At 68.6% G+C, this 57671-nt stretch carries 41 protein-coding genes (2 of these 41 only partly in view); 24 read left to right on the top strand and 17 right to left on the bottom strand.

Annotated features, from left to right (window positions below):
- On the top strand, positions 1-4701 hold the 3' portion of the coding sequence (locus E3O46_RS08020; RefSeq protein ID WP_134561481.1) for an NAD-glutamate dehydrogenase. It extends 171 nt beyond the left edge of the window; 4701 of the gene's 4872 nt are visible here — the last part of the coding sequence; the start codon falls outside the window, past its left edge; the stop codon is at positions 4699-4701.
- Between the two features lie 14 nt (positions 4702-4715).
- Positions 4716-5558: an alpha/beta fold hydrolase gene (locus E3O46_RS08025; RefSeq protein WP_134561482.1), complete on the top strand. Its 843-nt coding sequence runs from the start codon at positions 4716-4718 to the stop codon at positions 5556-5558.
- 47 nt (positions 5559-5605) lie between these two features.
- Here E3O46_RS08025 and E3O46_RS08030 read toward each other — a convergent pair whose 3' ends face one another.
- Positions 5606-6403 (bottom strand): IclR family transcriptional regulator, encoded by a 798-nt coding sequence (locus E3O46_RS08030; protein ID WP_166791046.1) that lies wholly within the window; start codon positions 6401-6403, stop codon positions 5606-5608.
- A gap of 219 nt (positions 6404-6622) precedes the next feature.
- Here E3O46_RS08030 and E3O46_RS08035 point away from each other — a divergent pair, with 219 nt between their 5' ends.
- The 6 genes from E3O46_RS08035 (at position 6623) to E3O46_RS08060 (ending at position 15397) form a co-directional block, all read left to right on the top strand.
- Positions 6623-8977 (top strand): tagaturonate reductase, encoded by a 2355-nt coding sequence (locus E3O46_RS08035; protein WP_134561484.1) that lies wholly within the window; start codon positions 6623-6625, stop codon positions 8975-8977.
- Between the two features lie 81 nt (positions 8978-9058).
- Positions 9059-10456 carry a glucuronate isomerase gene (uxaC, locus tag E3O46_RS08040; RefSeq protein ID WP_134561485.1) on the top strand — a complete coding sequence of 466 codons (1398 nt, stop codon included), beginning with the start codon at positions 9059-9061 and terminating at the stop codon, positions 10454-10456.
- Between the two features lie 116 nt (positions 10457-10572).
- Positions 10573-12033, top strand: a complete 1461-nt coding sequence (locus E3O46_RS08045; RefSeq protein ID WP_198413367.1) for a glycoside-pentoside-hexuronide (GPH):cation symporter — start codon at positions 10573-10575, stop codon at positions 12031-12033.
- Positions 12034-12084: 51 nt separating this feature from the next.
- Complete coding sequence (locus E3O46_RS08050) at positions 12085-13632, top strand: UxaA family hydrolase (RefSeq protein WP_134559596.1); 1548 nt, start codon at positions 12085-12087, stop codon at positions 13630-13632.
- Positions 13632-14741, top strand: coding sequence for a sugar kinase (locus tag E3O46_RS08055; protein ID WP_134561486.1), 1110 nt, complete (start codon positions 13632-13634; stop codon positions 14739-14741). The genes E3O46_RS08050 and E3O46_RS08055 overlap by 1 nt, the downstream gene beginning before the upstream one ends.
- Complete coding sequence (locus tag E3O46_RS08060) at positions 14738-15397, top strand: bifunctional 4-hydroxy-2-oxoglutarate aldolase/2-dehydro-3-deoxy-phosphogluconate aldolase (protein WP_134559592.1); 660 nt, start codon at positions 14738-14740, stop codon at positions 15395-15397. The genes E3O46_RS08055 and E3O46_RS08060 overlap by 4 nt, the downstream gene beginning before the upstream one ends.
- 101 nt (positions 15398-15498) lie before the next feature.
- Here E3O46_RS08060 and E3O46_RS08065 read toward each other — a convergent pair whose 3' ends face one another.
- Complete coding sequence (locus E3O46_RS08065; protein ID WP_134561487.1) at positions 15499-16098, bottom strand: histidine phosphatase family protein; 600 nt, start codon at positions 16096-16098, stop codon at positions 15499-15501.
- Positions 16099-16387: 289 nt separating this feature from the next.
- Here E3O46_RS08065 and E3O46_RS08070 point away from each other — a divergent pair, with 289 nt between their 5' ends.
- From E3O46_RS08070 to E3O46_RS08090, 5 genes are all read left to right on the top strand, one after another.
- Positions 16388-17200 carry an aggregation-promoting factor C-terminal-like domain-containing protein gene (locus E3O46_RS08070; protein WP_134445933.1) on the top strand — a complete coding sequence of 271 codons (813 nt, stop codon included), beginning with the start codon at positions 16388-16390 and terminating at the stop codon, positions 17198-17200.
- Between the two features lie 314 nt (positions 17201-17514).
- Positions 17515-18483 (top strand): aggregation-promoting factor C-terminal-like domain-containing protein, encoded by a 969-nt coding sequence (locus tag E3O46_RS08075; RefSeq protein WP_134561488.1) that lies wholly within the window; start codon positions 17515-17517, stop codon positions 18481-18483.
- Positions 18484-18606: 123 nt separating this feature from the next.
- Positions 18607-19032, top strand: a complete 426-nt coding sequence (locus tag E3O46_RS08080; RefSeq protein ID WP_134561489.1) for a DUF7715 family protein — start codon at positions 18607-18609, stop codon at positions 19030-19032.
- Positions 19033-19107: 75 nt separating this feature from the next.
- Positions 19108-20127: an LLM class flavin-dependent oxidoreductase gene (locus tag E3O46_RS08085; RefSeq protein ID WP_134561490.1), complete on the top strand. Its 1020-nt coding sequence runs from the start codon at positions 19108-19110 to the stop codon at positions 20125-20127.
- 138 nt (positions 20128-20265) lie between these two features.
- On the top strand, positions 20266-21075 hold the full coding sequence (locus tag E3O46_RS08090) for an endonuclease/exonuclease/phosphatase family protein (RefSeq protein ID WP_134445929.1): 810 nt from the start codon (positions 20266-20268) through the stop codon (positions 21073-21075).
- A gap of 68 nt (positions 21076-21143) precedes the next feature.
- Here the strand turns inward: E3O46_RS08090 and E3O46_RS08095 are convergent, their stop codons facing one another.
- Positions 21144-21896, bottom strand: a complete 753-nt coding sequence (locus E3O46_RS08095; protein ID WP_134445928.1) for a potassium channel family protein — start codon at positions 21894-21896, stop codon at positions 21144-21146.
- A gap of 92 nt (positions 21897-21988) precedes the next feature.
- A complete protein-coding gene (locus E3O46_RS08100) occupies positions 21989-22447 on the bottom strand; it encodes a GyrI-like domain-containing protein (protein ID WP_166787227.1) in 459 nt (152 codons plus the stop codon).
- A gap of 121 nt (positions 22448-22568) precedes the next feature.
- On the opposite strand from E3O46_RS08100, the gene E3O46_RS08105 reads away from it, so the two are divergent.
- Together E3O46_RS08105 and E3O46_RS08110 are read left to right on the top strand one after the other, a co-directional pair.
- On the top strand, positions 22569-22997 hold the full coding sequence (locus E3O46_RS08105; protein ID WP_134445926.1) for a VOC family protein: 429 nt from the start codon (positions 22569-22571) through the stop codon (positions 22995-22997).
- 196 nt (positions 22998-23193) lie between these two features.
- Positions 23194-24054 (top strand): DarT ssDNA thymidine ADP-ribosyltransferase family protein, encoded by an 861-nt coding sequence (locus tag E3O46_RS08110; protein ID WP_134559580.1) that lies wholly within the window; start codon positions 23194-23196, stop codon positions 24052-24054.
- 25 nt (positions 24055-24079) lie between these two features.
- Here the strand turns inward: E3O46_RS08110 and E3O46_RS19005 are convergent, their stop codons facing one another.
- From E3O46_RS19005 to E3O46_RS08125, 3 genes are read right to left on the bottom strand one after another with little or no spacing between them, the layout of a single operon-like run.
- The gene (locus E3O46_RS19005) at positions 24080-25480 is read right to left on the bottom strand and encodes an MOSC domain-containing protein (protein WP_420897724.1); all 1401 of its coding nucleotides are present in this window, start codon (positions 25478-25480) and stop codon (positions 24080-24082) included.
- 23 nt (positions 25481-25503) lie between these two features.
- Complete coding sequence (locus tag E3O46_RS08120) at positions 25504-27789, bottom strand: putative bifunctional diguanylate cyclase/phosphodiesterase (protein ID WP_134445923.1); 2286 nt, start codon at positions 27787-27789, stop codon at positions 25504-25506.
- Complete coding sequence (locus E3O46_RS08125; RefSeq protein WP_166791047.1) at positions 27786-30053, bottom strand: putative bifunctional diguanylate cyclase/phosphodiesterase; 2268 nt, start codon at positions 30051-30053, stop codon at positions 27786-27788. Before E3O46_RS08125 ends, E3O46_RS08120 begins: the two co-directional genes overlap by 4 nt.
- Positions 30054-30215: 162 nt before the next feature.
- On the opposite strand from E3O46_RS08125, the gene E3O46_RS08130 reads away from it, so the two are divergent.
- The gene (locus E3O46_RS08130) at positions 30216-30746 is read left to right on the top strand and encodes a flavodoxin domain-containing protein (RefSeq protein ID WP_134445921.1); all 531 of its coding nucleotides are present in this window, start codon (positions 30216-30218) and stop codon (positions 30744-30746) included.
- Between the two features lie 30 nt (positions 30747-30776).
- Here E3O46_RS08130 and E3O46_RS08135 read toward each other — a convergent pair whose 3' ends face one another.
- Both E3O46_RS08135 and E3O46_RS08140 read right to left on the bottom strand, forming a co-directional pair.
- A complete protein-coding gene (locus tag E3O46_RS08135; RefSeq protein WP_134561492.1) occupies positions 30777-34067 on the bottom strand; it encodes an SNF2-related protein in 3291 nt (1096 codons plus the stop codon).
- A gap of 27 nt (positions 34068-34094) precedes the next feature.
- Positions 34095-36278, bottom strand: coding sequence for a S9 family peptidase (locus E3O46_RS08140; protein ID WP_134559572.1), 2184 nt, complete (start codon positions 36276-36278; stop codon positions 34095-34097).
- An 87-nt stretch (positions 36279-36365) separates the two neighbouring features.
- Here E3O46_RS08140 and E3O46_RS08145 point away from each other — a divergent pair, with 87 nt between their 5' ends.
- The gene (locus tag E3O46_RS08145; protein WP_241987365.1) at positions 36366-37094 is read left to right on the top strand and encodes an HAD-IA family hydrolase; all 729 of its coding nucleotides are present in this window, start codon (positions 36366-36368) and stop codon (positions 37092-37094) included.
- Between the two features lie 20 nt (positions 37095-37114).
- Here E3O46_RS08145 and E3O46_RS08150 read toward each other — a convergent pair whose 3' ends face one another.
- Positions 37115-37501, bottom strand: coding sequence for a VOC family protein (locus E3O46_RS08150; protein WP_134445918.1), 387 nt, complete (start codon positions 37499-37501; stop codon positions 37115-37117).
- A 113-nt stretch (positions 37502-37614) separates the two neighbouring features.
- Between E3O46_RS08150 and E3O46_RS08155 the strand changes: the two genes are divergently transcribed.
- The 3 genes from E3O46_RS08155 to E3O46_RS08160 all read left to right on the top strand — a co-directional run bounded on the left by E3O46_RS08155 (position 37615) and on the right by E3O46_RS08160 (position 41571).
- Positions 37615-38919 carry an LCP family protein gene (locus E3O46_RS08155; RefSeq protein ID WP_241987366.1) on the top strand — a complete coding sequence of 435 codons (1305 nt, stop codon included), beginning with the start codon at positions 37615-37617 and terminating at the stop codon, positions 38917-38919.
- A gap of 157 nt (positions 38920-39076) precedes the next feature.
- The gene (locus E3O46_RS18265) at positions 39077-39889 is read left to right on the top strand and encodes a tryptophan-rich sensory protein (RefSeq protein ID WP_166787224.1); all 813 of its coding nucleotides are present in this window, start codon (positions 39077-39079) and stop codon (positions 39887-39889) included.
- On the top strand, positions 39886-41571 hold the full coding sequence (locus E3O46_RS08160; RefSeq protein WP_134561493.1) for a DHA2 family efflux MFS transporter permease subunit: 1686 nt from the start codon (positions 39886-39888) through the stop codon (positions 41569-41571). Before E3O46_RS18265 ends, E3O46_RS08160 begins: the two co-directional genes overlap by 4 nt.
- A 48-nt stretch (positions 41572-41619) precedes the next feature.
- On the opposite strand, the gene E3O46_RS08165 is transcribed toward E3O46_RS08160, so the two are convergent.
- Both E3O46_RS08165 and E3O46_RS08170 read right to left on the bottom strand, forming a co-directional pair.
- Positions 41620-42549 (bottom strand): FHA domain-containing protein, encoded by a 930-nt coding sequence (locus tag E3O46_RS08165; RefSeq protein WP_134561494.1) that lies wholly within the window; start codon positions 42547-42549, stop codon positions 41620-41622.
- A gap of 2 nt (positions 42550-42551) precedes the next feature.
- A complete protein-coding gene (locus E3O46_RS08170; RefSeq protein WP_370294617.1) occupies positions 42552-42827 on the bottom strand; it encodes a hypothetical protein in 276 nt (91 codons plus the stop codon).
- A 218-nt stretch (positions 42828-43045) separates the two neighbouring features.
- Here E3O46_RS08170 and E3O46_RS08175 point away from each other — a divergent pair, with 218 nt between their 5' ends.
- Complete coding sequence (locus E3O46_RS08175) at positions 43046-46648, top strand: TM0106 family RecB-like putative nuclease (RefSeq protein ID WP_134561495.1); 3603 nt, start codon at positions 43046-43048, stop codon at positions 46646-46648.
- Between the two features lie 72 nt (positions 46649-46720).
- Here E3O46_RS08175 and E3O46_RS08180 read toward each other — a convergent pair whose 3' ends face one another.
- The 5 genes from E3O46_RS08180 to E3O46_RS08200 form a co-directional block, all read right to left on the bottom strand.
- Positions 46721-46999, bottom strand: coding sequence for an HPr family phosphocarrier protein (locus E3O46_RS08180; RefSeq protein WP_134445914.1), 279 nt, complete (start codon positions 46997-46999; stop codon positions 46721-46723).
- Between the two features lie 90 nt (positions 47000-47089).
- On the bottom strand, positions 47090-48778 hold the full coding sequence (gene ptsP / locus E3O46_RS08185; protein ID WP_134445913.1) for a phosphoenolpyruvate--protein phosphotransferase: 1689 nt from the start codon (positions 48776-48778) through the stop codon (positions 47090-47092).
- A gap of 119 nt (positions 48779-48897) precedes the next feature.
- Positions 48898-50889: a PTS fructose transporter subunit IIABC gene (locus tag E3O46_RS08190; RefSeq protein ID WP_134561496.1), complete on the bottom strand. Its 1992-nt coding sequence runs from the start codon at positions 50887-50889 to the stop codon at positions 48898-48900.
- A complete protein-coding gene (locus tag E3O46_RS08195; RefSeq protein ID WP_134445911.1) occupies positions 50886-51854 on the bottom strand; it encodes a 1-phosphofructokinase family hexose kinase in 969 nt (322 codons plus the stop codon). The genes E3O46_RS08190 and E3O46_RS08195 overlap by 4 nt, the downstream gene beginning before the upstream one ends.
- On the bottom strand, positions 51851-52639 hold the full coding sequence (locus tag E3O46_RS08200) for a DeoR/GlpR family DNA-binding transcription regulator (protein ID WP_134445910.1): 789 nt from the start codon (positions 52637-52639) through the stop codon (positions 51851-51853). The genes E3O46_RS08195 and E3O46_RS08200 overlap by 4 nt, the downstream gene beginning before the upstream one ends.
- Positions 52640-52817: 178 nt before the next feature.
- Between E3O46_RS08200 and E3O46_RS08205 the strand changes: the two genes are divergently transcribed.
- From E3O46_RS08205 to E3O46_RS08215, 3 genes are all read left to right on the top strand, one after another.
- On the top strand, positions 52818-54011 hold the full coding sequence (locus E3O46_RS08205) for an exonuclease SbcCD subunit D (RefSeq protein ID WP_134445909.1): 1194 nt from the start codon (positions 52818-52820) through the stop codon (positions 54009-54011).
- 25 nt (positions 54012-54036) lie between these two features.
- Positions 54037-57054, top strand: a complete 3018-nt coding sequence (locus E3O46_RS08210) for an AAA family ATPase (protein ID WP_134561497.1) — start codon at positions 54037-54039, stop codon at positions 57052-57054.
- 200 nt (positions 57055-57254) lie between these two features.
- Positions 57255-57671, top strand: the 5' end (the start) of a protein-coding gene (locus E3O46_RS08215) for a S1C family serine protease (protein ID WP_134561498.1). It continues 978 nt past the right edge of the window; only the first 417 of its 1395 coding nucleotides appear in the window; its start codon is at positions 57255-57257; the stop codon falls past the right edge of the window.

Genomic DNA, 57671 nt, shown 5'->3' on the forward strand with positions numbered 1-57671 from the left:
CGGCCGCCGAAGACGGCGAACATCGAGATCCGGACCGAAACCGACCGCAGCATCCTCTACGTCGTCACCGACGACATGCCGTTCCTCGTCGACTCGGTCAACGCCGAACTGGTCCGCCAGCACGCGGCCATCCACCTCGTCGTGCACCCCCTGCTCGTCGTCACCCGCAACCGGGAGACCCACGAGCTCGTCAGGGTCACCCGCATGCCGGTCAACGCGGGCGTCTCGAGCGGCGACACCTCCGCGATGCCCGACATCTCCCACCTGCTCGGCAACGAGGAGGACTCGCCGCATCTCGAGTCGTGGATCGCGATCGAGATCGACCGCGCGAGCGTCGAGGCCCGCGAGCGCCTGGCCGAGGGGATCGCGCGGGTGCTTCACGACGTGCGGGCCGCCGTGGACGACTGGCCCGCGATGCGCTCGAAGTCCGTGCAGATCGCCGATGCACTCGGGAAGCTGCCGCACGCCGAGGGCATCCCCGACCTGGCGCAAGCCAGGGACCTGCTGCACTGGCTCGACCAGGACAACTTCACCTTCCTCGGCTACCGCGAATACGACCTCGAGACGGTCGACGGCGAGGACGTCCTCTCCATCCGCGACGACAGCGGTCTCGGCCTGTTGCGCGCCGTGAAAGACGGGCACGAGATCCAGCACCTGACGGATGCCGGGCGCACCATGGCCCGCGAACGGCGCGCCCTCGTGATCACCAAGGCCAACTCCCGCTCGAGCGTGCACCGTCCCGCGTACTTCGACTACATCGGCATCAAGAGCTTCGACGCCAACGGCAACGTCAACGGAGAGCAGCGCTTCATCGGCCTCTTCGCCGTGAGCGCGTACACGAGCTCCGTGCGTGACGTGCCGATCCTGCGCGAGAAGATCGATGCCGTCATGGCCGAGGTCGGCTTCCCGCCGGGCTCGCACAGCGACAAGGACCTGCTCGGCATCCTCGAGACCTACCCGCGCGATGAGCTCTTCCAGATCGACGTGCCCACCCTCGTCGCAACGGCCGTCGCCATCCAGCGACTGCAGGAACGCCGGCGGACCCGGCTCTTCCTGCGCCCGGACCTGTTCGGCCGCTTCATGTCCGCCCTCGTCTACTTCCCCCGCGACCGGTACACGACGGCGGTGCGCCTCCGGATCGAGAAGGAACTGACCGAGACCTTCTCCGCGGAATCCCTCGACTTCGAGGCCCGCATGACGGAGTCCACCCTCGCCCGCCTGTTCTACCGGATCCGCCTGCCGAAGACGGCCGCTGTCGGAACGGCCGACGACGTCGCCGCGCTCGCCGCGGCACTCGAACCCCGCCTGGCCATGGCCGTGCGGTCCTGGGCGGAGGGGATCACCGAGCAGCTGCACGACACCAGGCTCGCGCACCTCTGGGCAGAGGCGTTCCCGCCGAGCTACCAGGTCGACTATGAAGTCGAGGACGCCCTCGTCGACATCAGCAGGTTCGAGGCATACGCCGCGGGCCTGAAGAGTGCGGTCGCGCGGGATGCCGCGGCATCCGTGACGGGTTCGCCTCGCCCGGGCGTGCACGTCTACCTCTCCCCGAACGCCGCTGACCGGCCCGCCGAAGACGCCCGGGTGAAGCTCTACATGATGGAGTCGCAGAGCCTCAGCCAGATCCTGCCGTACTTCCAGAACCTCGGTATCGAGGTTCTCGACGAGGTACCCTTCGAGATCAAGACCTCCGACGGGCGTGAATTCTTCCTCTACGACCTCGGCCTGCGCTACCCGGCGGGCGTCGACCCGGTCGGCACCGGCGACCTGCTCGCCGACTCCTTCGGCGCAGCGGTCAGCGGGGCCATCGAGTCGGACGGACTCGACCGCCTGGTCCTCCGCGAAGGCATGCCCTGGCGCCGCGTGGTCATCCTCCGCAGCTACGCCAAGTACCTGCGCCAGATGGGCAACACCAACTCCTACGACTTCGTCGGCGACACCCTGCTCGCCAACCCCGCGGTCTCTGGCGGGCTCGTGGACCTCTTCGAGGCCCGGTTCGACCCCGCGCGGGACGAGACCGAACGCATCCGTCGCACCGAGGAGGTGCGCGCGCAGCTCGCCACGGCCATCGAACAGGTCGCCACCCTCGACGCCGACCGGGTGCTGCGGGTGCTGCTGAACCTCATCGAGGCGACGCTGCGCACGAACTATTTCCAGAACAAGCCCTACCTGAGCATCAAGCTCGACCCGAGCCGCATCGAGGCACTGCCGTTCCCGAAGCCGATGTTCGAGATCTGGGTGTACTCGCCGCGCGTCGAGGGCGTGCACCTGCGCTTCGGCATGGTCGCCCGCGGCGGGCTGCGCTGGTCGGACCGGCGCGAAGACTTCCGCACCGAGGTGCTCGGCCTCGTCAAGGCGCAGACGGTCAAGAACGCCGTGATCGTGCCGACCGGCGCCAAGGGCGGGTTCTTCGCGAAGAAGCTGCCCGACCCCGGTGTCAACCGGGCCGCCTGGCTGGCCGAAGGCATCGATGCATACAAGACCTTCATCCGCGGCATGCTCGACCTGACCGACAACCTCGTGCTGACGGATGCCGGTGAGCAGGTCGTTCCCCCGGCGAACGTCGTGCGTCACGACGACAACGACTCCTACCTCGTGGTCGCCGCGGACAAGGGCACCGCCACGTTCTCCGACATCGCCAACCGCCTCTCCGCCGACTACGGCTTCTGGCTCGGCGACGCCTTCGCCTCCGGCGGCTCGATCGGCTACGACCACAAGGCCATGGGCATCACGGCCCGCGGCGCCTGGGAATCGGTCAAGCGCCACTTCGGTGAACTCGACCTCGACACCCAGACCGAGGAATTCACCGTCGTCGGGATCGGCGACATGTCCGGAGACGTCTTCGGCAACGGGATGCTGCTCTCCGAGCACATCAAGCTCGTGGCGGCCTTCGACCACCGGCACGTGTTCCTCGACCCGAACCCCGACCCGGCCGTGTCGTTCGCCGAGCGGCGCCGGCTCTTCGAACTGCCCCGGTCCTCCTGGGCGGACTACGACACGAGCCTGATCAGCGCAGGAGGCGGGGTGTTCCCGCGGCAGGCCAAGGTCGTCCCGATCTCGGCGGAGGTGCGCGCCGTCCTCGGACTGCCCGAAAACATCACGCACCTGAGCCCGCCGGAACTGCTCCGCGCCATCCTCACGGCACCGGCCGACCTGCTCTACAACGGCGGCATCGGCACCTACGTCAAGGCGAGCACCGAAACCGCTGCGCAGGTCGGCGACAAGGCGAACGACGCCATCCGCGTCGACGGCCGCGACCTGCGCGTCAAGGTCGTCGGTGAGGGCGGCAACCTCGGCCTCACCCAGCGCGGCCGCATCGAGGCCGCCCTGGCCGGGGTGCTGCTCAACACCGACGCGATCGACAACTCCGCCGGCGTGGACTGCTCCGACCACGAGGTCAACATCAAGATCTTCGTCGACCGGATGGTCGCGGCCGGCCGGCTCAGCGCCGAAGAGCGCCCCGGGTTCCTCGCCGCGATGACGGACGAGGTCGGCCGGCTGGTCCTGGAGGACAACGTCGACCAGAACATCCTGCTGCTGAACGACCGGGTCAAGGTCGCGAGCTGGAGCCCGAGTTACGAACGCCTGATGGACGCGCTCGAGGCATCCGGCGACCTGAAGCGCGAGCTCGAGGCGTTGCCGACCACCACGGAGCTGCACGAACGGATCGATCACGGCCAGGGGCTCACCTCGCCAGAGCTCTCGGTGCTCGCCGCGTACGCCAAGATCGAGCTCACGACCGCGCTCCGGGACAGCGACCTCGCGGACGACCCGTGGTTCCGCGGCACCCTGCGCCGGTACTTCCCGCGCCAGCTCGCCGAACGCTTCGACGCCGAGCTCGACACGCATCCACTGCGCCGGGAGATCATCGCGACCGTCGTCGCGAACGACATGATCAACCTCGGGGGAGTGACTTTCGCCTTCCGTGCCATGGAGGAGACCAGCGCGACCCCCGCGGCGATCGCCCGGGCGTTCGTCGCGCTCCGGGAGATCTTCGAGCTCGAGACCATGGTCGCCGAGCTGAGCGCCCTGCCGAAGTCGTTCCCGACGGAGCACTGGACGGCGATCCACCTCGACATCCGCCGGCTGCTCGACCGGGCCGTGCGCTGGCAGGTCAACCACGGCGGCTCGCAACCGGTCGCCGAGGTCGTGGCGCAGTACAAGCCGCAGATCGCGCTCGTCCGCGCGCACCTGGGCGACTACGTGCGCGGCGCCGACCAGGCCCGGCTCGGGTCGCTGCTGGTCAAGGCGGAGGAGTGGGGCCTGCCGTCCGGCCTCGGCCACCGCTGGACCCAGCTCTTCGAGGCCTTCGCCCTGCTCGACGTTGTGAAGATCGCGGCGCAGTCCGGCGAACAGCTCGGGGACGTCGCGTCCGTGTACTACACGGTCTACGACCGGTTCGGCGTGGACAACCTGCTCGAGCGCATCACCGCGTTGCCGCGCACGGACCGCTGGCAGGCCCTCGCCCGCGCGGCGCTGCGCGACGACCTCTACTCGACGGTCGCCGACATCACCACGGCCGTGCTCGAGGCGACGGATTCGGGAAGCGCGGAACACCGTCTCCTCGCCTGGGAGGCACTCAACGCCGAAAAGCTCGCCCGCTCACGCAGCGTATTCGACGAGGTCAACGCCCTCGGACAGGACGACATGGCCTCGCTCTCGGTCGCAATGCGGCTGCTGCGCTCCATCGTGCGGCGGTAGGCAGGCCCGGGCGGATGCTGCGGACGACGCGCCTGGCGGAGGGGCCAGTCGAGTACCGGCTCGATATTCGCGCGGACCCGGTCATCGTGGTCTTCCACGGCGGACACCTCCGGGCCGGGATCGCGGTCGGCGAGGACGTCTTCGCCGCCGCCGGCTACTCCGTGCTCGCACCCTCCCGACCCGGCTACGGTCGCACTCCGCTGTCCACAGGGACGACCGTGACCGGATTCGCGGATGTCGTGGGTGACCTGTGCGCGCACCTGGGCATCACCCGGGTCGCGGCGGTCGTCGGCATTTCCGGCGGGGGACCGACCGCCGCAACGTTCGCCGCGCGACACGCCGGCCTTGTCGACCGGCTGGTCCTGATCAGTGCAGTCGGCTGGCTTCCGTACCCGGACCCGGTCACTCGCCTGGGAGCCCGGATCGGATTCAACGGCGTGACCGGGAGGGTCACCTGGGGCCTGGTTCACGCGCTCGCCCGGTTCGCTCCCTCCATGTGCCTGCGCATGATGATGGGAGCGCTGTCCACCCGTCCGGTGGGCGAGGTCCTGGCCGGCTTGGATCCGGACGCTCGCGCCGGACTCCTCATACTTTTCCGGCGGATGCGCTCCGGACGCGGGTTTGTCAACGACCTGCGCCCCACCCCCGATGTCACCGCTCTGGTCGATCAGCCCACCCTCGTGATCGCCACCCGAACCGACGGCGGAGTGCCCTTCGCACAGTCGCGTTCGCTCGCCTCAAGCATCCGTGCTGCCGAACTCATTGAGAGTCATGCGGACAGCCACATGGTCTGGCTCGGTGCTGACTGGCCGGTGGTCGGCGAACGAATCGTCGCCTTCCTCAAGGGCCCCTCCTGAGCTATCCATGAGGAGCGGCTCCGCCTCCTCGCCTGGGAGGGGGGAGGCTAGACGAGGGACATGATGTCGCGCGCCGCGGTGAGGAGCAGGGGGGCGTATGACTCGAGTTTCGCCTGCGTCACCAAAGGTGCGATTGTGGTGATGCCGATTCCGCCCAGCAGATTGTGCCGGGTGTCGAAAACGGGAGTCGCCATGCAGCGGATGTGCTCCTCGTTCTCCTCGTCGTCGATCGAGAAGCCGCGATTGCGTACAAGCTCACCGTCGGCGAGCAAACGATTGACGTCCGTGATGGTGTTGTCGGTGCGCCGCGGCAGCCCGGTGTTGGCGGCGTACCGCCGCACCTCGCTCTCGGGCAGGTAGGCCAGAACGGACTTGCCGATCGCGGTCGAGTGCAACGGGATCTGGGCGCCGACGCGGGACGCCATCCGGATCGGCTGCGCGGTGTCCTCGATCTTCTCAACGTAGGTGGCCCAGTCGCCGGTGCGGAGGGCGAAGTGGATGGTGCTGTGCACGTCCTGCTGGAGGCGCTGCAGCCGGGTGCGCACGCGGTCCGAATCCTCCGTGCTGGCAGTCAGGCGCAGGCCGAGCAACCGAAGCGCGCGTCCGGGTGTGTACGCGCCGTCCGACGTGCGGCTGACATAGCCGTCGTCGACGAGTTCGGACAGCAGACGGAACACGCTCGTCTTCGACAGGCCGGTCTCCTTAACCAGATCGCTCAGCCGGTGCGTTTCGCCCGGGTTCGACACCGCTTCGAGCACGCGCAGCAGTTTGCGGGCTGCGCTGTCCTTCGCGGGCTCGCCGGCCTCGCTCGAAGTGTGAGATCCGTCGATCAAAGTCGCTGACATTTTGTCCTCCTGCGGCCAAAGATTGTGCATTGTGCACCATGAAAAGGCGGTTCTGCCCGATGGAACTCAATACGGCAATTCTACCGCGAAAGCAGTTGTTACGAACCTGTTAACCGGTGCTAGTGTTTCATCTGACGGACACGCGTTCTGCTGAGCGGAACGATTATCAGGCTCCGCCACACTTTCGCCTCACGTTTCTCGCCTCAAAGAGGAGTACGCATGACAACCCAGCAGCTCGCACAGGGCATCCGTCTGGTGGAGGGCCACGGCGGCCTCGCCGCCGTCGAAGTCACCACACCCTCGGCATCCGCCCTGATCTACCTGCACGGCGCGCACGTCGCCGACTGGACTCCCGCGGGCGGCAAGCCGGTCCTCTGGATGAGCACCTTCGGCGTCTTCTCCGACACCGACCCGATCCGCGGCGGCGTTCCCCTCTGCTTCCCCTGGTTCGGCCCGAACGGCACGGATGCCTCAGCTCCCAACCACGGCTGGGCACGCCTCTCCACCTGGTCGCTCGTCGACTCCCGCACCCTGGACACCGCGACCGGCGCCGTTGCCACAGAGCTCGTCTTCGAGCTGACCCAGGACAGCGTCGGCGTTCCCGCCGGATTCCACCCCTTCACCGCGCACTACACGGTCACCGTGGGCGCAGAGCTCGGCCTCGAGCTGTCCGTCCGCAACGACGGTGCCACCCCGTTCGCGTTCGAGGAAGCCTTCCACACCTACTTCGCCGTCGGCGACGTCACAACGAGCACCCTCACCGGCCTCGAGACGTTCGACTACACGGACCGCTCGACCAAGCCGGCCACCGAGGGCTCGTCCCTCCTGCCGCTCGGCTTCACCGGCGATGAGATCGATCGCCTCTACCCGATGCCCGAGGCGCTCGAACTCAGCGACCCGGCGAACGACCGCATCATCCGCGCCGTCTCGCAGGGCGCCGCGCAGACGGTCGTCTGGAACGCCGGCCGCATCAAGGCCGCCGCCATCGCAGACTACGGAACCGACGAGTGGACCGAAACCGCCTGCGCAGAGACGTGCAACGTCGGCGCCCACTTCATCACCCTGGACCCCGGAGCGACGTCGACCATGCAGGTCACCGTCACGTCCACTACTACCGAACGGAACACGAAGACCATGCAGAGACTGTCCAAGAGCGTTGTTCCCGCGATCGCGGAACTGCCCACGAAGGCCATCCAGTTCGGCGAGGGCAACTTCCTCCGCGCGTTCGTCGACTGGCAGCTGCAGCAGATGAACAACCAGGGACTGTTCCAGGGCGGCGTGAAGATCGTCCAGCCCATCGAAGGCGGCCGCGTCGCCTCCCTCGAGGAGCAGGACAACCTCTACACGGTCCTCCTCGAAGGCCTTCAGGATGGCAAGGACGTGCAGAGCCACGAGGTCATCACCGTGGTCACCGGAACGGTCAACCCGTACGTCGACAACCAGAAGTACCTCGACCTCGCCAACGACGACAACATCGAGTTCATCTTCTCCAACACGACAGAGGCCGGCATCGCCTTCGACGACCGCGACCGTCTCAATGACAAGCCCCAGCACAGCTTCCCCGGAAAGCTCACCGCGCTCCTCTTCGAGCGTTTCTCTCTCGGCAAGAAGGGCTTCCAGATCATCCCCTGCGAGCTCATCGAGCACAACGGCGACAAGCTCAAGGAATCCGTCCTCGCGACCGCCGCGCTCTGGGAGCTCGACGCAGCATTCGTCCAGTGGGTCAACACCGACAACACCTTCTACTCCAGCCTCGTCGACCGGATCGTTCCCGGTTACCCGGCCGACCGCGCCGCCGAGCTCGCCGAGGAATTCGGCTACGACGACCAGTCGATCGTCAAGGCCGAGCCATTCCTGCTCTGGGTCATCGAAGGACCGCAGTCGTTGACGGAATCCCTCCCGCTCGCGAAGGCCGGTCTCAACGTGACCGTCACCGACGACATGACGCCGTACCGCGAACGCAAGGTCTTCCTGCTGAACGCCCCGCACACCACGATGGCCTCGATCGCCCGCCTCGCCGGCGTCGAGACCGTGCGCGACGTGATGATCGACCCCGAGTTCTCCCAGTTCGTCAACGCGGAAATGTACGACGAGATCATGCCGGTCATCGACCTGCCGCACGACGAACTCGCCGCATACGCCGAGTCCGTCAAGGAACGCTTCGAGAACCGCTTCATGCACCACGAGCTCGCCTCGATCGCGCTCAACAGCATCTCGAAGTACAAGTCCCGCCTGCTGCCGATCCTGGTCAACTTCCACGAGAAGGTCGGAACCTTCCCGCCCCGCGTCACCCTGGCCCTTTCGGCACTGCTGCTCACCTACAGCGGCGACGCTGCGGTCACCGTCGTCCCCGTCGACAGCGACGAGGTGCTCGCCACCTTCCACGCCGCATACGCGACGGCCACCGCGACCGGTAGCAACGTGACGGCCGACTACGTCGAAGCGATCCTGAGCGATGACTCGCTCTGGGGCCGCGACCTCACCGAACTCCCCGGCCTCGTCGCCGAGGTCACCACCGGCCTCGACAACCTGCGCACCCTGGGTGCCCGCGCGACCATCGCGCTCCTGGCCTGATCGGCCGAATCAACCCACCGACTGATTCACCACAACGACTGATTCACCACAACGACTGTACGGAACGAAGGACTGTTTCTGATGTTTTTGAATGACGATTTCCTGCTGACCACGCCGATGGCGAAGAAGCTCTTCCACAATCACGCGAAGAATATGCCGATTGTCGACTACCACTGCCACCTGAGCCCCCAGGAGATCCTCGAGGACGGCAACTTCGCGACGATCACCGAAGCCTGGCTCGGCGGCAACAACTACGGTGACCACTACAAGTGGCGCCTGATGCGCACCAACGGGGTCCCCGAGAGCCTCATCACCGGAGACGGCGCCGACTTCGACAAGTTCTACGCCTGGGCAGGCACCCTCGAAAAGGCGCTCGGCAACCCGCTCTACGTCTGGGCGCACCTCGAACTCAAGCGCTTCTTCGGCATCGACACCGTGATCAGCCGTGCAACGGCCCGCGAGATCTACGACGCGGCCAACCTGCTCCTCGCGACGCCGGCGTTCTCCCGCCGCAGCCTGATCAAGGGCATGAACGTGAAGGTCGTCGTCACGACGGACGACCCCGCGGATGACCTGCACGTCCACGAGGTGCTCAAGGCTGAGAGCGCGTTCAAGGTGCTCCCGGCGTTCCGTCCGGACAAGTCCCTGAACATCGACCAGGCCGGGTACGCGGCGTACATCGCCACCCTCGGCACCGCGGCCGGCGTCAGCATCACCGCGTTCGCGGACATCGTCGAGGCCCTCACCCAGCGCGTCGACTTCTTCCACACCATGGGCGGACGCCTGTCCGACCACGCCCTCGACATCGTCGTCTACGAGGAGGCCACCCCGGCCGAACTCGACACGATCGTCACGACCGCCCTCTCCGGCGGCACCCTGACCGCGACCGAGATCGCGCAGTACCGCACGGCACTGCTCAAGGCCCTGATGCGCATCTACAGCGCCAAGGACTGGACGATGCAGTACCACATCCACGCGATGCGCAACATCAACGACCCGGGCTTCGCCCGCATGGGCGCCGACACCGGTTACGACGCGATCAACGACCGCAACATCGCCGAGCCGCTCGCCAAGCTCTTCAACGCGATGGAATCCGAGGATGCGGTTCCCCGCACGATCATCTTCTCGCTGAACCCCAACGACTACCTGCCGCTGATCACCCTGATGGCCTCCTACCAGAAGGACGTCGTCCAGAAGCTCCAGCTCGGCAACGCCTGGTGGCACAACGACACCCGCAACGGAATGCGCCTGCAGCTGTCCACCTTCGCGGAGGAGAGCCTGCTCTCCAACTTCGTCGGCATGCTGACGGACTCCCGCAGCTTCCTCTCCTACCCGCGCCACGAGTACTTCCGCCGCATCCTGTGCGAACTGATCGGCGAATGGGTCGAGCTCGGCGAAGTTCCCGACGACGAGGCCATCCTCGGCCAGATGGTCGAAGACATCTCGTACAACAACGCGAACACCTACTTCGGGTTCTAGCCCGTTCGGCTCCGGCACTTACCCGCTCGAAGCATCCACCCGCACAGTACCTCTGCACGACCAGCACGAACCAGCACGACCCCATTAAATCCAGCACATAGGAGTGAATCCGCATTATGAGTACAACCACCAAGGGCCTGCCCGGCGCCATGGGAGCCACCGGCCCCGAAGGCTCCGCCGGCGTCACCGTTATTGATCGCATTTCCCGCAAGGAGAAGGTCGCCTATGGCTTCGGCGACTTCGGTAACGGCTTCATGTTCGACCTCGGACAGTCGTACCTGACCAAGTTCTGGATCGACACCGCCGGCATCGCGCCCGCTGTAGTCGCACTTATCTTTACGCTCAGCAAACTGTTCGATGCCTGCATGGACCCGCTCGCGGCCGCATTCATCGACAGCCGCCGCTTCGGCAAGCGCGGAAAATTCCGCCCCGTCATGATGGTCTCCTCCATCCTGCTCGCCGTTATGACCGTCGTCACCTTCACGATGCCCGACGTGGACATGGGCTGGAAGATCGCCTTCGCCGCCGGCACGTACGCGGTCTGGGGCATCATCTACTCCTTCACGAATGACCCGTACGGCTCCCTCGCCTCGGTCATGACCCGCGACATCAAGGACCGCGCGGAGCTCGCGACCAGCCGCCAGGCCGGTTCGCTCGGCGCCCAGTGGATCTGTGGCTTCGCGTTCATCCCGATGATGATGATCTTCGGCGGCATGACCGCCCAGAACTTCATGTTCGCCTCGATGGTTATGGCCATCGTCGGCGTCGTGTCCTTCTACATCTGCTACCGCGGCACCAAGGAACGGGTGTACGTCAACCGTGCCGTCGGCTTCGAGAAGAACGGCATGAAGGACTACGCCAAGGCGATCTTCACCAACAAGCCGCTCCTCGCCCTCGTGCTCATGACGCTCTTCACCATCTCCTCGATGAACGTCAACAACATGATGATGATCTTCTTCGCCCAGTACAACCTCGGCAACATCGCCCTCCAGGCCGTCCTCAACCTCGTCATGATCGGTGCCTCCATCGTGGGCATCATGTTCATCCCGAAGATGGTCGCCAAGTGGGGCAAGAAGAAGACGGCCATGGCCGGATTCATCATCTCCATCGTCGCCAACGGCCTGAACTTCATCATCCCGACCAACCTGTGGACGTTCATGATCCTCGTCACCATCGGGTACGCCGCACTGGCCATCCCGAACGGCGTCACCTGGGCCTTCGTCTCCGACACGATCGACTACGGCGAATGGCACACCGGTGTCCGCAAGGAGACCATGACCTACGCCGCATTCAACTTCTCCCGTAAGGTCGCCCAGTCCCTCGCCGCCCTCGTCGGAGCCGGCATGCTCGCCATCACGGGCTACGTCGCCAAGGCAACAGAGCAGTCCCCGGAGACGCTCTTCGGCATCAAGGCCGTCATGACGATCTACCCGGCCATCGCGCTCACCATCGCCGCCGTCATCATCTACTTCCTGTACAGCCTGAGCGACGACAAGTACCACGCCATTGCCATCGACCTCGAAGAGGGTCGTTGGGAAAAGGGCATCATCGGCGAAGAAATCGCCGCCAAGGCCTGATCCGGCCAGCAGTACCCTCCCCGACCGCTTCCCAGCGAGAGAAAAGATCTCATGAGCCACATCAACAGCATTGCGACCGGCACATCCGTGCTCGTCATGGCGGAAGGCGACGATGTCGCTGTTGCCCTCCGGGACCTCGTTCCCGGTGAAGCCATCACCCTGGGGGACAGCGTTCTGAATGTGATCGGGGCCGTCCCGAGCGGCCACAAGATCGCACTCGGATCGGTTGCGGTCGGGGAGAAGGTCCTCAAGTACGGCCAGTCGATCGGCACCGCAACGGCGCCGATCGTGCGCGGCGAACACGTGCACAGCCAGAACCTCGGTATGGACCTCGGCGCCCGCGTGCACGAGTTCGGTACCGTGCACACCGAGCTGCCCGCCCCGACGGGAGCCCGCCGGACCTTCGACGGCTACCGCCGGGCGGACGGCCGCGCCGGCACCCGCAACTACATCGCGATCCTCACGACGGTCAACTGCTCCGGCACGACCGCGAAGCTGATCGCGGACCGCTTCCGCGGCGACCTGCTCGACCGCTTCCCGCACGTCGACGGCGTCATCGCCCTCACGCACCAGAGCGGCTGCGGCCTGGTCCTCGAGAGCGAGGGCGCGCAGATGCTCGTCCGCACCCTCAACGGCTACGCGGCCCACCCGAACATCTCCGGAGTGCTCGTGCTCAGCCTCGGCTGCGAAATGACCCCGGCCGACGTCATCCTCGGCCAGGGCGAGCTTCCGGCAGACACCCTCGTCACGACCCTCTCCATCCAGGAGACCGGTGGCATGCGCGCCACCGTCGCCGCGGGCGTCGAGGCGATCCTCGAGATGGCGGAGAAGCTCGACGAACGTCGCCGCGAACCGATCGACATCTCGGAACTCGTCCTCGGCCTCAACTGCGGCGGCTCCGACGGCTACTCGGGCATTACCGCGAACCCGGCCCTCGGCTGGGCCTCGGACGTCCTCGTCGCCAACGGCGCAACATCCGTTCTCGCCGAGACGCCTGAGATCTACGGCGCCGAGCACCTGCTCACCGCCCGCGCCACGACCCGCGAGGTCGGCCTCAAGCTGATCGACCGGATCAACTGGTGGGAGAAGTACATCGTCACCGGTGGCGGCACCATGGACAACAACCCCTCTCCCGGCAACAAGGCCGGCGGCATCACCACCATCCTGGAGAAGTCGCTCGGCGCCGTCGCGAAGGCCGGCCGCGCCGACCTCGCAGCGGTCTACGAATACGCCGAACCGATGACCACCCGGGGCCTCGGCTTCATGGACACCCCCGGCTACGACCCGGTGTCCGTCACCGGACTCGTCGCCGGCGGTGCGACGGTCGTCGTCTTCACGACCGGCCGCGGCTCGGTCTTCGGCTGCAAGCCCACCCCGAGCATCAAGGTCGGCACCAACACCGCGCTGTTCGTGCGCCAGGGCGACGACGTCGACATCAACGCCGGACGGATCGCCGATGGCACCGCCCGCGTCGAAGAGGTCGGCGCCGAGATCCTCGACATGATCATCGCCGTCGCCTCCGGAAAGCAGACCACGAGCGAAGAGTTCAACGTCGGCCAGGAAGAGTTCGTGCCGTGGCACATCGGAGCGGTGACCTGATGACCGACGAGCAAGCAGGCGCCCAGGCACTGCAGGAGGAGCCGGGCAACCCGGTCGCCTCCGGCGCCGACCAGGGCGAACCGCAGGTGGTCTGCTTCGGCGAGACCATGGGCATGTTCACCCCCACCTCGACGACGTCGCTCGACATCGCAGAGGGCTTCCACCTCGGCGTCGGCGGGGCGGAGTCCAATGTCGCCGCGCACCTCGCCGAGCTCGGCCACCACGTGGCCTGGGCCGGCAATGTCGGCCAGGACCCGATCGGCACCAAGATCATTTCGACGCTCGACTGCGGGGGAGTGGACACCCGCTGGGTGAACCGCACCGCGGTCAGCCCGACCGGCCTGTACCTCAAGGAGCCGGACACCGGTACCGGCGCGCACGTCTTCTACTATCGTGCGGGTTCCGCCGCCTCCGAGCTGGGCGTGGCGGATGCCGGGGCCTGGCCCCTCCAGTCCGCCCACCTGATCCACACGAGCGGCATCACGCCCTCGCTGTCGCCGAGCTGCTCCGCCCTGGTGGAACACGTGCTCGACCACGCGGCAGAGTGGGGCACTTCGGTGTCCTTCGACGTCAACTACCGGTCCAAGCTCTGGCCCGTGAGCGTGGCCGGTCCGCGGCTGCGGGAACTCGCCGACAAGGCGACGGTCGTCCTCGTCGGACTCGACGAAGCCGCCACCATCTGGGGCTGCGTCACCTCCGACGACGTGCGCGCCCTGCTGCCCGACGTGCCCTACCTCGTCGTCAAGGACGGAGCCGTCGACGCGACGGAGTACGCGCTTCTGCCCGACGGCACCCGCCGCACCACGGTCGTCCCTGCCCACAAGGTCGAGGTCGTCGAGCCGGTCGGAGCCGGAGACGCGTTCGCCGCCGGTTACCTGTCCGCACTCATGAACGGCGAGTCGTCCGAAGTCCGCCTGAACCACGGGCACTCGCTCGCCGCCTGGGCGCTCGGCAGCCGCGAGGACTTCCGGCCCGGCCACGGGCTGTTCGCAGCAACTCCCGCCGCCGCCGCCGGATCCGGCGCCGGATCCCCGGCCGCCGTCGGGAACGCTCCCGACACCCACGACTCACATTCCGATCTCACCGATCTTAGGAGACTGACCGTATGACCAGCACAACCGCCCTTCCCACCAATGAGTGGTTCCCCGGAGACTTCTTCCGGATTCCCGTCCTCGCCGTTCTGCGTGGGCTCTCGCTGACCGAATCCGTGCGCCTCTCCGAGCGCGCCTGGGATGCCGGTGTCCAGCACGTCGAGATCCCCATCCAGACCAGTGACGCGGTTCCCGTCCTGAAGGCCGTCGCCGAGGCGGCCGCCGAGCGCGGCCTCGTCGTCGGCGCCGGCACCGTCACGACCCTCGAGCAGCTCGACGCCGCCGAGAAGGTCGGCGTCGCCTTCACCGTTTCCCCGGGCTTCAGCCCGGAGATCGTCGCGGAGAGCGTTCGCCGCGGCATCCCGCATCTTCCGGGGGTGGCTACTGCGACCGAGATCCTCCAGGCTCGTGCGCTCGGCCTCCGCTGGGTCAAGGTCTTCCCGGCCTCGATCCTCGGCCCGAACTGGGCGAAGTCGATGAAGGGGCCGTACCCCGACATGAACTTCATCGCCACCGGAGGGGTCACCGCGCTCAACGCGCCCGACTTCCTCTCCTCCGGAGTCAGCGTCGTCGGCCTGAGCTCGTCCTTCGCGGACGACGCCCAGCTCGAGCTCGTGCGCGGCCTCATCGCCGCCAGCGCAGCATCCGCTCTGACGGGTGCCGGCCGGAAGTAAGACTCAGCGAGAGCGAGTCGCACAAAGACTGCGGCGTCCAGGACGTGCTTCGGCCCCTGGACGCCGCGTTTGCGGTTTAACGCGCGGCCGGGAACGGTAGGTCAGAGAACCGGGTCCATCGAGTTCAGGTGGCAGGCGTCGTTCCACATCTGCAGCACACGGTTATCGCGTTCCCAGCCGAGGGTGGACACCGTGGCGGTCCCGAGGCTGAAGTGCTTCCCTGCGGAGGCAGGCAGGCCCATCCAGCGCGCCGTCATGATGCGCAGGAAATGTCCGTGCGCGAACACGGCGACCGGGCCCGGAGCTGCGAGGCACTGCTCGATCGCGAGGTCGGCACGCGCGCCGACCTCGTCTGCGGACTCGCCGCCGGTCATCGGGTGCGTCCACACGGACCAGTCCGGGATCTCCCGGCGGATGGCCTCGGTCGTGCGCCCCTCGAACACGCCATAGTCCCACTCGAGAATGTCCTGGGAAGCGATGCCCTGCGCGGCATATCCCGCGCGCTCCATGGTTTCCCAGGCCCGCTGCAGCGGGCTGGACAAGACCGTCGGGAACGCCTCGCCGTCGAGCATCTCGCCGAGCGCGTCCGCCTGCTGCCGACCGAGGTCGGTCAGGGGGATGTCGGTGCGGCCGGTGTGCCGACCGGAAATGCTCCACTCGGTCTGCCCGTGCCGGATCAGGACGATGTCGTGCGCGGTCATGATGAAACCTCGTGATCTTCAGCGTCGTGGGAACGTTCGCGGATATCGACCGGAATGAACATGTCGATTCTTCGAGTTTAGACAGGCTCGTCGCGGAGCCTGACGGGGCACGCGTGCGGAACGCGCCCCGATACCCATGACTTTCGGAGGAAAAAGTGAGGGTTTGTGCAGGAATCCCGGCCACTATGGCCGATTCGCCTGCGCAGCATCCGAGCGCGTGGGCCCGAGACCAGTGAGCGCTGGCCCACGAGCCCTGTTCGTGCGCCCGCGTTTGCGACAACGGGACTATATGACATCGCATTCAGCACCACCCCGCCGCTCACCGCATTCTCGCCGGATCATCGCCATCTCCCTGGCCTCCGCCGTCGCCGTGGCCCTCGTCACCGGGGGCTCATACGCCCTTCAGGCCGCGAACGCCGCCCAGGACCGCGTGACCGCCACCGCAGCCCTCTCCGCGAGCACCGGCCGCCAGCACGACCAACTGGCCGTGTACGACTCGATCGCCACCGTGCACGCGAAGGACGCCGCCGCCGTCGCGCTCGACAGGGCCAACGCGGTGCTCGCTGCCGCCAAGGACAAGGTCGACGCGACCACCCTGAGCGACGTCGCGAGCTCGCTCGCGAGCTACCAGGTCCTGCCCATCGACGAGGTCGAGTCGCTCACCCAGCGCACGGCCGCCATATCGACAAGCGTCGAAGCCGCTGCGGCCGAAGCAGACCGGGTCGCCGCCGAGAAGGCCGCTGCCGCAGCCGCTGCGGCAGAGGCCCAAAGGCTGCAGGCCCTCGCCTCAGCGAACACGCCCGCGGGCGCGAAGGCGGTGGCCCAGGGCCTGGCCGCCTCGAAGTACGGCTGGGGCGACGGCCAGTTCAGCTGCCTCGTGCAGTTATGGCAGAGGGAGTCCGGCTGGTCGTACACGGCCCACAACTCGAGTGGGGCCACCGGTATCCCGCAGGCTCTTCCGGGGAGCAAGATGGCTTCGGCCGGCTCCGACTGGGCCACCAACGCCGCGACGCAGGTCGCTTGGGGTCTCGGCTACATCGCCGCCTCCTACGGGACGCCGTGCGCGGCCTGGGCGCACTCCGAGGCCTACAACTACTACTGAGTGCCCGCTGATCGGGAGCCGCGTTCCACCGATCCGGATGCCCGTGGCCGGAAATAGGCCCCTGCATTCCTGAGAAAACCTCAGAAAAGCGGAATCGCGCTCAACAAGGGCGGCGGGCCGGGACTAGTGCGGCCCGCCACCCCTGCAGAACCCGGTTGACCGGTTACCCCGTGGATGACTTGTGGAGGTTTTGGTCGGGACTTTGCCAGAAAGCGTCTGCACTATGGCCAATTCGCCCGCGCCGTCACCGAGAGCGTGGGCCTGACACTCAGCGAACCGGGCGGTTTTCCAGCCGGTTCTCGATGGCAGGAATCATGAACTCAGCTCAATCCGCACCAGATTCGCCAACAGATTCGGCTCCGGTCGACACCCGGGCCTCGCGCAGGAACGGATCCAGGGGACGTCGCCCGAAACGGTTCACCCTCGTCACGGCCGGTCTCGCGATCGCCGCGATCGTGGCCGGAAGCGGCTTCGCGGTCAGTGCGGCCGCCGAGGCGGCCACCCGTTCCCAGAGCCGGATCGCGGCAACGGCCGACGTCGCAGCGGCGACAGGCCGGCAACACGACCAGCTCACCGTCTACACCTCGATCGCGAAGGTACACGCCCAGGATGCGGCATCCGCTGCGTTGGTCGACGCCAACCAGGTCGTCGCCGCAGCCGCGAACAAAGTGGATGCTTCCACTTTGACCGCAGCGGCGAGTTCGCTGGCGAGTTTCCAGGTCCTGCCCATCGACCAGGTCGAGTCGTTGACCGCCCGGACCAAGGCCGAGACGACGACCGTGCAGGCTGCGGTCGCAGAAGTCGACCGCGTTGCGGCCGAGAAGGCCGCCGCTGAGGCCGCAGCCGCTGCCGCCGCCAGGGCCGCCGCGGAAGCCCAGGCGGCCCAGGCGGCCAAAGCAGCGAAGGCGGCTGCGGCAGCTGCTGCGGCCGCTGCGCCGCAAGCGGCGGCGTCCGTGTCATCGTCGGGGGACAACAGCCCGGCCGGCGCGCGCGCGACGGCGAGTGCGATGGCCTCCTCCCAGTACGGCTGGGGCAGCGGGGAATTCAGCTGCCTCAGCCAGTTGTGGCAGAGGGAATCCGGCTGGAACTACCAGGCGTACAACAGCTCCAGCGGAGCAACCGGCATCCCGCAGGCGTTGCCCGGCAGCAAGATGGCCTCCGCTGGCTCGGACTGGGCATCGAACGCGGCGACGCAGATCAGCTGGGGCCTCGGCTACATCAAGTCGGCCTACGGCACTCCCTGCTCTGCCTGGGCGCACTCCGAGTCCTTCGGCTACTACTGATCGGTCGGGTGCTGACCCGCCGTCGCTCGCCCGCACCCCTCCACCTGTTCGTCTGTCGGTGGCCACTGTTAGCGTCATTCCATCCACTCCCTGAGGCTCGTGCCGAGACCGAGGAGGACGGAAATGAAGGTTTTGGTGGCCACAGGGGCGACGCAGGGCTCCCGCGGCAGTGACTCGAACGGCTGTATCGAGGGTGAGCTCGTGTGGATGCTCGAGCCGTGCCCGTATAGCCGGTGGGCCCCATACGGGGACTGCGGCTGCGGGCGCTCGTTCAGCGGAATGCACTCGCTCCAGTCCACGACGACGGCGCGGGTATGCGACGTGCCCGGCCTCACGAGGGACTACTACGAGCAGGCCCTGCGCGCGTGTTTCGACGCGCGCGGCTGGTGCGTCTGCTGCCAGGCGCGCCCGGTCCCTGAACTCGTCGACGAGCTCATCACGCTCGCGACGATCCTCGAGGAGGGCACCGTTGTGGAACGCCGCCTCGACAGGCTCACTGTGCGACGGGTGCCCGCGGCGAAGAAGCGGCGCGGGAAGGAGCGTGGGTAGCGCGGCCAGTCCGGGGAGCGGTGGTGCCGCGCGGGCGACGGGAATACCCGGCGGCCCCTCCGCGCTGCACCGGTCATGAAGCGCATCGGATTCCTCTCCTTCGGCCACCACCAGGCGGTGCAGGGCTCCCTTGCCCGCACCGCACGCGACGCCCTCCTCCAGACGGTGGAGCTCGCGGTCGCCGCCGAGGAACTCGGCGTGGACGGGGCATACGTGCGTGTGCACCACTTCGCCCGGCAGCTCGCCTCACCGTTCCCGCTGCTCGCGGCGATGGCGGCGCGCACGAACCGGATCGAGCTCGGCACCGGCGTCATCGACATGCGCTACGAGAACCCGCTGTACATGGCCGAGGAGGCCGCGATCACCGACCTGATCAGCAACGGGCGCCTCCAGCTCGGCATCAGCCGCGGGTCACCCGAAACCGCGCAGCGCGGCTACGAGAACTTCGGCTATGCGCCCGCAGACGGGCAGACAGACGCGGATGTCGCCCGCGAGCACACCTCGGTCTTCCGGGCGGCGATCATCGGGGCCGGTGTCGCGACGCCGAACCCGCAGATGTCTGCTGGAACGGCGCTGTTGCCGATCCAGCCGCAGGCTCCGGGACTGAGCGAGCGGATCTGGTGGGGCTCCGGCACCCGGGCGACCGCGAAATGGGTCGGTGAGCAGGGCATGAACCTGATGAGCTCGACGCTGCTGACCGAAGACACCGGTGTCCCGTTCGGCGACCTCCAGGCGGAGCAGATCGCGATCTACCGTGAAGCCTGGGCCGCCGCGGGCCACACCGGCACGCCGCGGGTGTCGGTGAGCCGCAGCATCCTGCCGCTCGTCACCGAAGAGGACCGGGCCTACTTCGCCCGGCCGGGCAGCCGGGAGTCCGAGGACCAGGTCGGCTACCTCGACGGCGGCCTCGCCCGCTTCGGCAAAAGCTACGTCGGCGAGCCCGACCAGATCGTCGCCCAGCTGGCGACGGATGCCGCGGTGCAGGCCGCAGACACCGTGCTCGTGACGATCCCCAACCAGCTCGGAGTCGCATACAACGCGCGCCTCCTGGAGAGCATCGTCACCCACGTCGCCCCGGGTCTCGGCTGGCGTTGAGGCCGCCGCACGACCCCGGCCCAGAACGCTTGGGGAACTGACCGGTAGCCCGCTTAAGCGTCCCGAAGCCTTGTGAACCTTTCAGCCGCGCGCGTTAGGCTTGAATCACCACCACGAGTCGGAAGCCAGGTCAGAGACGTGCGGGTCATCAGCTACAACCTCCGGAAGAACCGAGCGGTCGGTGAACTCGCCGCGCTCTCCGTCACCTATGAGCCGGACGTGCTCTGCCTCCAGGAGGCGGACACCCTCGAACTGCCCGACGACATCGGCACCCTGCATCTCGCCGACTCGACCCTGACCAACCGGCTCGGCCTCGCGATCTACTACCGCCAGGACCGCTTCGACGCCGTCACCACCCAGGCCTTCGCGCTCAAGAAGTCCCTGCACGACATGGTGCTGCGCCCGGCGCACGAGCGCCTGATCGGCACCCGGCTCGTGGACAAGGTCGCCGATCGCGAGCTCGTCGTCGCGTCCTTCCACGCTGCGCCGCTGACCGCGCGCAATTCGCTGCGCCGCAACCAGATCCGTTCGGCGCACGAGGAACTCAATCGCCTCGGCCCCGGCTTGCCGACGCTGATGGTCGGGGACTACAACTACCCGATCTTCAAGGGCAACCTCGGCGACAAGGTCACGGAGTCCGGCTATGACCTCACCCTGAGCGACACCCGCACGTACACCCGCTACCGGTTCTTCAGGGGCCACTTCGACCTCGCAACCTCGGTCGGCCTGACCATCGAGAATGTCGAGACGCTCCCGCGCGGCACGTCCGACCACATGCCGATCTTGGTGACCTCCTCCTACACCGCGGAGCCCGTGAGCCAGACCCTCCGGCAGAGCGCGCGGAAGAGCATCCGTGAGACGGATGCCGCCCGCTCGGTCGCGAGGACCGCGACGACGACCGCGACCGAGACCGCAGCTGCACCGCCGAGCACGGACTTCGACATCTGAGACGGCCGGCCTGCGACCGGTCTGGACGTACAGGTACGGGTGCGGGCCTGCGGGTCTGAGCCTGCTCGTCAGTCCGCGGTCGGCGGGGCCGGGAGCGGCTGGCCGACCAGGCGCTCGACGAGGGCCTTGAGCTCGCCGATCTCCACGGTGAGGGCGTCTATTTTGTCCTCGTTGACGCCGAGCTCGACCTTGATGGCCTCCTCGGCCTCGCGGCTGGCGGCGGCGAACCACGATGCGATGTACGCGGTGATGGTGCCGATCAGCGCGATCCCGGTGACCACGAGGCCGACAGCGACGAGGCGGCCGTCCGTCGTGACGGGAAAGTGGTCCCCGAATCCGACGGTGGCCATCGTGATGAACGACCACCACCAGCCGTCCCACACCGTCACGATGTTCGCGCCGGTCGCGTTCCGTTCCGCATCGGTCACCGCGAGGCCCGCGATGAACCAGACCGACACCGCCGTGATGCCCACGTAGGTCATCACGCGGTTCTTGAGCACCTTACTCAGCCGGCGGGTGGACAGGATCACGACCGAGACCACCCGCAGGGCCCGCAACGGTCGGAACAACGGCAGGGCGACCGCGAGAAGGTCGAGGATATGGGTGCGCATGAACGCGCGTCGATCCTCCGCGAGGCTCACCCGCACCACGAAATCGACCGCGAAGGCCGCCCAGCTGCCGATCTCGATCCACTCGAGGAACAGGTGCCAGCCGGGACTGATCTCCGGCGCAATGATCGGCGTCGCGTACGCGATCAGGAAAGCGATTCCGAGCGCGAGCAGGGGAGTGTCGGTCGCGCGTTCCCAGCGGGAGCTTCTCACATCGCCTTCTCCTGGCTCGTCATGGTCGCAGGTCGCGTGCTCATGTTAGAGGGTGATTGTTGCGCCCGCGTTTCGAAAAAAGCGTGGCGGACTCAGGCGAGCGGGAACACGATCCGGGTGCGCCACTTGGCAGGGTCCGGTTCGGCGTCCGGACCCACCAGGTACTCCTCCCACATGTCCCCGGCGACGGTGAGCTTCTGCGCGGTGATCCAGTCCGTCACGGCCGCATACGTCTCGGCCATCGTCTCGTATGAGCCCACGTGGAACGTCTCGACGGCCGGACCGGACGGAAGGTGCACGACCTCGACGGCCCGGGTCGCACTGACCTCGTCGACGACGGGGAATCCGGCGGTCACGTCGACCGCGGCATCCGTGGGGGCGCCGTGATAGAGCGCGATCGGCGGACCGCTCGGGTGGGCGCCCAGCCTGCCGAGTTCGGCGGCGGAGGTACGAAAGGCGCGATCGAAATATTCGGTCAGCCTGCTCATCGGGATCACCTCGTGGACTCCGAGGAACGTGCGGGGTTCGAGGGTGATCTGTTCGGCCTTCATGGAGTCTCCCTGGTCGGTTACCGGGCCCCGGAGGGACCCGCTGCGGCCCACAGTAGACCGCCGCCCGAAGCGACGTAAGGGTGCATAGTGGTCGCGAAGACCCCAACCCCGAGGAGGGCCCATGGCCGGCAAGATCGGAAACATCGTGTTCGACTGCGCACACCCGCGCGAGCTCTCGCACTTCTGGGCGGACGTACTCGGCTATCCCCGAGCCGAGTGGCCGCCGGAGCTGCGCGAACTCGTACTCACGAGCGACCTCACCGACGCGGACCTCGAGACGCGCAGCATCGCCGGGGATCCGGAGGGCCTGTTGCCGCGGTTGTTCTTCCAGCGGGTCCCGGAGGGCAAGACCGTCAAGAACCGGGTGCACCTCGACATCAGCGCGACACCGGGACGGGCGCCGAGCAGGGACGAGATCGATGCGGAACGGGATCGGATCGTCGCGCTCGGGGCATCTGTGGTTCGCATGGTCGACGAGAAGTGGGGGCCGTTCCCGGAATTCCACTACATCATGGCCGACCCCGAGGGAAACGAGTTCTGCATCCAATAACCGGGTTCAGGGCCGATCCCGGTAACCGCTCGGGGCAAAATCACCGTAGCGTTGAGTCGTGGTCTTCGAACACGGGTATTCGAAGAATGTGGGGGACACGAACACGAGAGGTTTTCTGGCTTTGAGCAACGAATGCATCCACGGACTCGAGGGTGGCCTGTGCGCCATCTGTTTCCCGAAACCGGTTCCGGAGGCTGTGCCCGCGACACCCGCGGTTCGCGCGAGCCGGGCCAAGTCCGCCCCGTCGCCGGCGCGCTCGAAGACGGCCTCGAAGCCGCCGTCGCTGCGGAGCGCCCCGGCAAGCAGCGCCTCCGGTGCGACGAGTGCGACCCGCCCCCGCCCCTCGACCCGGGCCAAGTCGTCGATCGGGCCGAAATCCGCCCCCGACAACGTCGGCGAGCAGCGCATCTATCACCTGACCCACATCCGCAACCTCGCCGGCATCCTCGCCAGCGGCGGCCTCCTCGCCGACGCGAGCGAGGCCTGGGCCGTGCGACCCGCCGTCGACATCTCCTCCGTTCCCAACCGTGAGAAGCGCCGCAGCACGCTGATCGCCGGCACCGAGAACACGACCGTCGCGCACTTCGTGCCGTTCTTCCTCTCGCCGAACGCGACCATCTGGGACAGCATCCTCACGAACACCGGGGACCCGCGCCTGTCCAGGGACGCACCGTATGCCGAGAACTTCGACTTCGTGATCCTCGTCAGCACGGTCAAGAAGGTCGTCGAGGCCCAGTCGGGCCACGGTGAGCCCGCCCTCGGCGTCATCGCCGTGACCGACGGCGATGCAGCGGGCACCCTGACCCGTGTCGGTGCGACGCCGGAGACGAGCGACCGGGTCCTCCGCCGGCTGCGTGCCGAGAAGGATGCCGCAGCGCTCCTCGAGGCCGAACTCCTCGTCGAGGAGACCTTCCCGTTCGAGCTCGTCACCATCGTCGCCGTCGCGAATGACAAGGTCCGTGACGTCGTGCGCGGCATTCTCGCCGAGTCCGGTCACCGCCCGAAGGTCGCGGTGTACCCGCCGTGGTTCCACGCCTCGGAGCAGGTCACCGCTTAGGCCGTCCGACGCGCGAGCGGTCGTCTCAGACGACGTCGAGGGGGACCTGTTCCCCCTCGGGCAGCTCGATCCGGATGATGTCTCCCGGCTGGACCGCACCAGCGGACGCGACCACGCTCATCACGCCGGCCTTGCGGGTGATGCGGCCGGCGGCATCCGTTTCGATGAGCTGCTTCATCAGCCCGCCCTGGTATCCGTTGATCAGCGAGCAGGGGTTGCGCAGGCCGGTCAGTTCGACGACGGCGTCGGCGCCGAGGTGCAGCCGGGTGCCGAGGGGGAGCCCGGTGAGGTCGATCCCCCGGGTGGTCACGTTCTCGCCGAGTTCGCCGGGCCGCACGGTGTAGCCGTCGTGGGCGAGCTCGTCGAAGAGCTCGGACGGGATCAGGTGCACCTGGGTGAGGTTCGGCGCCGTCGGGTCCTTCTTCACGTGGTAGCGGTGCTGCACGGTCGCACCCGCGTGCGCGTCGCCCTCGGCGCCGAGACCCTCGAGCAGGAGGATGCGCGGCGCGGCAGGCTTGCTGAACCGGTGCGCGTCATCGAGGCTCACCGACACGACCGCCGTAGAGTGCTCGGACCGCATCGGCTGGTCGGGCTGCGTGGGCTGTTCGGGCGGGGAAGTCACCATGAGACGATTCTGGCATGCCGCTCGTCCGCGCCAGGGGCTGGCGTCGACCTGCACGGCCACGACGTAGAGGTGGCGGCCCTGCTCGATCCGCTCGACCTCGTACACCCGCACGGCGGTGTTCACGGTGCTCGGCACCGGATGCCCGACCCCGATCCCGTAGGTCACGGTGCCCTCGAAGTCCCCGGCCGGGGCGTACCGGGTGATGGCGGCCAGGCCGACCGCTTCGCGCGGAGCCTCGAGCACACTCGAGATACCGTCCTCGGTGTGGGCCTGCGCGAGGCGGAACACCACCCGCAGGATGCTGTCGGTTCCGTCCATCGGAATCGTCAGGCCGCTCGCATCTCCGGTCAGGACCGGCACGTATTCGAGTTCATAACCGGGGAAGCCGCCCTCGAACCGGAAGCTCAGCTGGTCGTATGGCGGTGAGGCGAGCGGATGCGCCCCCGCACCGATCGAGGTCAGTGACGGCAGCGGCGGACTCGGCGGCGGGGCGATCGGGACCGCGATGTCATGGCCGATCGTTGCCGGTTGTCCGGGTCCCGGCCAGGCCCAGCCGTAACTGATCCGGGCGGAGAGGACGCGGTCACCGGGCTGCGGGGTCGCCGTCGCGTCGTCGGGAGGCGGCGTGGCGCTGTCCGTTCCGGGTGCGGACGGGGAGGCGGTGGGGGACGCGGTGGGGGTGGAAGCAGACGTGGACGTCGGGGCTGGCGTCGGGCTGGGGAACGACGGCGCACAGCCGGCCAGAACCATGCTGACGGCGAGTACGACGGGAAGTCCGAGCTTTCGTTGGGAGCAGAACATACGGCTCCTCTCCACTCCTCGTTCTACTCCCGGGTCTGCTCCGCAACAAGGCGGGCGGTCAACCAGGCGTCGAACTCGGTGGCGGGAAGCGGCACGCAGAGCAGGCTGCCCTGGGCGGAGTCGCAGCCGAACCGCACGAGGGCCTCGTATGCCTCGTCACTGTCGACGCCTTCGGCGACCATTCGCAGTCCGAGGCTGTGGGCGAGGGCGATGGCGGAATTGACGAGGGTCGATGAGCGTTCGTCGTGTCCCATCGCGACGATGAACGATTCGTCCAGGCGAAGTTCGTCGATGGCGAGGTCGCGCAGCAAGGCGAGGGAACTGTAGCCCGTCCCGAAGTCGTCGATAGACATCCGCACACCCTGGCCTCGCAACCGGTTCAGCACAGCGCGCGCCCGGGACTGGTCGGCGAGCAGGAACTCCTCGCTGATCTCGAGAGTCAACACGAACGGCGGCAACGCGCGATTCGCGATCATGGCGCCGAGGTGTTCGGGGAGGCCGGCGTCGATCAGCGCAGCCTGGGGAAGCCGGATCGCGACGCCGAGGTCCAGTCCCCGGTCCCGCCAGGCGGCGGCCTGGTCGAGCGCCTGTACGAGCAGGGCCTCCGACAGCGCCCGCACGAGGCCGGCGTCCTCGACGAGATCGACGAATTCGGAGGGGTGCAGCAGGCCACGGACCGGGTGATTCCAGCGGATCCGGGCCTCGGCGGCATGGATCTCGGACGTGTCGAGGTCGATGCGGGGCTGGTAGTGCAGGGTGAGTTGGTCCTGGACGAGCGCCTCCCGCAGTTCCTGAAGGGTGCGCAGGCGCACCTCGCTGTGCCGGTCGTCGTCGGACTGATAGACGTGGAACCCGCTGCCGGTGGACTTCGCCACGTACATGGCGGTGTCGGCCTTGCGCATCAGGGCGCCCAGGTCGCGGCCGTGGCTCGGGTACAGCGCGATGCCGATACTGACGCTCGTCTGCAGGGAAATGCCCTCGAGCGTGAAGGGTACGGCGAGCGCCGCCCGCAATCGATCGGCGAGAGCGGATGCCTCCCCATCCCTGTTTCGTGCGACGAGGATCGCGAACTCATCGCCGCCGAGCCGCGCCAGCAGGTCGAGCGGTCCGAGCTCGCGCGCCAGCCGCACGCCGACTTGCACGAGAAGTCGATCGCCGGCATCGTGACCGAGGCTGTCGTTGACCTCCTTGAACCGGTCCAGGTCGAGGAGGAGGAGCGCGCTGCCCTGCTTCCGGTCGGACGCGAGCCGCGCCGCGACGTCGGAATACATGGCCCGGCGATTCGGCAGCCCGGTCAGGTCGTCGGTGCGTGAGAGGTGGTTGAGTCCCCGCTCCCGCGAGATCATCGGGATGACTGCGAGGGCCAGTGTCACGCTCGCGAGACCGATCGCGAGTGCCGAGATGTGATTCTGGGTCGCGTAGACCAGGATCCCGAGTCCCGCGGCCGTTGCGATCGCGGGAACGACGAAGGCCATCACACCGTTCGGCTCCCGCGGCGCCGCGACGACGGGATAGGACGCGCGGTCGACCCAGACGGCGATGAGCGCCAGGCCGATCGCCCAACTGGCATCGAGCAGGGTTCCCAGGGAGTAGCCGCCGTCGAGGAGGGCGTATGCCACGTCGGCGCCCGCGTAGACGACGAGGCCGCCGATGAGAGAGACCCAGGCGCGCCCGGCGTGTCGGCCGTAGAGCGCGGCAACGCCGGCGATAGCAGCGATCAACAGCAGATCGAGCATCGGGTACGCGAGATTCACGAGCGTTTCGAGCGACACCGGTTCGGCGGAAGCAGAGACGAGTACCGGGTTGAGGAGGACGGCCATGAATGCGGCGACACTGACCGAGCCGACGGCACTGTTCAGGAAGGCCGCCCAGGGCACCCTGCGGAGCTGCCGGCGTGCGGTGACGAAGAGGGAGGCAAGGATCAGGCCGTAGAAGGCCAGGTAGAACAGGTCAGCGACCGAGGGGGAACCGGGCCCACCGAGGAACCGGGTGGAGATGGTGAAGCTGACGTCACCGAGGAAATTGCACGTGACGGCGGCGGCGGCGAGTGTCACTTCTCGCCGGACGTAGTCGGCCCGGCGGACGGCGGTCCAGCAGACCACGACGGTCGCCAGGCCAGCGAGCTCGGCGAGGACGAAGTCGACGAGGACACTGTAGTCGCCGCCCTTGCCGACGAGCATCACGACGTAGAGGGCGAGCGGTATGCCCATGATCCACAGGGGTCGGCTGGATGGCTGCCCGACGGATGCGTCCATCGTCTGCTCCGGAGACGACTTCAGGGTGCGCGTCCCTCCGCGCAGGATCGTCATGTCGCGACCGGCTCCGCGACCGACCGGCGGTCAGCGAGCCACCGGTCGAAGGCATCCGCTGGGATCGGCCGGGAGATGAAGTACCCCTGGGCCTGGTCGCAGCCGAAGCCGGCGAGGGCGTCGTAGGTGGCGGCGTTCTCGACGCCCTCCGCGACCATGCGCAGCCCGAGGCCGTGCGCGAGCTCGATCGAGGACTTCACGAGCGCCGCGGCGCGCTGGTCGTCCTTGAGCGGGAAGACGAAGGACTGGTCGAGCTTCAGTTCGTCGATGGGCAGGTCACGGAGGTACGCGAGCGAGCTGTAGCCGGTGCCGAAATCGTCGATCGAAATGCGGATGTCGTTCGCGCGGAGTCTGGCCAGAATGTCCCTGGCCCGGTCCCGGTCGCTCATGAGGAAGTCCTCGGTGATTTCCAGTTCGAGCACCGAGCCAGGCAGGCCGCGCTCGGCGAGGAGGCTTTCGATCCGTTCGGGAAGCTCGGCGTCGACGAGGGAACTCGCCGACAGGTTCACGGCGATCGAGAGGGGCAGGTCCCCGGCCCAGGCGGCGGACCAGACCCTCGCCTGGTCGAGCGCGACGGCGAGCACCCGCTGCGTCAGGGCGTGCATGAGCCCTGCCTCCTCGATGAGCACGAGGAACTGGTCGGGGAAGAGGAGTCCGCGGGTGGGGTGCTGCCAGCGCACGAGGGCTTCGACGCCGGCGACGCTTCCCGATGCGAGGTCGATCTTGGGCTGGTAGTGCACGATGAGCTGGTCGTCCTGGAGGGCGAGCCGCAGTTCGGAGAGGGTGCGCAGGCGCAGGTCGCCGTGGCTGTCGTCGTTGCTGCGGTACACGTGGTGGCCGCTGCGGGTCGATTTGGCCTTGTACATGGCCATGTCGGCCTTGCGCATCAGCCCGGTGAGGTCGCTGCCCTGATCCGGGTACAGGGCGATGCCCACGCTCACCCCGGTCTGCAGGGCGATGCCCTCGAGGGTGAACGGCACGGCGAGTGCAGCGCGCACCCGGATCGCGAAGTCGACGGCTTCGGCATGGCCGACGTCGTCGAGCAGGATCGCGAACTCGTCGCCGCCGAGCCGGGCGAGCAGGTCCTGTTCGCGCAGCTCGTTCGACAGGCGGATGCCGGCCTGCACGAGCAGGCGATCGCCCGCATTGTGCCCGAGACTGTCGTTGACCTCCTTGAACCGGTCGAGGTCCAGCAGAAGGAGGGCCCGGCGCCCGCGGGGCTCCCTGGTGATCCGGGCCGTGACATCGCCGTACAGGGCCCGCCGGTTGGGCAGCCCGGTGAGATCGTCGGTCCTGGCCTGGTGCCGCAGCACGATCTGCCGGGAGACGAGTGGCAGGGAAGCGAGGGCGAGGGCGGTCGCGGCCAGCCCGATGGCGAAGCCGGTCACCGGGACCTGGCTCGCGAGGATCAGCACCCCGAGGCCCGCGCCCGTCGAGACGATCGGAACGGCGACGGCCGCGACGCTGTCCTGGGTGTGGCTGTGCGTCTCGGTCTGGCGCGACGAAGCATCGATCCAGACGGCGACGAGGGCGAGTCCGATCGCCCAGCCCGCGTCGAGGGAGGTGCCCGTGACGTAGGCGTCTCCGATGCGCAGGTAGACGATTTCGGTCGCGGAGAAGATCATCAGCCCGAGGACGAGCAGCATCCAGCGCCGGCGCGGATCCGGGCCCTGGGTCGCGGCGGTTCCGGCGATCACGAGCACGAGCATCGCGTTGAAGAGTGGGTAGGTCACGACGACGGCGGTCGCGCCGGCCTCGATGGTCGTGCCCACGGAGTCGAGGATCGGGGTGAGGAGCGCTGCGAGCACGGAGCCGGCGCCGAGGATACCGATCGCGCCCTCGAGGAGCACCGGCCAGCCCGGCGGGTGGCGCTGCCGACGTGCGAGGGCCACGATTGCCGTGACGATCAGGAGATAGAAGAGGAAGTATCCGATGTCGGGGAGGGTCTGGGACTGGTCGGAGTCTCCGGGCCGGAAGTATGCGTAACTGTCCGCTGCGACGACGATCGTGATGGCGCTCGCCGAGAACACGATCTCGCGGCGGTCGAAGCCCGCGCGGACGACGGCGGTCCAGGCGACGGCGACAAGACTCAGCTTCGTGATGATCGCGAGCCACACATCGACGAAGGGGCTGAACTCTGACCCCTGCGAGACGAGCGCGACGGTATAGACGGAGAGCAGGAGACACATGAACCAGACAAGCCAATTGCCTGATGAGGCCACATACCGGGCGAACGTGCCGAGGCGGCGAGCCAGCGTTGTCATGGTTACCGGTGCCCCTCCGCCTGCGTGTGCCCAGCATATCAGCGGGACAGACCGGATTATCGGGACCACCTCCCGAAGGAGGGGCGGCAGCCAGGGGCGCCGGGGCCGCGGGGAGGAGCAGAATGGCTGTGCAGGCATGACCTAAGGCGCAGGAGGCGGACCATGGTGGTTCTCGTGGGGTATTCGAGCAAGTACGGTGCCACGGAGGGGATCGCGGAGCGCATCGCGCGCAAGCTGCGCGAGGCAGGGCGCGACGCCGAAGCGAAGCCGGTCTCGGTCGTGGAGAATCCCGACCGGTACACCGCGTTCGTGATCGGGAGCGCCGCGTACATGGGCTCCTGGCGGAAGGACGCCGTCGACTTCGTCCGCGGCAACCTCGAGCTGCTCACCTCACGCCCGCTCTGGTTGTTCAGCAGCGGCCCGCTCGGCACCGCGACTCGCAACGCCGAGGGACAGGAACTGATCATCGAGGCCGAGCCGAAGCAGTTCGACGAGTTCGTGACCGCGCTCGAACCGCAGGGAACCAAGGTCTTCTTCGGGGCGCTCGACCCGGCGGCCCTGCGGCGCCGCGACCGGCTCGTTCGGATGATCCCGGCCGGCCGGGAGCTGCTCCCGGAAGGCGACTTCCGCGACTGGGTCGCTATCGACGCCTGGGCGGCGTCGATAGCCGCCGAGCTGCCCGCGACCGCTTAGGCCGCTCGCCACCAGCCCCGCCTGCGGGGCTCAGGGAGCGAGGAGCGCCCGGATGTCCTCCGCGGTGAAGTCGTCGCCGACATCCGCTGCCGTCGCCGCGCCGTCGAGGCCCGCGCCGTCGAGGCCCGCGCCATCGAGTACCGAGCCGACGAGACGCGCCTTGCGCTCCTTGAGCGCCATCACCTTGTCCTCGATGGTGTCCGCGGCCACGAGCCGGTAGACCATGACCGTGCGGGTCTGGCCGATGCGGTGGGTGCGGTCGATCGCCTGCGTCTCCGTCGCCGGGTTCCACCACGGGTCGAGCAGGAAGACGTAGTCCGCCTCGGTCAGGTTGAGGCCGAAGCCGCCGGCCTTGAGGCTGATCAGGAACACCGGCGCCGTGCCGCTCTTGAACCGGTCGATCACCTCTGAGCGCTTCAGCGTCGAGCCGTCGAGGTAGCAGTACGGGGTGCCCTGGGCGTCGAGGCGTGCGGCTGCCTTGCCGAGGAACGAGGTGAACTGGCTGAACACGAGCGCCCGGTGACCCTCGGCGACGACGTCGTCGAGCTGGTCGAAGAGGGCGTCGAGCTTGCTCGAGGGCACGTCCGCGTAGGTGTCGCCGAGCAGGGACGGGTCGAGGCTCAGCATCCGCAGCAGGGTCAGCGACCGGAACACGATGAACCGGTTCGCGTCGAGGTCCTCGATCAGCCCGAAGAGTTTCTGCCGTTCGCGCTGCAGGAAGGTGTCGTAGAGCGCGCGGTGCCGGGGATTCAGCTCGATGCGCAGTACCTGCTCCTGTTTCTCGGGCAGTTCGCGGGCGACGACGTCCTTGGTGCGGCGCAGGATCAGGGGGCGGATGCGGCGGCGCAGCCGGGTGATCAGCGCCGGGTTGCCGGGTTGCCCGGCGTCGTCTGTTGTGCCGGCAGGTCTCACGCCGTGTTCGTCGCGGTTCTCGATCGGGCGGACGTACTCCTCGCTGAACCGGCGGGCGGAGGGGAACAGGCCGGGTGCGACGATCGCGAACAGGGACCAGAGTTCGAGAAGCCGGTTCTCCATCGGCGTCCCGGTGATGGCGAGCTTGAAGGGCGTGTCGAGGTCGCGGGCGCAGGCGTGCAGCCGGGAGGCGTGGTTCTTCAGGAATTGCGCCTCGTCGAGGATCAGCCCTGCCCAGCCCTGGGCGCGGTACGCCGCGAAGTCGAGACGGAAGAGCGTGTATGAGGTGACGATCACGTCGTGGTGCGCGACGGCATCCGCGAGCGTCGTGCCGCCGCGGCCGAGGACGGTCGACTGGGTCGTCTCGACGCCGTGCACGCGGAGCCCGGGGGTGAAGCGGGCGGCCTCGGCGATCCAGTTGGAGACGACGGAGGTCGGGGCGACCACGAGGAACGGGCGGCGCGGTACGGCGGGTGCGGCGCCGGATTCGCGCGTCGCGTGTTCGATCAGGGCAAGCGCCTGCAGGGTCTTGCCGAGGCCCATGTCGTCGGCGAGGATGCCGCCGAGGCGATGCTTCCAGAGGAAGGCGAGCCAGGCGAAGCCCTCGCGCTGGTACGGGCGCAGGGTCGCGGTCACTCCCTCGGGCACAGGAACGGGCTCGAGGAGGCCATGGCCGTCGCCGTCACGGTCGCCGGCGTCGACCGCGCGGGTCCGTTCGAGCAGCCCGGACACCGCGGACCGCCAGGCCGTTGCTTGCTCGGTGTGTTCGGCGAGGTCCTCGAACTCGGCCCAGAGCTGGGCCTGGTAGCGGCTGATCCGCAGCCCGGTCTCCCACTCGGTGAGGCTGCGGGCCTCGTCGATGAGCGTCCGCAGGCGCTCGAACGCGGGCTGGCGCAGCGAGAGATAGGTGTTGTCGATCATGAGCAGCTTCGGCTTGCCCAGGGCGAGTGCCTTGAACAGTGGGCCGAAGGGCACGGTGCGGCCGTCGATCGTGACGATCACGCCGAGGTCGAACCAGTCCCTCTGGTTCGTCTCGACCGTGGTGATGGTCAGTTCGGGCGTCGCGGTGAGTTCGCGGTAGCCCGGATCCGCGCCGATCCGGTCGATCCGCAGCCCTCTCAGCTCGTCGAGCCGGGGGAGTTCCTCTGAGGTGAATTCGGCCGCGTCGAGCCCACGGAGCGTGTCCGGAGGCGAGCCGGGTGCGGTGCCTGGGTGAGTTGCGGAGAAAACACCGTCGCGGCGCGGAGGAAGGTGCTTTGTCCGCAACTCGACCGCCGCGATGAGCGCGGCCTCCGCGGAGGCGTCCCGACCGGCGGGGCGGCCGGGGCCAGGGCCGGCGTCGAGAGGGACGCGCGTGACGGCACGGCCCTCGCGGTACTCCCAGTCCCAGGCGAGGCTCAGCGCCTGCTTGGGGAGGAAGCGCACGGTGAGCACCAGGACGGGAGCGGCGGCCGCCGGGAAGCTCACCGAGGCATCCGTGCTCGTCACCGGGAGCGCATGACGGAGGCTCGGGTAGAAGTCGCCGAGGAACTCGGCCGTCTCGGACGCGGGCACGGCCACGGTGGCGGGCACCCCGAGCAGGCGGCTCTGCTCCGGACCGAGCGGGCCGCGGGTGGGTGCGAAGAGGAAGGACAGGGCGAGGGCGGGGGACCGGGGCGGGGACTTCGTCGAGGTCGGGGTCGACGACGCGGGGGGTGTCTGCGCATAGACGTAGACGCCGTGGCTGCCGATCGCGCCGGCCTGGGCCGGGGGCTGCGCATCGCCGTCGATCGTGAGTGTCGTGGTCAGGCGCAGTCCGGGCGCGCTTTCAGCAGGAGCCGTTGCCGCGGTCTCGGACGGGGATTGCGTCACGTCGAGTGCGACCACGGCTTCCGCCGCCACCGTGACGGTCGCGCCCTTCTTCGTGCCGACGAGCGCGATCCCGAGCCGGCGCGCTTCGCCGAGGTGGGCCCAGAGCAGGGAACTCTCGAAGTCGTCGAGGTAGAGCCAGTCGGCCTCCTGGCTCGTGTACACCCCGCGCACCGCGCGGTTCAGGGCCCAGAGCTCGCTGAGCCAGCGCTTGTGCTCGGGATTGAGGGCGAGCCGGTTCACGTGGAAGCTCAGCTGGTTCCATGTCACGCTGCCACGCACCCAGTTGCCACGCGCGTTCAGGACGACCGGGCGCACGCCGAGCCTGAGCGTGCCGTGGCCACCGCGGAGGCTCGTGACCGTCTGCGCCGTCGGCCCGCGCCAGCGTTCATCGGTGCGCGGGGTCAGCTCGCGCAGCTCGAACTGGAGTCCCATCGCCGTCGGGGCTGCGGTTCCCGGGGACGTCGCGGCGCTCCCCAGTGCTCCGGCGGGCGGTCCAGCGAGGCTCCGGGCGCGCATCCGCCACCCCGGTGCCGGTGCAAGGGGCCCGGTCTGCGACATTCCCCCATGCTCTCACGCTCCCGCAGCTCAGGGCAGCGGATGCACCCCGGCCGCATCGAGGATCCACGCGTTGTCGAAGGCGATTTCCCGCCAGCGGGCGTAGCGCCCGGACACCCCGCCGTGGCCGGCGGACATCTCGGTCTTGAGCAGGACATCCGCCCCGACCTCGCGCAGGTGCGCGACCCACTTCGCCGGTTCCACGTAGAGCACGCGGGTGTCGTTGAGGCTCGTGACCGCGAGGATCCGCGGGTAGTGCGTGTCTCGAACGTTCTCGACCGGTGAGTAGGACTTGATGTACGCGTAGACCTCCGGGTCGTGCAGCGGGTCTCCCCACTCGTCCCACTCGATGACCGTGAGCGGCAGCGAGGGGTCGAGGATCGACGTGAGCGGGTCGACGAACGGCACGCCGGCGAGGATGCCGGAGAACAGCTCGGGGGCGAGGTTCGCGACGGCGCCCATCAGCAGGCCGCCGGCGCTGCGGCCCTCGGCGACGAGCCGGTCGGGCGCGGTGAGCCCCGCATCGATCAGGTGATGTGCGCAGTCGATGAAATCGGTGAAGCTGTTGCGCTTCTCGAGCTCCTTGCCGTGCTCGTACCAGAGCCGGCCGAGTTCGCCGCCGCCGCGCACGTGCGCGATCGCGTAGACGAGTCCGCGGTCGAGCAGGCTGAGCCGGGCGATGCTGAAGGTCGGGTCGATGCTGATCTCGTAGGACCCATAGCCGTAGAGCAGGGTCGGCGCGGGTTCGCCGGGGGTGACCAGGTCACTCCGGTAGACGAGCGAGATCGGCACGCGGGTGCCGTCCGCGGCCGTCGCCCACTCGCGGCGCTGTTCGTACCTCGCCGGGTCGTACGCGCCGAGCACGGTCTGCTGCTTGAGCAGGCGGCGCTCGCCGGTCGCGACGACGAGGTCGTAGACGGTCGACGGGGTGACGAAGCTCGTGTAGCCGAACCGGATCGTCGGCTGCTCCCACTCGGGGTTCGCCCCTGTGCCTGCCGTGAAGAGCGGTTCGTCGAAGGCGAGCTCGGTGAACGTGAGCGGGCGGGCAGCGTCGGCGGTCGCAGCGGATGCCTCGGCCTCGGTCCCGAGCGACGCGATCGCCACCTGCGTCAAGCCGTCCCGCCGGTACTCGGCGATGACGAAGTCGCGAAACGCGTCGACGCCTTCGAGCCGGACGGATTCGTCGTGCGGCAGCAGCATCCGCCGGGGGCCGTGCGGGTCTCCGGCGGCGACGTCGACGAGTTCGAAGTTGACGGCCTGGTCGTTGTGCACGATGAGGAGCCGGTCCTCCCCGGCGAGGACGGCGTGCTCCACGTCGTACTCGACGCCGTCGCGGCGCGGCCAGACGATTGCGAACTCGCCGGTGGGATCGCTCGTGTCGAGCAGCCGGGTTTCGGTCGTCACGCTCGAGCCGGCCTCGATCAGCAGGTACTTGCGGCTGCGGGTCAGCCCGATGCCGACCCAGAACCGGTCGTCGGGTTCGTGGAAGACCTGCGCGTCGCTCGAGGGGTCTGTGCCGATCTCGTGCCGCCAGACGGTGTCGGGGCGCCAGGCCTCGTCGACGGTCGTGTAGAAGAGGTAGCGGCCACTCGGTTCGAACAGGGCGTCCTCGCCGGTATCGGTTATCTCGTCGGCGAGATTCTCGCCCGTCGTGAGGTCGCGCACCCGGATCGTGTACCGCTCGTCACCCTCGGTGTCGACGGCGTAGAGAAGCCGGGTGGCGTCTGCGCTCACGTCGAAGCTGCCGAGGGCGTAGAACTCGTGGCCGGCCGCCTCGGCGTTGTCGTCGAGCAGCACCTGCTCACCGGGGAGGCCTGCCCGGACGGTGCCGGACGTTCCGGCGTCGACGGCTTCGGGGTCCAGGATCGGCGGCGCCCAGTCGTCCGGGCCCGAGATCGGGGCGCGGCAGTGGATGCCGTATTCCTGGCCCTCCACCGTGCGGGTGTAGTACCACCACCGGCCCTCCCGCACGGGCACGCTGAGGTCGGTCTCGCGGGTGCGCGCCTTGATCTCGTCGAACAGCTGCTCCCGGAGCGGTGCGAGCCGCGCGGTGCGGGCATCCGTGTACGCGTTTTCGGCCTCGAGATGGGCGAGGACCTCCGGGCTTTCCTTGTCGCGCAACCACTCGTAGTCGTCGGTGAAGAGGTCGCTGTGGTGCAGGCGTTCGACGGGCTTCTTCGCGGCGAGGGGAGGGACGACGGCAGCTGTAGTCATGGTGTTCAGCGTACTGAGGCTGGAGACGAGGGAGAATTGGGGGAGTACCGAAGCCGGCTATCGCGGTTTCACGGAAGGAAACAGCACATGGAGCAGGGCCTCACCACCGCCGTAAGCATGACGGAGAGCAGCACGAGCACCAGCACGGATGGCGCAACAGGGCACGTTCTCCTCGGCCGGGTTTTCGATGCGGTCCTCTTCGATATGGACGGCACCCTGGTCGACTCGACGCGGGCCGTGAACCGGGCGTGGATGCGCTGGGGAGCCGAAGCGGGCCTCGGCCCGTCATTCACCGGGGCCGAACACGGGGTGCCCGCCCGGCAGATGGTCGCCAGGCTCGTTCCCGAGGACAAGATCGAGTGGTCGATCGGCCGGGTGCTCGAACTCGAACTCGACGACCTCGAGGGCATCGTGATTCTTCCCGGGGCCGCGGAACTGATGCAGAGCCTGCCGGAGGGCCGCCGCGCCATCGTCACCTCGTGCGCCCGTTCGTTGTGCCTCGCCCGGCTCGAGTCGGCCGGCTTCCCGGTGCCGGCGACCGTCGTGACGATCGACGACACTCCGCGCGGCAAGCCGTTCCCTGAGCCCTTCCTGGCTGCGGCCGCCCGGCTCGGCGCCGACCCGCGTCGCTGTGTCGTGGTCGAAGACGCGCCGGCGGGCCTCGAGGCGGGTCGCGCGGCCGGATGCCTGACGATCGGTGTCGCCGGAACGCACACCATGGACCAGCTCGACGCCGATCTCGTCGTGCCGAGCCTCGACCGCCTGCGGATCAGTATCCGCGACAACGGCGTCGTCTTCGAGCTCCTCCCCGAATAGCCCTTCGGGGCAGGGGCACCTCAGGACTGGTAGATCTCGAGCGGCAGGCCGTCGGGGTCCCGGAAGAAGAACATCGCCTTGTGCGTGTTCGGGTCGACCCGCAGCTCCTCGCAGGCGACGCCCGTGCCGAGGAGCTCCGCGCGCGTGCCGGGAACGTCGTCGACCTCGAACGCGAGGTGGCGCAGGCCGAGCGCCTCCGGGCCGCTGCGCCGGGGCGGGGTGTCCGGGAACGAGAACAACTCGAGGATGTACTCGCCGTTCAGGGCGAGCTTGCCCATCCAGGAATCGCGCTCGGCCCGGAAGTACTCCGCCTCGAGCGTGCAGCCCACGACGTCGACGTAGAACCGCTTCGAACGCTCGTAGTCGCTCGCGATGATGGCGATGTGGTGAACCCGGTTGATCAGCATCCTCCCAGCCTGACACAGCCGTTTCTGTGAGTCTCATAGCCCGAGTCCAGAAAACACCCGGGACCGGCAACTATCGTGAAGATTCTGACCATGGAACGCAATAAGGGGTTTTGTTGACGAATCACAGACCCGAGGGTCGCGCGGACGCCCGCAGGCACGCACGGGCGGCAACGCTCATCCGCCATCGGCGCCGACCGAGCCGCAGCCACACGATGCTGACCCTGATCAAGGCGCTTGCGCTCACGCTCGCCGTCGTCCTCGTGAGCGGCGTCTCCGTTGCGGCCATCGCGGTGAGCCAGTTCGCAACGAAGGTCTCCGCTAACGCGGTCGACATCTCCAACGGGGCGACCGACCTGCCCGCGATTCCCCAGCTCGGTTCCTTCGAGGGCGGCTTCAATGTCCTCGTCGTCGGGGTGGACAACTCCCTCACCCAGTCCGCAGCCTATGGCGACCGCACCGGCACCCTCAACGACGTCAACATTCTGCTGCACGTCTCCGCCGACCATAAGAGCGCGGTCGTGATCAGCATTCCCCGTGACCTCGTCGTCAACCAGCCGGCCTGCACGGACCCCGATACCGGGAAGGTGGCGAAGGCCGCGACGTCCACGGCCATGAACGCGTCCTTCGGACGGGGCGGCCTCGGCTGCGTGGTCTCGACCGTTTCGTCGCTGACCGGGCTGACCATTCCGTACGCGGGTCTGATCTCCTTCGAGGGCACGGTCGCGATGGCCGACGCCGTCGGGGGCGTCCCGGTCTGCCTCAACGACGCGATCAAGGACCCGTACACGGGACTCGACCTTCCCGCGGGAACGAGCGTCGTCTCCGGAACCGCCGCCCTCGCCTACCTGCGCAGCCGCCACGGCGTCGGCGACGGCAGCGACCTGTCCCGGATCTCCTCGCAGCAGGCCTACATGTCCTCGCTGATGCGCGTGATGAAGAGCAGCGCGACGCTCACCGACGTGTCGAAGCTGTCGGCCCTCGCGACGGCCGCGGGGACGAACCTGAAACTCTCCACGTCCCTCGCCAACATCCCGACCATGGTCGGCATGGCGCTCGCCCTGAAGGACATCGACCTGAACCAGCTCGTGTTCGTGCAATACCCGTCGGCGACCGACCCGCAGGACACCAACAAGCTGGTACCGTCGACCGCCCTTGCCAAGAAGCTGTTCGCCGCGGTCACGGCCGACCAGTCCTTCACCCTCGACGCCAAATCCCTCGGCAACAGCGCCGAACTCGACCCGACGGCGGCGCCGGCCGCAACGCCGACGCCGACCCCCACCCCCACTGCCTCGGCCACCGGTGCGGCAACGGGCACTCCGACGCCCGCGGCAACGGATGCAGCTGCTCCCGTCGAGATCGCCGGGCTGCGCGGCCAGACCGCGAGCCAGCAGACCTGCTCGATCGCCTTCAACTACTGATCCAGGGGCCCGTCGAGCTGCTCCGAGCGCACTCCGCCGAGCGCACCCCGATGATTCGCGAACGAGGGATCACGGATCAGTGGACCCTGCGCTGTTCTTTCGCGCGCCCTGGTGCTAACGTCATCTTGTTCAGTTGACTTATATCTAGGAGAGTGAGATGAATTCTCGAGATCTCCGGCGGCAGGTCCTCGTCGTGATCGGCGCGCTCGTCGCCCTCGTCGGATCCTTCATCGGGTCAGGTGCCGCGGGCGGCACCCCCATCCAGAACGCCGCCGGCGGCGCGCTTGCCGCTGACGCGACCCTGATCGCCCCTGCCGTCCCCGCGTTCGCGATCTGGACGCCGATCTATCTCGGCCTGGTCGGGTACGCCATCTGGCAGTGCCTGCCGGCGCAGCGGAGCGATCCCCGTCAGCGTCTGCTCGGATACCCGGTCCTGGCGTCCCTGATCCTGAATGCCGCGTGGATCCTGAGCATCCAGTTCGACCAGCTGTGGCTCAGCGTGCCCGTCATCGTGGCCCTGCTCGCTGTCCTCGTCTGCACCTTCCGGCTCACCCTGGCCTCACGCCCGAAGAACCTCGTCGAAACGATCATCCTCGACGGGACCATGGGCCTCTACCTCGGCTGGGTCTGTGTCGCGACCGCTGCGAACGTGACGGCCGTGCTCGTCGTCGCCGGCTTCACGGGCTTCGGGCTCGACCCTGACCTCTGGGCGGTCGCCGTCATCGCGGTCGCCACCGTCGTCGGCGGGTTGCTCGCGATCAGCGGTCACGGCAGGCTCGCCCCTGCGGCCTCCCTCGCCTGGGGGCTCGGTTGGCTCGCCGTCGCACGGCTCGGCGGAACACCGCCTTCCGTGCCCGCCGGTGTCGCGGCCATCGTCGGCGCCGTGCTCGTGATCGCCCTGACCGTCGGCGCGCGCCTGCGCATGGCGAAGCTTCCCGTCTCCCCGCCGACCCGAATGGTAATCGCATGACCGACCAGCACCCAGCCACCCCCACTGCCTCCGCCCGGGCTGAGTCCCCGCGCCGCCGGTGGGCCGGCCTCGTCTTCATCAGCATCGCCGTCGCGCTGATCATCGTCGACTCGACGATCATCAACGTCGCGATCCCCTCGATCGTGCGGGACCTCGCGATCACGTCGACCCAGGTGCAGTGGGTCCAGGAAAGCTACACCCTCGTCTTCGCAGCCCTCCTGCTCGTCTTCGGCACACTGGCCGACCGGTACGGGCGCCGTCGCATCCTGATCCTCGGCGTCGTGCTGTTCGCCGCGGCATCCGTTCTCGCGGCCCTGGCGCAATCGGGCGACCTGCTGATCGGCGCCCGCCTGATCCAGGGCATCGGCGGCGCGATGGTGCTCCCGACCACCCTGTCGCTGATCAACGCGAACTTCCGCGGCCGCGACCGCGGCATCGCCTTCGCGATCTGGGGCTCCACGATCGGCGGCATGGTCGCGGTCGGGCCGCTCCTCGGCGGCTGGCTGACCACGTACTTCTCCTGGCGCTGGGCCTTCGGCATCAATGTGCCGCTCGGTGTGATCATCGTCATCGGTGTGCTCGTCTTCGTCTCCGAGTCGAAGGATGCCGGCGAACCCCGCAGGGTCGACGTCGTCGGCGCCGTGCTCTCGGTGCTCACGAGCGCCAGCCTCGTCTTCGGACTCATCGAGGGACGCAGCTACGGCTGGTGGCTGACGAACAAGCCCATGGTGATCGGCGGCTTCACCTGGCCGTATTCGATTTCCCCGATTCCGGTCGCCTTCGCGATCACCCTCCTCGCCGGCGCGGCGTTCATCCTGTGGGGCCTCTCCCGGCAGCGCGCAGGCAAGACCACCCTGCTCGCATTCTCACTGTTCCGGATCGCTTCATTCCGCAACGGGAATATCGCGGCGCTGATCGTGTCTCTCGGAGAGTTCGGCATCATTCTGTCCCTGCCGCTCTGGCTGCAGAACGTGCTCGGCTACGACGCGCTCCAGACCGGGTTCGTGCTGCTCGCGCTCGCAATCGGCTCCTTCGTCGCGAGCGGATTCGCCGGCGCATACGGCAACCGGGTGTCACCGGAAACGATCGTGCGGGTCGGAATCGTCCTGGAGATCCTCGGCGTCGCGGGGCTCGGCCTGGTGATCACGGCGGACGCCAGCTGGCTCGCGATCGTGCCGTTCCTCTTCGTCTACGGGATGGGTGTCGGCCTCGCGACCGCCCAGCTGACCGGAGTCGTGCTCAAGGACGTTCCGGTCGAAAAGAGCGGACTAGGGTCCGGCACCTCCTCGACGGCGCGGCAGATCGGCTCCGCGCTCGGCATCGCGGTGCTCGGCACCGTGCTGTTCACCTCGGTCGGCGCCTCGCTGGACGCGAAACTCGCGGACGTGCCCGGGCTGCCGGAGTCTGCGCGCACCCAGGTCGTCGACGCGGTCGTCGACAGTGCCGGAGCGGCGATCCCCGCCCTCGAAGCACAGAGCCCCGCCGTGGCCACGGCCGCGCGCGACGCCTTCAGCGAGGGCACCCGGTACTCCGCGTTCGCGGCCGCCGGATTCCTTGTCCTCGGCCTGCTCGCGACGCTGCGGCTCTCGGGCACGACGCCGCACCGCGACGGACGTGAGCCAGAAGCGGATGCCGGCGGAGAGGCATCCGCCGCCGTCACCACGGCGGGCGAGCCGGTCTAGCACAGCGGACGCCGGGGCAGCGGCCGCCTCAACGCCGGGTCTCCGCGGCTAGGAGACCGGCGGCCCTGGTGTGGCCGGTGGCGGCTTCGCTGCGCTCCTGCGAGCGGGCTGCGGCTTCTGGTACGCCAGTTCCCCGCCCACCCTGCCGCCGTACGGACGACCGTGATCGGCGAATTCCTCGCGGAAGAACGCCATCCGCCACGGCCCGAGTTCGATGCGCGCGCCGGTGCGCAGAATCCGGCCCCCCTCTGACGGACGACTTCCGTCGATGCCCTGGGACTCCGTTCCCGGCGTGACGGGCCCGAGGGGAAAGAACACGTACTCGTCGTTCTGATCATGCCGGATCTCGGCGTGGATCGGGGAGAGACCGTCGAGCCTCAGATCGGCGTCCGGGCTCGATCCGATCGTCGTGGTCTCCGGCATGAGGTCGAATTGGCGGGGCGGCGTGCCGTCCCAGTTTTCCGACCCGACGACGAAGATCAGTCGGGGACGCCCGGATCCGCGGGTGTAGTGCGTGGTCGTCACGGTACGCCGGATGCGGCGGTCGAGCGTCGGTACCAGGGGGAAGAGGGTGGAGGGCGGCAAGGTCACGACCGGTGCCGGTTCTGCCCCGCCGGCGCGCCTGCGACGCCGCAGCAGCGGCGCCAGCGCCGCCCGGCTGCCGAGGGCGACATGCGCGGACCCGGTCAGGAGGCGCTGCAGCCGTTGAGCCGGGATCGCACCGAGCCGGACCACCAGCCCGTTCGGACCGCTCAGCGAGACCGAGAGCCCCCGTTCGGCCAGGTCTGCCGCGAGGGTACGGATCTCCTTGAGAGTGATCGTCCTCGTCTGCAGGAAGAGCTCTGGCCGGCTCGCGAAGATCTCGACGTCGGTGCCGGCGGCGGTGATCGTTCCCTGCATCCGTTCGCCGCCGTGCTGGCCGTCCGGCTCGGCAAGGGAGAAGGCGAGATCGATGTCCAGACGGGTGGTCGTTGCCATGGTCAGTGGGCGAGGGACTCGGCGGTCGGGCCTTCGCTCGTCGTGACGCGGAGGGTCCCGTTCAGCTTCCATGTCGCCCGCGGGGCGTCCGGTCCGATGTCCCGGGGGACTTCGACGGCCATGTCGATGAAGGTGTAGTTGATCACGGCGCTCTTGCCGGTCAGGTACGACCACATCTCTTTCCCGAGGTCGGTCCAGTCCTGGATGATGTGGCCGTCGGGGCCCGTCGCCGTTCCGGCCGTGTCGTCGCTCGTGCTCGTGCTGGTGGTTTCGCTCACGGTGTGTCCTTCTGATTTCGTCGATGAGGATGCGGAGTCCGACGTCGAGGAAACCCTCCGGGGCACCCCGTGAGGGGGAAGCCCGGCCACGTCAACACTGCCGTTGGGTCGAGGCTAGTGGGCGACTTCGCGCAGCGGGGGATTCCACAGCCTGCTCACAGCACCCGTACGTCGGTGGCTTCGGTTAGCCTCGGGGCAGATCCTTTCGGGAGGCCGCCGTGTTCCTGCTTGACCCTGTCACCGTCGTGTACTCGGCGAGCGACCTGAGCGCGGCCGCGGTCTGCGAGTGGGCCGTGATGCGCCGGCTCGACGCCCGCCTCGGGCGGATCGACCCGGTTCCGGACCCCGCGGACGCCATGCTCGCGCGCACCGCGGAACTCGGCGACGCCCACGAACTGCGGATGCTGAACCGGCTCCGTTCGACCGGGCCCGTCGTCGAGATCGAGCGTCCGGCCCGCGCCGAGCGCGCTGCGATCCTCGAAGCCGCCCGGCTGAGTGCCGAGGCCCTCCGAGCCGGCGCCGCGGTGGTGTTCCAGGCCGCCTTCTTCGACGGGCGTTTCCTCGGGTACGCGGATTTCATCATCCGCTTGCCGGAGCAGGGCGATTCGGCGGAAAGCGCCGCGGCGGGGCCGAGCTATGAGGTCTACGACACGAAACTGGCCCGCTCGGCCAAGGTGACCGCGCTGCTGCAACTCGCGGCGTACAGCGACCAGTTGGAACGCCTCGGTATCCGCACCGGCGACCGGGTGCACCTCCTTCTCGGCGACGGGCGCACGAGTTCGCACAGGCTGGCCGACATCCTTCCGGTGTACCGGGCCAGGCGGGCCAGGCTCGAGGGCCTGATCGACGAACGCCTCGCCGACGCCGCGCCGACCCCCTGGGGCGACGCCCGGTACGTCGCCTGCGGACGCTGCGCGGTCTGTGAGGAGCAGGTGCAACTGCACCGGGACGTGCTCCTGGTCGCCCGGCTGCGGCTCTCGCAGCGTGCCCGCCTGCGCGCTGCGGGGATCGGGACGATCGAGGAGCTCGCCGCATCTGCGGGGCCCGTCGCCGGGATCACCGATTCGACGCTCGCGACCCTGCGCGCACAGGCCAGTCTTCAGCTCGACCCGCACCCCGGCCGACCGCTCGCCTGGCAGGTGACCAATCCGCCGGCGCTCGCCGCACTTCCGCGGCCGAGCCAGGGGGATATCTTCTTCGACTTCGAGGGCGATCCCCTGTACCAGGAGGGAGCGGACGACGCCTCAGCCGGCACCGTGGTGTGGGGCCTCGACTACCTGTTCGGCCTCGTGGAACCCGACGACACCTTCCGCGCCTTCTGGGCGCACAGCCACGCCGAGGAACGCCAGGCCCTCATCGGCTTCCTCGCCTACGTGCACGAACGACGGGAACGGTACCCCGACCTGCACATCTACCATTACGCCCCCTACGAGCGCACCCACCTGCTCAGCCTCGCCGCGCGGCACGGCGTCGGAGAGGACACCGTCGACGACCTGCTCCGCAACCACGTGCTCGTCGACCTGTACCCGATCGTGCGGCAGGGCCTCCGGGTCGGCAGCCGCAGCTACTCGCTCAAGAAGCTCGAGCCGCTGTACATGGGGGAGGAGGCCAGGGAGGGCGTCGACAACGCCGCAGACTCGATCGCCGAGTACGCGCACGCGGGCGAGCTCCTCGCCGCCGGCGAGGCGGATGCCGCTGCGGCCGTCCTCGAGGACATCGCGCGGTACAACGCCTACGACTGCCGGTCGACGCGGCGGCTGCGGGACTGGCTCCTCGACCGGGCCGCGGACAACGGTGCCTTCGACGACGGTGCCGCCGACGACGGTGCCGCCGGACGCCTCGGTGCCTCGGGCGATGCCGGCGTCGCGGCTCGTGCCGGCGAGCTCGCGATCGCGGTCCCCGAGCGGGAACCCGACCCGGTCTACCTCGAACTGACCGCCCTGCTCGAACAGGTGCCGCCGACCGGCCGCACGAGCGACGAGACCGCGCTCGCCCTCGCGGCCGCGGCCATCGACTACCATCGCCGCGAACAGAAATCGTTCTGGTGGGACCACTTCGCCAGGCTCGCGTCGCCCCTCGAGGACTGGTCGGACACCAGGGACGTCTTCTCGGTCGTGCGGGCCACCGTCGAGATCGGCTGGCACCGCGAGGGCAGGCAGGTCCTCGACCGGCGCCTGCTCCGGCTCGCGGGCACCCCGGCGCCCGGAAGCTCGCTCAAGGCCGGGCAACAGCCGTTCCTCGTCTACGACCCGCCGTATCCGCCGATCCGGCGGAGCGACGAGCCGGGCGCCCGCACCGCCCACAACAAGGCGACCATCGTGCAGGTGGGCGACGACGGCGGATTCGGCGGCACCATCGACGACGGCGTCCTCGATGGCGGTGCCCTCGACGACGGCGTGATCTTCGTCGACGAGATCCTCGAACGCGACGCGCCCCACCACGACGCGCTCCCTGTCGCCGTCACTCCGGGGACTCCGCCGCAGCCCGGCAGCCAGGTCGGCGCGATCTCCCAGTGGGGCAGGGCCGTGCTGTCCGCATGGCCGCTGCCGCTCGCGGATGCCGCGTTCGACATCCTGCGCCGGGTGCCGCCGCGACTGCGCGGGGGCGCCACCCTGCCTGTCGTTACCGCAGGAGACACCCCGGGCGCCATCCGCGATGCCGTGCTGGCCCTCGATCACTCCTACCTTGCCGTCCAGGGCCCGCCCGGAACCGGGAAGACCTTCGTCGGCTCGCGGGTGATCGCCGACCTCGTGGTCCGGCACGGCTGGAAAATCGGCGTCGTCGCGCAGTCGCATGCGGCCGTCGAGAACATGCTGCGGGCGGTGGTCGAGGCGGGCGCCGGAGTCGGGCTCGACCCGGACCGCGTCGGCAAACGGCCGAAGAAGGGCGAAGAAGGCACTGCCGTTCCGTGGCTCGCCCTCGATGTCAAGGGTCTCGCCGCTTTCACCGGCCGGTCGGACGGCTGGGTACTCGGCGGGACGGCCTGGGACTTCAGCAACGCCGACCGGATCCCGCGCGGCTCCCTCGACCTGCTCGTGATCGACGAGGCCGGGCAGTACTCCCTCGCGAGCACGATTGCCGCGGCCGTCTCGGCGGAGCGGCTGCTGCTTCTCGGCGACCCGCAGCAGTTGCCGCAGGTCAGCCAGGGCACGCACCCCGAGCCCGTCGACCTCTCCGCGCTCGGCTGGCTCACGGACGGGCATCGGGTGCTCCCCGCCGAGCTCGGGTATTTCCTCGCGACGAGCTGGCGGATGCACCCGGCCGTCTGCGCTCCTGTTTCGGCGCTCTCCTACGAGGGCAAACTCCGCTCGCACCCCTCCGACCGCGCCCTGGCCGGAGTGGAACCGGGGCTGCATCCCGTTCCGGTGCGCCACACGGACAACGCGACCTCGTCGATCGAAGAAGCGGATGTCGTGATCGGGCTCGTCCGCGACGCCATCGGCCGGCCGTGGACATCCGCCGGGCGAACGGTCCCGCTCGGGGAGGCGGACGTGATCGTGGTCGCTCCGTACAACGCCCAGGTCGCCCTGATCAGGGAACGACTCCGGGCGGCCGGCCTCTCCTCGGTCCCGGTCGGCACGGTCGACAAATTCCAGGGCAGGGAGGCCGCGGTCGCGATCGTCTCGCTCGCGGCGTCGTCCGCGGAGGAGGTGCCGCGCGGCCTCGAATTCCTGCTGCTCGCGAACCGGCTCAACGTCGCCATCTCGCGCGCGCAGTGGGCGGCGTGGCTCGTCTACTCGCCCGCGCTCACGGACTCGCTGCCGCACAGCGTCGAGGCGCTCGCCCAGTTGAGCGCTTTCATCACACTCGTCGGCTCGTAGACCAGCGACGAGCATACAAAAAAGGAAGCACCCCCGAATACCGAGGGTGCTTCCTGTTGTTCCGGTGGAGTATTACTCGGCGTCGAGGTCCGTCTCGAGGATCTTGACGAGGGCTTCGAGCGCCTCGTCGGCTCCGTCGCCTTCCGCGCGCAGCACGACGACGTCGCCGTTGGCCGCACCGAGGCTCATCAGGCTCAGGATGCTCGAGGCGTCCATGGCGTCTTCAGCAGGCTCGCCCTCCATCGCGATGGTGACCTCGATCGGCAGTTCGCCGACGGCGGCCGCAAAAATGGACGCGGGACGGGCATGCAGGCCGACTCGGCTGGCAATGGTGGCTGTGCGTTCGGACATAATTCCTCCTGGTTGATACTCGACGACGGTCGTGCTCGACGATACTGCGGGCTGACTGGAGTGGTGCGGGGAGCGGTTACGCGTGTGCGGTTACAGACCCAGCTCTTCAAGTATGGGCAATCCGGCGCGCACGCGCTTGCGGGCCTCGGTCGGATTCGGCGCAGACACCGCGAGGACCGCGAGCTTCTTGGCATCGTCGAGGGTGACGGACTTCAGCACGGCTCCGACAGCGGAGAGCGAACGGGAGGTCATCGACAGGGTCGCGACCCCGAGTCCGACGAGCACGACGGCGAGCACGGGGTCGGCTGCGGCCTCGCCGCAGACGCCGACGGGCTTGTTGTTGCCTTCGGCGATCGAGCCTTCGACGGTGAGTCCGATGAGCTTGAGCACGGCAGGCTGCCACGGGGAGTTCAGCGCGGCGAGAGTGCCGAGCTGGCGGTCGGCGGCCATCGTGTACTGGGTGAGGTCGTTCGTGCCGAGGCTGACGAAGTCGACTTCACCGAGGATCCGGTCCGCGAGGAGCGCGGCGGAGGGGACCTCGACCATGACGCCGGGGATCTTGAGCCCTGCGGTGGCGCACATCGCAGCGAACTCCGCGGCTTCCTCCGGCGTCGCGATCATCGGGGCCATCACCCAGACGCTGGTCGAGGAACCTTCGGCGGCCTGGGCGATCGCGGTGAGCTGGCGGGCCAGCACCCCAGGGGTGGTCAGGTCGGTGCGGTATCCGCGCACGCCGAGCGAGGGGTTGGGCTCGCTCGTGTCGGTCAGGAACGGCAGCGGCTTGTCGGCGCCGGCGTCGAGGGTGCGTACGACGACCTTCTGGCCGGGGAACGCGTCGAACACACCGCGGTAGGCGATGACCTGTTCTTCGATCGTGGGCTCGGTCTCGCGCTCGAGGAAGCAGAACTCGGTGCGGAGCAGTCCGACGCCCTGGGCGCCGGCTTCGGCAGCCTTGACGGCGTCCTTGGCTCCGCCGACGTTGGCGAGCAAGGGGACGAGGTGGCCGTCCGCGGTGCGACCGTTGCCATCGAAGACGGCGAGGATCGCTGCGGCGGTCTTCCAGGCTTCCACGGCGGCGATTTCCTCGGCGCCGGGCTCGAGGGAGAGGAGGCCGGCCGCGCCGTCAACGTACACCTCGATGCCGTCTTCGAGGGCGTCGACGCCGGGGGCTGCGACGACGGCCGGGAGGCCGAGGGCGCGGGCGATGATCGCGGTGTGGGACTGCGGTCCGCCGCCGGAGGTGACGAGGGCGAGGATCTTCTCCGGGTCCAGGGTCGCGGTGTCAGCGGGGGCGAGGTCCTCTGCGACGAGGATGAACGGTGCGTCGGCGAGGGGGATGCCCGGCGCGGGAACACCGCGGAGCTCTGCGACGATACGGGCGCGCACGTCGAGGACGTCCGTTGCCCGCTCGGCCATATACCCGCCGAGGTTGATCAGCATCTCGGCGACGGAGGCGCCGGACTCCCAGATCGACCGCTCGGCGGACAGGCCGGTCTTGATCAGCTTGATGGCCGCCTTGATCAGCATCGGGTCCGTCGCCATCAGCGCGGTGGCCTCGAGGACGGCCTTGCTCGCGCCGGTCGCTCCCGCTGCGCGGTTCTGTAACTCGACCTGCACGGTCTTGGCAGAGGCACGCAGCAGTTCGGCGGCGGCATCCGCTGAGAGGGACGCGGCCAATCGTTCTCCGGCCGGGGGTTCACTGACCGGTTTGGGCATCTGCCGAATCGATCCGATGATCCGCCCGGGACTGACGCCCACGCCGGAGAAGTTCTGCTGCACGGTTTAACCTCTATTCTCGCGTGGGAATTGGTTGCCCACGGTAACGATGTTACGCGGCGGCCGGTACGGATCACGTATCGGCCGCCGCGTTTTCATGCGGTGATGGTACTACTGGTTGTTCATGCGGTGACGAGAACCGGGGCTTCCACTCCGGAAACGACCTTCTTCGTGGTGTACCGCTTCAGGGCGATGACGACCAGGCCTGCGACGACGGTGCCGATCGCGATGGCCAGGGCGAACAGCGCGAAGCTGTCGATCGCGAAGAAGACGAAGATGCCGCCGTGCGGGGCCTTGCTCGTGACACCCCAGGCCATCGACAGGGCGCCCGTGACACCGGCACCGAGCATGCTCGCCGGGATCACGCGCAGCGGGTCTGCCGCGGCGAAGGGAATGGCACCTTCGGAGATGAAGGACGCACCGAGCAGCCAGGCCGCCTTGCCGTTCTCACGTTCGATCGGGCTGAACAGCCTCTTGTCGAGCACGGTGGCCAGAGCCATCGCGAGCGGCGGAACCATTCCGGCCGCCATCACGGCGGCCATGATCTGCCACGGAGCCTGGTTGGCCACGGTCGCGGTGCCGAGGCCGGCGACGGCGAAGGCGTATGCAACCTTGTTGACCGGGCCACCGAGGTCGAAGCCCATCATCAGTCCGAGGATCAGTCCGAGGACGATCGCCGCTGCGCCGCTCATACCCGTGAGCCAGGTGTTCAGTGCGGCGGTGAGCCACGCGATCGGACCACCGAGCACGAGGAACATCAACCCGGAGGCGACGATCGACGCGACGAGCGGGATGATCACGACGGGCATCAGGCTGCGGAGCCAGCGCGGAACATTGAGCCGCGCGAAGCTGGCCGCTGCGACACCGGCGAGCAAGCCGCCGGCGATGCCGCCGAGGAAGCCGGCACCCATGAAGCCTGCGACGGCGCCCGCGACGAACCCGGGGGCGATTCCGGGGCGGTCGGCGATCGCATAGGCGATGTAGCCGGAGAGCGCCGGGACCAGGAAGCCCATCGACAGGGCGCCGATCTTGAAGAAGACCGCGCCGAGATAGATCGCGAGGCCGCCGTCCGGCAGGTTGAAGAGGCTGTTCTGCAGGGTGACGACGTCGGCGACCTTGGTGATCTCATAACCACCGAGGAGGAAGCCGAGTGCGATGAGCAGGCCTCCGCCTGCCACGAACGGAATCATGTAGCTGACACCGGTGAGGAGCGCGCGCTTGACCTTCTGGCCGAAGTGCTCGTTCTTCTCGTCGACCTCCGCCGCTCCTGCGGTTCCGCCGACGCGGCGGGCGTTCGGGTTCTCCGAGGCCGCGATGGCGTCCGCGATGAGCTTGGCCGGCTCGTCGATGCCGCGCTTGACCGGAACCTGGATGACGGGCTTGCCCGCGAAGCGCTCGCGGCCGCGCACGTCGACGTCGACCGCGAAGATCACCGCGTCGGCCGCTGCGATGACCGCGGGGTCGAGCATTGTGAGGCCGGCGGAGCCCTGCGTCTCGACCTGCATCTCGACGCCCGCGGCTTCCGCGGCGGCCGAGAGGGCCTCAGCGGCCATGTAGGTGTGCGCGATACCGGTGGGGCAGGCCGTGACGGCGACGAGGCGCTTGACCCCGGTGCGGACGGATGCCGCGGGGGCTGCAGTGCCGCCGCCGACAGCGACGGGAACGGGGGAGACGACGTTGGTGACGAGCTCGACGATCTCTGCGGGCGTCGTGGCGGCGCGCAGGGCGGCCGTGAACGCGGGCTTCATCAGCGAACGGGAGAGCTTCGCCAGGATCTTAAGGTGTTCCTGGTCCGCGCCTGCCGGCGCGGCGATCAGGAAGACCAGGTCGGCGGGGCCGTCTCCTGCGCCGAAGTCGACCGGGGTCGACAGGCGGGCGAGCGCGAGGGTCGGCTCGGTAACGGCTGCGGAGCGGCAATGCGGGATGGCCAGGCCACCGGGGATGCCGGTTGCCGTCTTCGCTTCGCGGGCGAGGGCATCCGCGTACAGGCTCTCGATCTCGGTGGCCCGGCCTGCGCCGACAACGAGCTCGGCGAGTCGCCGGATGACGCTCGAGGGAGCGGCTCCGAGGTTCTTATCCAGAGCGACGAGCTCCGGGGTGATCAGTGCACTCACTGGACATCCTCCTTTGGATGGGTCAGCTGCGTCACGGTGACGTCGCTGGGCTTTGTTTGGTTCAGTGCCGGAACGGTTGATCCGGGCAAAGATGCGGCTGCGGCCCCGTGGGCTGCTGCCTGGCGGAGCGCATCGGGGGCGCTGCCGCCGGCCAGGTCGCTCAGCAGGAAGCCGGCCAGCGACGAGTCGCCGGCGCCGACGGTGCTCACGGCGACCATGGGCGGCGTCTGGGCGAGCCAGGATCCGTCCCTGGTCGTCAACACGGCACCCTGGGCGCCGAGCGTGGCGAGGACCGCGCCGACGCCGCCGGCCACGAGGCGAGCGGATGCCGCTGCGACCAGTGACGGATTGCCCTCGAGGGCTTCGGCGTCCGGGATCCCGGTGAGTTCGGCGAGTTCCTCACCGTTCGGCTTGATCAGGTCTGGGCCGGCGCTCACGGCAGCGGCGAAGGGGGCGCCGGACGAGTCGACGGCGACCTTCGGCGCCGCGGAGCCGTAGCGGGCGCGCAGCCGGCGGATGATGTCGGCGTAGAAATCGACGGGAGCTCCCGGGGGAAGCGAGCCGGCGAGCACGACCCAGCCTGCTCCATCCGCCCGGTCGAGCACGAGATCGATGAGTTCGGTCTGTTGAGCGGGGGTCAGCACCGGGCCGGGCACGTTGACCTTGGTCGTGGTGCCGTCCGGCTCCGTGATCGCGACATTGCTGCGGATGCTTGCGCCGATCGGCATGCCGAGGTGCGGGATGCCCGCATCGGAGAGCGCGATGAGCACGGGATCGAGGGCGTCGCCGGGCAGGATCGCGAGGCTCTCCACGCCGGAGGCCTCAAGGGCGCGGCAGATGTTGACGCCCTTGCCCCCCGGCTCCACGTGGCTCGCCACGGCGCGCTGCACCTCGCCGCGGGCGAGGATGCCGTCGAGCGAGATCGTGCGGTCCAGGCTCGGATTCGGGGTAAGCGTGATGATCACGCGATCACAACCTCTACGTCAGCCGCGGCCAGGGCCGCGGAAAGTTCCGGTGATGGGGGTGCGTCCGTGATGAGCACGTCGATGTCCCCGAGGGCGGCGAACCGCACCAGGGTCTCTTCGTCGAGCTTGGTGGAATCGGCGAGCGCGACGACGAGCCGTGCCGATCGGACGATGGCGGTCTTCACGGACGATTCGACGAGGTCGGGGGTGCTCAGGCCGAAGATGGCATGCACGCCGTTGGCGCCGATGAACGCGATATCGGGGCGGAGCCCCTCGAGCTGCGCGATCGTGCTCTGGCCGACGACCGCGCGGGTCAGGCCACGGACGCGACCGCCGAGGAGGTGGAGCTGGATTTCCTCGTTGCCGGCAAGCTTGTATGCGATCGGAACGGCGTTCGTGATGACGAGGAGCTGGTCGTCGGGTCCGGCGGATGTCCAGTCGGCGAGACGGTCGGCGAGGAGCTCGGTCGTGGTGCCGGCGTCGAGGATGATCGACCCGGACTGGCTGGTCGGGATCATGGCGAACGCGGCAGCGGCGATGCGTTCCTTCTCGTCGTGTCGCTGGGTCTGCCGTTCGGCCAGGCTCGGCTCCGAGAGGCTGAGGCGGTCGAGGGCGACGGCCCCGCCATGGACTCGACGCAACTGCCGGGAGCCTTCGAGCGTATCGAGGTCGCGGCGCACTGTTTCCGGGGTGATGTCGAAGCGGGTTGCGAGTTCATTGACGGTGACCCGGCTGGCTTCGCTGACGAGTTCGGCGATCAGCGCCTGCCGTTCTTCCGCAAACATGATACCTCCTCGTCTTTGAGTGACCCCCGCCACTGCGCGGCCCGATCGCTTCGATCAGGATTGACTACACGATATCTGTGTTTCTTTTTGTTTGTCAAGGAAAACACAGAAGAACAAAGATGGATGCTGTGGGCGGGCCGATCGGCCCGTGTCGGTGCTGGACGGTAGCGTGACGACCATGAGGATCCTGCACACGTCGGACTGGCACATCGGGCGCACGTTCCACACGCACTCGACCCTCGAACACCTCCGGATCGTGCTCGACGCGCTCGTCGACGTTGTCCGCGATCGTTCGATCGACGTGGTCGTCGTCGCCGGCGACGTGTTCGACTCGGCGATGCCCTCAGCGGACAGCTACACCCTCCTCGCGACGGCCCTCCGCGAGATTCGGAACGCCGGCGCGCAGGTCATCATGACGAGCGGCAACCACGACTCGGCCACCCGGCTCGGGTTCCAGTCCGAGTGGGCCGGCCTGGCGGGCATCCATGTGATCACCCGGCCGGAACAGGTCGCCACGCCGGTCACTCTCACCGACGAGCACGGACCCGTGCACTTCTACGGCATCCCCTTCCTCGAACCGGCCCTGGTCCGCCACCTCTATGCCAATCAGACGCACCCGGAACGAACGCTCAAGACCCACGAGCAGGTGCTCACCTTCGTCATGGACCAGATCCGGTCGGACCTCGCGGTCCGCGGCGGTCGCTCCGTCGTGCTGGCGCATTGCTTCGCGGCCGGCGTCGCGGCCACGCAGGAGGCGAGCGACGTCGAGCGGGACATCACCGCCGGCGGGCTCGACCTCGTGCCGGTCAGCGTGTTCGAGGGCCCGGACTACGTCGCACTCGGGCACATTCACGGGCGAGCCAGGCTCGAAGACCGGGTGCGCTACTCCGGCGCACCCCTGCACTACTCGTTCGCCGAGGCCGCAAAGCCCCGCGGCGCCTGGCAGGTCGACCTCGGCCCCGACCGTTCGGGGAAGGGCGCCGAGCTCGAGATCGAGTGGGTCGCCCTCCCGGTTCCCCGGAGGCTCAGTGTGCTCACCGGCGAGCTCGAGGAACTCCTCACCGCCGACAGGTTCGCAGCATTCGAAGGGGACTGGGTCTCGGCCGTGCTGACCGACCAGGTCAGGCCCCTCGACGGCATGCGGGCGCTCCAGAAACGTTTCCCGCACTGTGTCACGCTCGAACACCGGCCGGCCGTCGTCGTGGATACCGGCAGCGAGAGCTACGCCGAACGGATCAACCGGCAGACCGATCCCGACATCGTCGCCGGCTTCCTGAGCTTCGTGCGCAACGGTGTCGGGCAGACGGAGTTCGAGCGAGACCTCGTCGCCGAACTGCTCGCGGCCGGGGAACTGAAAGAAGTCACCCAGTGAGCATCAGGAACACGAGGAGTACGACGTGAAGATCAAGCGCCTGCGGCTCGCCGGGTTCGGCCCATTCAAGAACGAGCAGGTCGTCGACTTCGAGCGCTTCGACGACGACGGTATCTTCCTGATCACGGGCAAGACCGGCGCGGGCAAGTCCAGCATCCTCGACGCGGTCTGTTTCGCCCTCTATGGAAGTGTTCCGCGCTATGAGGGCACGGAATCGCAGTTGCGCAGCGACCATTGCGAACCCGGTGATCCCACCTTCGTCGAGCTCGAATTCGGCCTGAACGGGAACGACTATCGCATCTTCCGCACTCCCAGGTACCTCAAGGCCAAAAAGCGGGGCATCGGCACGACCGTGTCCGCACCGGATGCCCGGCTCGAGATCCGCGACGCCGCCGCGGTCGACGCCGCTGCCGATGCAGTCGACGGCTGGCGGGGTCTCGCCGCACGCCCCGTCGATGTCGGGAACGAACTCTCCCGCATCCTGCCGCTCAAACAGGACCAGTTCCTGCAGGTGATCCTGCTCGCACAGAACCGGTTCCAAAGGTTCCTGCTCGCCAAGACCGACGATCGTCGCGAGGTCCTGCGCACCCTCTTCGGCACCAGCAGGTTCCAGAGTCTGGAGACAGAACTCATCACGCGTCGCAAGGCCCTCGACGATGAACTCACCGGCGTGCGCGTGCGGCTCGAGACTCTCGCGGCATCCGCCGCCCGGCACGTGCCAGCAGGCACCGAGCCCGGCACCGCAGCACCAGACCTGGCCTGGTTCGAGGCGGCCACCGCCGAACTCGAACAGGCACTCGCCGTCGCCGTCGCCGCGGCTGCCCGTGCGGATGCCGCACTGGTCGACGCGACGGCCGGGCTTCGGGCCCAGGAAGAGATGCGGGCCCGCCAGGACCGCAGGGACGCCGCAACGGCCACCCTGGCCGTGCTCGACGAGCGCAGCTCCGTTGTCGACGCCGACCGTGACGACCTCGCGGCCGCGCACCGCGCTGCCCGGGTATGGCCCCAGATCGAAGCAGAGTCCGCTGCGCTCGCCGCTGCCCTCGACGCGGCGCCGGCGGAGGTGGCTGCGCGGGAGAACTGGATCACGGTCAACGGTTCCGACGAGGTCGACCAGGACGGCGACGACGATCAGGATGCCGTCCCACTCTCCGCCACCATCGACCTGCTCCTCGAACAGCTCGGGTCCCTGAACGATGTCCTCGCGGCCGAGGAAGAACTGCCGGCCCTCGATGTGGAGTCCGGGTCCGCCGAGGCCGGGCTCGCCGAGATCCAGGCCACGCTCGACGGGCTGCAGGCGCGGATCGACGCAGCGCCCGCCCTGCTCGACGACCTCGACCGGGACCTCGCCGCGCTCGCTCGCGACTCCGCCCGCGAACCGGAAGCCGTCGCCGCGCTCGCCCGCGCGGTCGCCGCGGAAGCCGCAGCCACAGAGGCTGCCGCGCTCGAGGCGGACCTCGACAGGGCACGCAGCCGGCACGCGGCCGCCGCCACCGAGAACGCCGACGCCGCCGGACGCTACCGAGACCTCGTCGCCAAGCGGCTGGCCGATCACGCCGGCGAGCTCGCCGGCCGGCTCGTTTCCGGCGAACCGTGCGGGGTGTGCGGTTCCACGCTGCATCCTCACCCCGCGGAGGCGTCCGGTGAGCCGGTCACCGAGGGCGACATCGAGGCCGCCCTCGCCGGAATGACCCGCGCCCAGGACCACCTCGAGCGCAGCAACGGTGAGGTCCTCAGCCTGGGCGCGCGCGCTGCCGCCGCCCGTGCTTCCGCCGGCCCGGGAACAGGTGCCGACCGCACGGCCTCGCGCGCGGCCGCGCTCACCGCACTCGAGACTGCCCGCACCGCCGCGGCACGGGAAACGGAACTCGGTGCCGAGCGGCTGCGGCTGCGCACCGAGCTCGACCACGCGCGGGAGACCCTCGCCGGGGTCCACTCCGGCAGGGACGATGCCGCGACCCGGCTCACCGAAATCCGCGGCCGCCGCATCGCGATCGAGGAACGGGTGAATCGGCAACTGGCGGGCCACACCTCCGTCACCGAACGGGCCGAGAGCCTGCGCACAGAGCTCGAGGCGGCGCGCGCCTTCGAGACGGCCCGCGCCCTCAGCGGCGAACGGGATCGTGCCCTCGATGCCGCCTCCGCGGCCGTGGCCGACCGGCTCACCGCGGAAGGCTTCGTGGAAGCAACGGAGGTCGTCACCGCACGACTCACGCCGGCCGAGATCGCGACGCGGGAGACCGGCATCCGTGCCCACGACGACCAGATCGCCGCGGTGCGCGCCGTGCTGGCCGAACCGGAGCTCGCCGACCTTCCCGATGTCGCGCTCGATCTGGACCCGGCCAGGGCCGCCAGGGCCGCTGCGGCCACGGCCAGGGACGAGGCGTTCACCGAGCACGGGACCCTCGCGATCCGGCAGGAGGAACTGGCTGTCGTGGTCGCCGAGGCCCGTGCGCTTGCCGCCACCTCCGCGACCCTGCTCGTCACCCAGGCCCAGGTGCGGGAGCTCGCCGCGGTCGTTCACGGCGAGGAACCGAACACCAAACGGATGAAACTCGAAACCTACGTGCTCGCCGCGCAACTCGAGGAGATCATCCTCGCCGCGAACGGTCGCCTGCGGGACATGACCGGCGGCCGATACGCCCTCGAACACGACGATTCCCTGCAGTACCGCGGCACCCAGTCCGGCCTCGGACTCGCCATCCTCGACCAGCACACCGGACGGGCCCGCCCGACCCAGTCGCTCTCCGGCGGCGAGACCTTCCTCGCCTCACTCGCCCTGGCCCTCGGGCTCGCCGAGGTCGTCTCGCATCAGGCCGGCGGAATCGCGCTCGACACCCTCTTCGTCGATGAGGGATTCGGCTCCCTGGACAGCGAAACGCTCGAGACGGCGATGAGCACCCTCGACGGCCTCCGGGCCGGTGGCCGCACCATCGGACTGATCAGCCACGTGGATTCGATGAAGGAACAGATTCCGGCGAAGCTCGAGGTCACTGTCACCGATCAGGGTTTCAGTGAAATCGGCAGCACAGTCCTCGTCTGAAGCTGCGCCGGTTTGGACCTGTGTTCGTCTGACGCTGTGCTCGTCTGACCGGCCCGGCCTGCCCGGAGGGGCTCACAGCCGATGGGCGGGACCCTCTGGGCCAACACCACGACGCCTCATAGACATCCGATAGCTTCCGGGACTTGGGTGGGAACCAGTCGCGACGGTACGGCCGTCACCCGGAGGAAAAGGATCTCACAATGACTGGCACCGAACCCACGGGCACGGAACCCACTGGCACGGAATCCACGGGCAACAGCCTGGCCGCACCCGTCGTCAACCCGGCCTTCCACCGGCCGCGCTTCCGTGCCGGAGTGATCGTCTCGATGGGGCTCGCTGCAGCCCTCGTCACTGCGACGACGGGCGCCGGCCTGTACTTCTCCTCGATGGCCGTCGCCCAGGTCGTCGCCGCGGCCTCCTCCTCGAACAGCTCGACGTCGGGCACGAGCAGCTCGGGCTCGGTTGCGGGATCAACCGGATCATCGGGAACCTCAGGTTCCTCGGCGACCCTCGGTACCTCCGGCCTGCGCCCCGGCGGCCCCTCCAACTATGGGTCCGGCACCGCATCCGCGACGACGGCAACCGCGCTCGACACCACTGCGGCAACGGCCGCGCAG

It is taken from the genome of Cryobacterium glucosi, assembly GCF_004402235.1.
Taxonomy (GTDB): Bacteria; Actinomycetota; Actinomycetes; order Actinomycetales; family Microbacteriaceae; genus Cryobacterium; species Cryobacterium glucosi.

Coding starts and splice junctions, on each gene's coding strand:
- E3O46_RS08025 (WP_134561482.1), top strand. CDS start 4,716: ATGCTGCGGACGACGCGCCTGGCGGAGGGGCCAGTCGAGTACCGGCTC.
- E3O46_RS08030 (WP_166791046.1), bottom strand. CDS start 6,403: ATGTCAGCGACTTTGATCGACGGATCTCACACTTCGAGCGAGGCCGGC.
- E3O46_RS08035 (WP_134561484.1), top strand. CDS start 6,623: ATGACAACCCAGCAGCTCGCACAGGGCATCCGTCTGGTGGAGGGCCAC.
- uxaC (WP_134561485.1), top strand. CDS start 9,059: ATGTTTTTGAATGACGATTTCCTGCTGACCACGCCGATGGCGAAGAAG.
- E3O46_RS08045 (WP_198413367.1), top strand. CDS start 10,573: ATGAGTACAACCACCAAGGGCCTGCCCGGCGCCATGGGAGCCACCGGC.
- E3O46_RS08050 (WP_134559596.1), top strand. CDS start 12,085: ATGAGCCACATCAACAGCATTGCGACCGGCACATCCGTGCTCGTCATG.
- E3O46_RS08055 (WP_134561486.1), top strand. CDS start 13,632: ATGACCGACGAGCAAGCAGGCGCCCAGGCACTGCAGGAGGAGCCGGGC.
- E3O46_RS08060 (WP_134559592.1), top strand. CDS start 14,738: ATGACCAGCACAACCGCCCTTCCCACCAATGAGTGGTTCCCCGGAGAC.
- E3O46_RS08065 (WP_134561487.1), bottom strand. CDS start 16,098: ATGACCGCGCACGACATCGTCCTGATCCGGCACGGGCAGACCGAGTGG.
- E3O46_RS08070 (WP_134445933.1), top strand. CDS start 16,388: ATGACATCGCATTCAGCACCACCCCGCCGCTCACCGCATTCTCGCCGG.
- E3O46_RS08075 (WP_134561488.1), top strand. CDS start 17,515: ATGAACTCAGCTCAATCCGCACCAGATTCGCCAACAGATTCGGCTCCG.
- E3O46_RS08080 (WP_134561489.1), top strand. CDS start 18,607: ATGAAGGTTTTGGTGGCCACAGGGGCGACGCAGGGCTCCCGCGGCAGT.
- E3O46_RS08085 (WP_134561490.1), top strand. CDS start 19,108: ATGAAGCGCATCGGATTCCTCTCCTTCGGCCACCACCAGGCGGTGCAG.
- E3O46_RS08100 (WP_166787227.1), bottom strand. CDS start 22,447: ATGAAGGCCGAACAGATCACCCTCGAACCCCGCACGTTCCTCGGAGTC.
- E3O46_RS08105 (WP_134445926.1), top strand. CDS start 22,569: ATGGCCGGCAAGATCGGAAACATCGTGTTCGACTGCGCACACCCGCGC.
- E3O46_RS19005 (WP_420897724.1), bottom strand. CDS start 25,480: ATGTTCTGCTCCCAACGAAAGCTCGGACTTCCCGTCGTACTCGCCGTC.
- E3O46_RS08120 (WP_134445923.1), bottom strand. CDS start 27,789: ATGACGATCCTGCGCGGAGGGACGCGCACCCTGAAGTCGTCTCCGGAG.
- E3O46_RS08125 (WP_166791047.1), bottom strand. CDS start 30,053: ATGACAACGCTGGCTCGCCGCCTCGGCACGTTCGCCCGGTATGTGGCC.
- E3O46_RS08130 (WP_134445921.1), top strand. CDS start 30,216: ATGGTGGTTCTCGTGGGGTATTCGAGCAAGTACGGTGCCACGGAGGGG.
- E3O46_RS08135 (WP_134561492.1), bottom strand. CDS start 34,067: ATGTCGCAGACCGGGCCCCTTGCACCGGCACCGGGGTGGCGGATGCGC.
- E3O46_RS08140 (WP_134559572.1), bottom strand. CDS start 36,278: ATGACTACAGCTGCCGTCGTCCCTCCCCTCGCCGCGAAGAAGCCCGTC.
- E3O46_RS08145 (WP_241987365.1), top strand. CDS start 36,366: ATGGAGCAGGGCCTCACCACCGCCGTAAGCATGACGGAGAGCAGCACG.
- E3O46_RS08150 (WP_134445918.1), bottom strand. CDS start 37,501: ATGCTGATCAACCGGGTTCACCACATCGCCATCATCGCGAGCGACTAC.
- E3O46_RS18265 (WP_166787224.1), top strand. CDS start 39,077: ATGAATTCTCGAGATCTCCGGCGGCAGGTCCTCGTCGTGATCGGCGCG.
- E3O46_RS08160 (WP_134561493.1), top strand. CDS start 39,886: ATGACCGACCAGCACCCAGCCACCCCCACTGCCTCCGCCCGGGCTGAG.
- E3O46_RS08165 (WP_134561494.1), bottom strand. CDS start 42,549: ATGGCAACGACCACCCGTCTGGACATCGATCTCGCCTTCTCCCTTGCC.
- E3O46_RS08180 (WP_134445914.1), bottom strand. CDS start 46,999: ATGTCCGAACGCACAGCCACCATTGCCAGCCGAGTCGGCCTGCATGCC.
- E3O46_RS08200 (WP_134445910.1), bottom strand. CDS start 52,639: ATGTTTGCGGAAGAACGGCAGGCGCTGATCGCCGAACTCGTCAGCGAA.
- E3O46_RS08205 (WP_134445909.1), top strand. CDS start 52,818: ATGAGGATCCTGCACACGTCGGACTGGCACATCGGGCGCACGTTCCAC.